Below are 50,329 nucleotides of genomic sequence, written 5' to 3'. Positions count from 1 at the left end.
GAACACGGAAGTCAAGCTCTTCTGCGGCAATGGTACTGCTCTTTTAAGAGTGGGAGAGTAGCACGATGCAGCCTTAAAAAACGAAGCCCCTGATTCCGAAAGGTCTCAGGGGCTTCTTGTTTTTTTTACGCGTTAGGTCCACACTCAGGGCGGCTCTTTTGATGAGAGTTTTGATGAGGACTTAGCACTATGACTACGCGTCAAAGAAATTCCCAGTCATTTGAGAAACCGTCGGCAGCTGAACTCAGGGCGAAACTCACACCACAGCAGTATGCGGTGACGCAAGAGGCAGCGACGGAGCCACCCTTTCGCAACCTATATTGGAATCATGAGGGCGAGGGTATCTACGTCGACATAGTCTCCGGCGAGCCGCTTTTTAGCTCCTTTGACAAGTTTGACTCGGGGTGTGGGTGGCCTAGCTTCTCGCGGCCATTGGAGCATAAGGCGGTTACGGAGCATGACGATCGGTCGCATGGGATGCAGCGCATCGAGGTCAGGTCGCGTCTTGCGGAGTCTCATCTGGGGCATGTATTCTCCGATGGTCCTTTACCAACTGGGCTCCGATACTGCATTAATTCAGCGGCCATACGCTTTATTCCTAAGGATCAACTGGAGGCCGAGGGCTATGGTGAGTGGCTTAGCCTTTTTGCCAAGTGATCGTGTGATTTGACGCAGTTTAGGCAGAGTCGTGGCATTTCCGGCTGGCATCAAGTTTGCTAGGTATTGAGTGTTCCCATTACATCATAAGGAGCGAATCATGAGAGTTCTTAGTCTGACTGGTATCTCCATGGGGCTGGTGTTGGTAAGCAACGTCGCTCTTGCTAACGAGGGTCGGCAGCCGCGTCCTGAGTTAGTGCGTGCACCAGTCGATAAAATTTTCGTACCGCATGGCTTTGACGATAACGACAACGTTGAACTCATTCTCAAAGGTGAGTTCCCCAGCACCTGCTACAAGGCGGGCCCCGTATCGTTCCGGCTTGATCAGGCCAGCCGTAAGATTACCATCACGGCTCAATCCTACCGTGCGCAGCAGACTATATGCGCTGACGTCATGATTAGGTTTGTGCAGCCCGTCCACCTCGGTGTGCTTGATGAGGGCACCTACACAGTTGAATTGCAGGATACGCCGCAGGTGGCTCCACTGCAGCTCAAGATTGAGCGGGCAAAAAAGCCCACTCAAGATGACTATCTCTATGCGCCCGTGGATACGGCAACGGTGCAACGCGATGACAACGGCGACGATGTCTTGCGTATCGAGGGCGAATACCCATACATGCTCACTGGCTGTATGATCACCCGCGAGGTCAAGGCGCAGTATGATGCTAATGGCGTTTTAGTCGTGCAGCCTATTTCAGAGTTTACTGAAGGCGATGAGTGCACAGCACAAAATCAAAAAACTCACTACACGATCAAAAAAGATCTGGGCAAGCTGCAGACGCAAGGTGAATTCTTAATTCATGTCCGGACGCTGAATGGTCTGTCATTGAACTACATCAGTGATCGCAAACCAGCGGCGGATGAGTCTCACTAAGTAAATCCCAAAATGCAGAGCCCCGAGGCACCACGTTTGCCTCGGGGCTTCTTAGTGACTCGAGCGACTCAGCGCAGACTGATGTCTAGTCAGACATGTGCTGCTGGGAACGGCATGGCAGCGTATAGCTCACCTCGCGGTGGGACCACAACCACGGCACTGCCGCTGTGCAGCATGGCGCGGAAGGACATCCGTCCAACCAGCATCGGTCGGGTGTGGAGCAGGCGGTGGCGCCCAAAAAACACGATATCAGGTGCATGGTCAGCAAGGGCAGTATTGAGCTCTCGTTCGACGGGGCCACTGCGGAGATCGTACTCGATTTTGACGCGTTGATCCTCGGCGGCGCGCGCGTATGGCTGAGCTTGAGCACGGAGTTTCTCTTTGCGCGCTTTAATCTCTTCAGCTACCACCTCATCTTCAGAGGTTGGACCAACGCCTCCATACTGGAGATGGGAGCGTTCCTTGATGATGCTCCAGGCATGCCGCAGTTTCTCTTGTAAGTCGGCAAACACGTGTACATGGCGCAGGTGGCAGCCGGGGACACTAGCGGCGAGTTCATAGGCCTTGCGTGTGGCCTCTCTCGTGCCGTCTTGTAGATCGTCTGCTAGGAGCACTCTCAAATTATGTTTAGAGAAATCGAGCGCTTTACTGTGCGGCACCGCCATCACCGGCAGTGGTGCATCGTGCATGAGTGTGAGCGTCGTCGTAAATCCCGAGGCGCCCATGCGGAATGCCTCAGCATCATAGCCGGTCATGATCAAATTAGCGTGACGTGCCGTGGCCTCAGCTATCAGATTTGGCCCGGCCGCACCGACCCGCACCGCGGCAGTGGCGTCGAGTCCATGCTTGGCACTCAACTCCCGGATGAGTTGAGCGAGGGCCTGTTCGCGCTCCTTCACGCGCTGGAGTTCGATCTCCAAATTGACCGGTGGGTAGGCCAGGTAAGCAGGCGAGTCAAAAGCTACAAGATCGAAGGGAATGGGTTCCACGACACTGACGAGATGGAGTTTTAAGCCAAAGCGCCGCGCTAAGGATACGGCTGAGCCAAGAAGTCCTTGGCCCATTTCACTACCCGAAAGTCCAACTACAGCGCACCCTTTAGGGCTGGCGACGGAGGATGTCATGGCAAGTCTCCCCTATTTTTTATGGCCATGGAGCGAGGTCACACTTTAGTATAGAACGCACGTGAGGTCCTACTATAGTCTGCAGTTGCAAACTGTATGCCGCTAATCGAACTTAACTTGCGTGGTATCACGCAGTTTTCGCTGGGGGACGACTTGGCTCTAGCAACTCTTTTTCGCCAACACATTAGCCAGAGACAAAAAACAACTGAAGCCGCACTGCGCGAGTGTCGCTTCGAGGCGCTGGTCATTGGAGCGGGCGCTCTGGTCTATCATGCTGACGACGACCGTACGTATCCTTTTAGGTCCTATCATCACTTCAGCCATTGGTGTCCCCTTAAAGGACCTAATCATATACTGATCATTAAACCTGGGCAAAAGCCGCAATTATTGGTGCACTTACCCGAGGATTTTTGGCACGAGCATATCGATCACAGCGAAGAATCTTGGGTCAGTGAGTTTGATATCAAGGTCTATGCCGAAGAGGAGCTGATCTGGGAGCAAGTCGATGAGATGCCCTACGCTGCCTATCTCGGACCAGATAAAGTTAAAGCGGCTTCCTTAGGCCTAAAGACCGAGGTACCAAACTTGATGGCTAGGCTCAACTGGGAGCGTAGCTTCAAGAGTGAATACGAAGTCAAATGTCTCGAACGCGCGACGAAACGAGCGGCCGTAGGCCATGTGGCGGCACGCGAGGCATTTTTTGCTGGTGGCTCGGAACTCGACATCCACCATGCTTACATCAGGGCCATCAGGTGTACGGATCACTCGCTACCCTATGAGGCCATTGTCTGCCTCGATCAGAAGTCGGCCATTCTTCATTATCAGCGCAAACGTGACAAAACGCGGATGGGTAAGAGCTTTCTGATCGATGCGGGCTTTCAATATAGGGGCTATGCATCGGACATCACCCGCTCCTATGCAGCGGACGAGGCACCAGATGAATTTCGAGCGCTCCTGAGCGGCATGAGTAAACTACAGCAGAGACTCTGTGCCATGATTAAGCCTGGGATTTCTTTTGAGCATCTGCACACGCAAGCTCATTTAGAGATCGCCCAGCTACTCATCGATCATGATATTTTGCGGGGAATTGATAGAGAGCGGGCGGTTGATGAAAAATTGTCGTCCGTATTTTTTCCGCACGGCCTCGGTCATATGCTAGGTCTTTGTGTGCATGATGTCGGGGGGTCGCAGCAAGACCGCGTCGGTACTGTGACACCGGCGACGGGACGCTTCAAGAATCTAAGGACCCGTCGCATCCTCGACGCTGGTAATGTGATCACCATCGAGCCAGGCGTTTATTTTATCAAGATACTACTTGCCCCGCACCGCCAGGGGGCCCTGAGCCAGCACTTTAACTGGCCTCTGGTTGATGTCCTTACGTCTTGCGGGGGTATCCGCATCGAGGACGATGTCTTAGTGACTCGTAGCGGTATCAGAAATATCACGCGCGAGTGTCTGCCCTGAATTTTTTGATGGGCGTCGCCCGTATTGCCACAGCCACACCATGGTCACAAGTAGTACAAGCTGGGCCAGCAGTGTTTCATAGGTGGGAAACACGCCAAACAAGTCCCACCGGAGCGCCAGCCGTGGCGTGGTGATCGTGAGGAGACCTGCTTCCTGCAGAGCGTGCAGCCCCTTACCTGTGAGTATTAAGGCAAGAACCGCCATAATGACTGCGGAGACACCAAACAAACGGCGGATTGGAATACGAGCGCTAAACCGCAGAAGTGCCCAGGATGCAAGAAGGATGACCGCCGTAGTCAGGCCTACGCCGAGGCCCAGAGCAGCTTTGGCCTGCTCACCGCTATCCACCCAAATCGCTCTCAGAAATAGCACAGTCTCGAGCGCTTCTCTAAAAGCAGCGATAAACGAGATCGATGCTAGTCCCAGATGATTTTTTTCTTTGACTGCGCGGCGCACTTTTATTTTAAGAAACTTATTCCAGCGCCCGATTTCGGTACGACTGTGAAGCCAAAACCCCACGCCGAGTAAAACAACCACGGCGATCAGCGAAGTGACGGCCTCCAGCATTTCCCTGCTAGCACCACTGATGTCTAGGAGAGCTCCGGCGCCGAACCAAGCTGCCACACCAATCCCGACCGCTGCCATCCAGCCGGCATGAATCCACAGGGCTGCAGTTTTGGAGTGCATGGCACGTGATACACCAAGCAGCGCAAGGATCATCAGCACCGCCTCGAAACCCTCGCGCAGGAGAATCGATGATGCCGCCATGAAGGCAACGCTTGGGTTCATTTCGTTACCCTGCAGCAATGTTTGAGCGCGATCTAGCTCCGTTTTAGCCTCAGTGATGGCGGTGTCGAGGGCTCCCTCAGAAACGCGTGCCTGGATGGCAGCGCGGACGGCCGCCATTTTTTCCTCTAAGGCTAATGCTGCGGCCGGATCGGATGCCCTCATGCGGGGCTCGATGGGTTCAATACCGTCAAGATAAGCTCTGAGTGCCAAGGCCTTGGCCGTACGGAAGTCCCCTGTTTTGTAGGAGCGGGCGGCACCATCAAGGCTCGACCTAGCCAGATTTAGGGCCTCTGCAGCGTGCGGCGCGGTCCCCTCGTTAGTGGCAGATAGGGTCAACACATAATGGGCGACATTCCATGCGTCCTGGTCACTAAGATGGGGGAGTGCCACCATCGCCGTGCCAGGTATACCCAACTTCACACTGTCGTAGATGTTCATGGCCGCAATGCCGTGCATGCGGTTTTGATCGGCTAGATTGGCCGGAGGAGGATCCATGCGAGGGCCGGTTCCCGCTGTGGCGGGGCCGTCGCCGCGACCACCAGCTCCGTGACAACTGACGCAGTATGTCTCAAAGACGGCCTTACCCTGTGTCACATCTACCGGCGCACTGGGAGCAGTCTGCATGTTGGTGGCCTTGATGACGCGCACTTGCAGACTAGTTGCTAGGCCGGCCACCGTGGTGGCTGCACCCCGGTCGGCAATGGTTTTAGCTAAGAGTTCGAGATCACTGATAATTGATGGATCGCTGGCTAGGTCTGGCAGGGTGCGCGCGACTTCTAGTACGTCGCGGCTGAATTCCTTCTGCTCTGCGAACTCACTCTCCGATAGGACCACACCGTTGGCGCCTACGGCGCCTCCGTAGTCTTTGGCCAGATAGTTTAGGAGATGGACCACCAGGCGCGGACTCCGCTGATCTGGTGCAGCCTCTAATGAGCGAGGCGAAGCTGCCAAAATACATAGAAAAAAGCCGAATACAGCAAAACTGACGAGACGGCGCATGGGCATGTGGTCCTACTCCAAGGGAACCCCCGCCGGGGAGGCGCGGTCAGGGTGAGATTGATAATCGTTATCACAAATTTAACGCGGCGCCAATGGTGCCGCATGTTTATTAGCTGAGTTGGTTTACTGGCCAATTTTTGGTGGGTTTTTTGCCCTAAACCGTTGTTTGTCTGTTTAGCTATGAGAAATTTTGGCACGAGGGTGCAGATGGGCTTTGAGAGTCTAAACTTTTTTGGTATGACGATGCGCTGTATCCAGAATGAAGGACAAGGACGATTATGAAGGCAGAAACAAACGAACATGTGTTAAGGCAAAAGATCGTTGGCCGTTTTCTCCGCGAGAAGCGCGCTAAAGCCGGTCTTACCCAGTGGGACGTAGCCCACCACCTCAAGTACTCGACCGCTCAGTTTGTGAGCAACTGGGAGCGTGGCGTATCGCTGCCACCACTCGAAGTTTTGCCCAAGCTGACCAATCTCTTCGGTATCCCTAACCGGGAAGTGATCGACACCATGCATCACTACCAAGAGCAAGTGTTGAAGCTAACGAAAAAGCAGCTCGTTGACACCTTCCGTCACGGCGCTCGCTAAGTAAATGAAGAGGTGGCACATGCTGCGGCATGTGCCACCCTTTTTATTTTTTGACCGCGCTCAAGGTTAGTCGATGAGTGCCAACAAATCTTCTTTAGTTATGCTGGCACCGGTCATTTTCTGACCGTCGATAGCTGCCGCTGCTAACTGACGCTTGCGCTCCTGTAGCTGCAAGATGCGCTCCTCGACCGTATCCAGAGCAACTAATCTTTGGATCAATACAGGGCGATCTTGGCCTATCCTGTGAGCACGATCCGCCGCCTGATCTTCCGTTGCAGGATTCCACCAGGGATCAGCAATAATCACGTGATCCGCAGCAGTTAGGTTTAGGCCAACGCCACCGGCCTTGAGAGAGATCAGCAGGATTGGTGGCCCATCAGATTTTTGAAAACTCTCAACCACGCCACTGCGGTCGCGCGTACTGCCGTCTAAACGTAGAAAAGCCAGGCCAGCACATTCAAGCGCTGGTTCCATTAGGTCAAGAAAGCCAGTCCACTGCGAAAATACTAGAGTCTTATGGCCATTCTGAGTTGATGTCTGCAAAGTCTCGACAAGCAACGCTAATTTACTCGAGGCCTCGCCACTGACACCTGGCAGAAGATCAGGATGGCACGCAGCCTGGCGAAGCCGCAACAGCGCCTCTAGCGCTGCGATCATGTTGACGCCGTCGCCGTCCCCATTGGGACTCTGAAGTTGCTCGATAATTTCCCTGCGGCTCGCGGCCCGAACGATATCGTAACGATCGCGCTCGGCAGGAGAAAGCTCCGCATAAAGGAGGGTCTCTGTGCGTGGCGGTAGATCGGTAAGCACATCGGCCTTGCGCCGTCGCAATACAAAGGGTGCGATGCGGCTGCGCAGGGCTTCGGTGCGCACCGTGTCACCCTGCTCGATGGGACGTGCATAGCGATCTTGGAAGTAACGCCGATCGCCAAGTAGCCCCGGATTCAAAATGTGCATCAAGCTCCAGAGGTCATCGAGACGGTTCTCTACTGGTGTGCCGCTAAGCCCTAGCTTGAAACCTGCCGCGATTTGGCGCGCCGCCTTGGCCGCTTGACTCGACGCATTCTTCAGCGTCTGGGCTTCGTCCAGCACCAGAGTTTCCCAAGTCACGCCCAAAAATTTAGCTAGATCTAACCTGAGCAGAGCGTAGCTGGTGATCACCAATGCAGCACCGTCGTCAAGACTACGACTGGGGCCATGATAGACGCAAATCTTCAGATCAGGACGAAAACGCTGGGCCTCCTTAGCCCAATTAAAAAGCACGCTAGTCGGAGCCACAATCAAGGTTCTCCGCCCGATCACCGCCAAGGTCTGCACGGTCTTACCAAGACCCATGTCATCAGCAAGCAAGGCCCCTAGACCAAGACCGCGCAGCCAACGTAGCCATTGATAGCCGCGTAGCTGATATGGCCGTAGGGTCGCTCGCAGTGCGGCAGGTGTAGCGGCTGTCAGATCCAGTGCGGCCTCGCCTTTTTGTAGACCATGACAAAAGTCTCTGAACTGGGGCGGGAGTTGCTCAGCGCCGCCGTCAATCGAGGCCGCTAAGTCGGCCAAGTGAGGCCACGAAAGACGCGCAGGCGTGGTTGCGTTCTCACCACGGCAGGCTAGAAAATCAAGTAGCTTATCGCCATGCTGCCGTAGCCAATCTCGTGGTAGCGGGGCGAAACCACCGTCAGTTAAGGGCACCAGACTGTCACCGCGTTGCCAGGCCGCGGCTACTGCGTCTGCGGTGGCATGTTTGACTTCGCCGGGGCTTGAAGTTCCGGCGGCGAACGTGAAGTTTGGAGAGCCTGTCGCAGAAGGCGCATCTCCGGCCCACTCCAAGCGAGGCTCAAGTTTGCTGTACAGACGAAACGCCGCCAGACCGTCACCGCTGATGACGCCAGGAAACCGCGCCAAACGCCCGGCCATCGCCACAGCCGCCTCACCAGATAGCACGACAGGTGCCTCAAGATCCATGCTCCACAGGCGCTGGAGTTGCTCGGTGAGTTCGGCCTCGCGAGCCATGTCGCGCACTGGCACGGTATCACCGAGTGGCGTGAAACGACCTGCACGCAAGCGGGCCAAGGGCTCCCGCCCGTAAGTGATGGCGGCCTCAAGCCTGAGCTGCAACCCTTGCTTCACGGCGGTGATCTCGAGCTCGGGGCGCAGATATTCACGACTTGAAGGCAAATTGCGACTGCGCGTGAGTAACGGCATTTTCGCAGCCAGATCAGGTAGTGTCGTCGCCACAAGATCAGCTAATTCCCGTAGACCAAAAAAACGCCCGTCGCGTACGAGTTCACGCGCGGACGGGCTCAGTTGCGGTAGTATGACCGGTCGCAGCGTACCGTCGTAAAGAGCGATGCCATTATCAAAAAGCTCGGTGATCCCTGGATCTTGAATAATCCGTACCCGGACCCCCGGACCCTCGTCCCTGACCTCGGCGGCAAGTCCTACGGGCTTGGCGTCAATAGTTACAGGTTCCCCGTCTAGCGTGACCTTAAGGGCCGGGGTCATGGCTCGCAGCACAGGCGGTATGACCGCGGCTGGTAGTAGACCCTGCCTGTGATGACCTAGTGCTAGATCCACCGCCATATCGTCCGCAGTCGCCGTGAGACTAGGCCCGGCGACGCGTCCAGAGGTCAGTGCTGCTAACGATACCTGTAGAGGGGTGGCTAAAGCATCGCTTACCACGACGCGCTCAAAGCTGAGGCCGCCTGGGACACGGCGGAAGCGATACTCCAACTGGCCACTGTGCTTTGCCGATTTGGGCAGCGGCTGGCCCGACTCCCACGCGCGCTTCCAAGCGATTACCGCCGCTGTGACATGGGCGCAGGGATCCTCATCACTACCACAAGTGCAGTGCCAATCCTCATCGGCGGGCACTAAGGTCACGGTCGGACTGATTCCTCCAGAACTAGCCACACGCAACTTGATCTCGTCATCAAGCTGCTCGCCAGTCACTGCGTCCTGACGCGCAAGCTCGACACCTTTGGACCACGTGGTCGGGCTGGCACATGCACGAATTTGTTTAAAGATACCGTCCATAACGGTGCTTCTAGCATAAGGCAGGAAAGTCTGGCTAGGGCTACGATGGACCGACGGTTGGTATCAAATTCCAACAACTGCCATCGGAAGTCGGCAGTCTCCTTTACGGTAAGACCGTCACGACCGTCTCGTAAACCGGACTTTGATAACCATCGCTATTTTCGAACTGCACATAAACGGCGTGCAGTCCGGCCGCCGTGGGCAGCGATAGATTTGTCACTGTGGCGGCAAATGGCTGCATGCTGATGGCACCGAGTTGGGGCTGATCGTCGACCACATAGCGCATTTTGGTGACGTTATCGGGCGCCCTGAGATTTAATCTTGCGTCCAAGGCTTCAGCGGCGGTGAGATTGGCGGCACCTTCATTAATCGTCACCGCCACTGCATTCAGTGGGAAAGGATCTAGGACGACTGTGCGCAAATAGGCAGTAGGGCTTAGGGTGGCAATGACCGGGACATTATTTTGATCCACAGTCATAAAGCGGACGTACACATTATGAGCACCGGTTCCACGCAGAACATAAGGCACTAGGGGAATAGCGCCGGTCACGGGATCTGGCACTGGCACCGGAATAATATTGGCGGTTGCGAGTGGCTCTGGCAGACGATCCTCATAAACGATCATAGCGCCACCCAGATATCCCGGTGGAGGGACGACGCGCAACATCACTAGGGATGAGGTGCTCACCAGGGCCGAAGCGCCCGTCAGTGGTTCAGGATTGATGGCAAAGTAACCCGATCCGACTGGTTCGGGATCGATGTCGATGGTCTGTTGGTAGACTGGCGACACATCGTGATCTGCATTCTTGTATTGAACATAAATGGTAGTCACACCACGAGATGTGCGCGGTGTATAAATAAACAGCGGTCGTGGTTCTAACCATGGCACAACGCTGGCCGCGGCCATCGCGTTGCCGGGTGATCCCCAAAGATCCAAGTTAGCGATATTAAGCTGAGCCATCTGCGCACTGTCGATGATGCGAAATTGGGTCGCGGTTGGTGGTATTTTGAGGCGCACCGTTAAATGCGGCGATAACGCAAGTGGTGCGCCGTCGTTAATCAAGAAGCCGCCTAGAGTTGGGTCCGGAAAGGGCTGCACAATGAGTGGATATTTGTAAACAGGACTCACCGCCTGATCGACGGTGCGGAATTGCAAGTACAGCGATTTACTCCCTGTTGAAGTAAAAGTGTAAAAGCTGGTCGGCTGTGCCGCTAGCCAAATGTTGTTGGTGATGGGTGTGTCGGCTTCGAAGATAAGCATTTCATGTGCATTAGCGGGGACGTTGATACTGAGTTGCACGAGTCTTGTGGGGGAAACCGCAGCGCCACCGTTTACCGTGAACACTTGGCCACTAACGACCGGGGGAAACATATTGAGCGTGGCGACTGCCGTATAGGTAGGGCTGACCATGCCGCTTGCATCTAAGTACTGCAAATATAGTGTCTTCGTACCGAAAGCCTGGAGGAAATTGGTAGAGGGATCTCGCCTCAGGGGAAACGGAAATACAAAACTAGGTTGCGGCATCTGCCAAGGCGCGGTTTGCAGCAAATCTACTGACGGAGCCATGCGCATCCTGACGGCTGCGGGCGGCACGTCGACACTTACCGGTGCAACGTTTGAGGTCAGTAGCCCCGATCCATCGCCCAGCACGAGGCCAGTCGTGGCGCCAAAATTGTCCAGCGTCAAGGCTAGTGTGTACACGTCACTAAACTGTTTGCGCCCGGCATCGGCGAATTGATAGTAGAGGTTCGATGCGCCCGTTTTTTGAAAATCGAAATCAAAGCTATCAGATAATTTTTGCCAACTAGCCGTGCTGCTGCCATCGGAAGCTAGCTCTTTCTCATCTGCACTAAAACGGATGTATCTTGCGTCCTCATCTGCAACGACACCGAATGTGCGGGTGTAGGGTTTTCCCTGCTTGACGAGATCGTTGACCGAGATGTCGGTGTCAGGAACGACAAGCCCCCGCGGGCCACCGAGGGGGAAAATCACGAGCGGCTTTTTTAGCTGCCGTTCCTCGCCGGGCTTGACCGTCAAAGCTTGCGTTGCCGCGTGGCTTAAATTTGGTCCCGCGATCACGGCGATGTTACCAGCGGCGACATTTTTGATGACGAATCGTCCGTCATCTCCCGTCGTCGTGACGCTGTGACCAGCGATGACACGCACCCGTGCGGCTGGCTGGCTCTGTTGCTGGGCTTTCGTCATCTGTAGCACCTGACCATGAATGGTTGCTGCCTTTGCGAGCGTCATGGTGGCTAATTCGATGTCCCCGCGCGTTGCTAGGTTGATGGGAGCGCTAGCTGCTTGGAGCGCCTCAGTATCGTCAGAGACAGCGTAAAGGCGGATTGTCTGGGAGCGCAGTTCGCCTTGCAGCTGCGTGAGTGCTGCGGCGTCCAAAGTTACGGTGTATCTGCCGTCTTGCCCCGCCCGGGCGATCGCTGTCGTAGCTGAACCCAAGTAAATCTGGACGCCAGTCTTTGGTGGCTGGTCTGCATCCAAGACGGCACCACGGATGGTTAACGAGGAGGGCGCTGCGTTCACAAAGGAATTCTGTGGCTTGCGCAAACATCCGCTCACCATAACCAATGCAGCAATCAGAGCCCCCACCACTTGGAGTCTGGTCGGTAGCATGCGTAGGTGAAAAGAAAGGCGCGGCATGAATCACTATTCCGCGGCAGGCCCACCGTGGGCAGCCGCTTTGCTCCTAACTGTGCAAGGCCAGTGCCAGGACTTGCGGGAATCATTTAAAGCACAACAAATTCGGCAGATTAGCGACGTTCCCAAGGGGGGGCGATGGCCTTTTCGGTGCCTACAGGCACCACACCTGCTAGAATTTTCGACAGGCACAAGTCCAAAAAATCAAAAGAAGTTTTTCCGATTTTGGCAGATGGAGGCCAGACGCTATGGTGGCAATGCGGACAGTACCGCTCTCGGTGCTCTCGGTGGGATTGGTATGGCTGCTGGCGGGATGTGACTTTTTCTCGGTGGGGAAGACCTGTGCCAGCGGCATTGGGATAAGGTCGCAGGCCTACACCGGCACGTCGCTCGAGGCCAAACAGTTGGCGCTAAGCTTCAGTGGGGGGCCTGGGGACGGCACATTGGCCATCGACGCTGCATTGACGGCGGCTTCGGTGCAGGCGGCCTTTTTTGTGAGTGGTAAACATATCGTCGGTCGCGAGACGACGCTGGCTGCACTCAAAGCGCACGGCCACATCGTGGCTAATCAGGGGTATACGGATAGCCCCCTGGAATCGTCCCTCGACGCACAGCGCGAGGTACGCAAGACCGATGCGCTGATTCAGCCTTATGTTACCGGTAATATATATCTGCTGCGAGCTATCGGTAGTATCAATCTCTCGGATCAAATTGCGCTCGATCTAAACAAGTCCGGTTTAAGTCGGTACGTTGGTCCTATAGGGTGGGATATAGGTGATCAAACGCCCAATCAGGTAGACGACGCATCCTGTTGGCAAGCAGGCACGAGCGTTAGTGACTGCGCCGCTGCCTACCTTGCGGCCATTGAGAAAGCGGATAAGGGTATCGTCCGCCTCCATGCGGACGATGCGCGCAGTGCGGAACTGCTGCAAAAACTGCTACCCGAGCTCAAACAGGCGAACTATCAGTTTGTGCGCCTGGATGCCGTCTCGACAATCCAGACAGCACTTAAATCATCAGGTGCCACGATAGGCGCTGTAGGTGGAGATCAAGGGTGCAGCGACTACTAACAATCTTGTGCCTGTGGCTCTCTGTGACTAAGGCCTACGCTGATCATCAACAAACCAGCCTCGAGCTCAGTTACGAGGGTATGAATCAGAGCTCTAGCGGCGCTCAGGGAATCAACGATGCCTATTGGCATTTTTGGAATCTCAAATCTAACTCGAATTCCCAAGTGCAACGTGGCAACTGGACCTGGGGGCTAGACCTTTCAGGTCAAGCGGGGATAGCACCGCTGGCAGAGGGGCGCTACGCCACGGCCAGTGCCAAGCCCAGTGTCAAAATCGAGGGGCAACGGTTTACTCACCATATGGAACTAACCGGAACATCATCCTATGATTCCACCGGTCTCGAGCGTCGTCCTTTGGTCGAGCAGTGGGACAATCAAACTTTGGGCAGCGACGATAGAAAACGCTACCTTTACGGTGCCGTGAGTAGCGATCATTATCTTGCCATTACGAACCGCAGCAGCATTATCGCCTACTTTATTGCTAGCAGTTTAGATCGCGGTACCAGTATTTTTGAGGCGTACTTTGGTGATGTAGACTTGGAATATGAACTAGATGCCAGAACGAAGATGCGCATAGGCGGCGTGCAGCAGAGGTTTATCAGTGATTTGGTTGATGTGGCTACTGGTGGACCGAAAGCTACCCTCATATATGCACTAAGCCCCACTGCCAGCCTAGAGGCAAAAGGCGGTGTGCTCATATTCGAGAGCGATAGCGGACCCTCAGAGACCGGCACAGCTGGTCTGACCTTGGCAAACTACGGTGCTACAAGTTCATGGCGGATAGGCTGGCAACGTGGCGTGACTAGACCACTCGGCAGTTTAGTTGTCACTGTAAGTGATGTCCTGACAGCTAAAACCAAATACCTCCTCACCCCGACACAGGGTATTGAGGCCAATGTGGAATATCGTGATGAAAGCTGGGTGCAGGGATTTGCAGGCCGGACACCGGCGGCTAGCGCCTCTGGTGGCATTCGCTATGCGTTTGAACCCGCGATTGATCCCCAATTTGGTATTGCTCCAGCTGGATATAAATTCGCTGTGTCTTTCAACGGGGAATATATCCAACTTAAAGACGGTGTTGATGCGCAGAGACAAGCTGTGCGTCTCAGTGTTGAGCGTGTTTTCTGATGGTGAGCAAAAGGGACTTAGCAATGATCTTACGCGTTTTTTTACAGCGAACTCTCCTAATCAGCGGCCTTGTGTGCGGCGTTACTGAGGCGGCGCTTGCGGCGCCTTTAAACTGTGGCCGCCAGAGTTTGGACAGCTACGTTGCGGCGGCCCAGGTGCTGAGTGTCGCCGCCACTAATGAGGGTGCTAGTCTACTCCAGTGTCCAGCCTTGCAGGAGCAAGTGGTGCAGTGGCAGGCATTTTTACTAAGTATGACGGGAAACCAAACAGCTGCACGGGCATTAGATGTCAAGCTCACTGGCGCGAGTCAGGCGGATCCATTCATCGCTAAGGCTAAAGCTGGTGATTATTATAACTTGCTCCGTCAAGTAGACGCGCATGATGTCCGCTACGCAAATAACGCCGATGCCTTACTTGTGCTAGCACGGTCGCTGACGCGCAAAGGGCAGTTTGGTCGGGGGCGAGACATTTATCAAACTTACTTAAAGCTCAGACCTGACGACGACGACGTCACGGCGGAACTCCTCTATTCTTGGATTTGGCAAGGTGACCTCGTCGCGGCCGATGTTCAGTTTACCGCGGCAAGTCGTTGGCGCAATCGGCCAAGTTTTGCATCCCAAGTTCAACGAGGCCACGATTTAATCCATAAATTAAGGGGTCAACCATCAACCCAGTCGGATCCCATAGCGGTCGCGTCTAAATCTGATGGGACGTTGGTAGCGGGGGCAGGAGCCCATGCCATCAGCGACGTCTATCTGCGGCACACAGCATTTGCCGCATATAATGGATTAATCGACGTCCGCGTCGCTGGTCATCAAATTGAAGATTTGGCCCTAACGCAGGATCTGGAACTCGCCAGCGAAGCGTCCGTTGGATTCACTCTCAATAAGTCTACCTCTTACAAACTCGCAGCGCATATAGGGTACTTTAGTTTAGGGGACTCAAATATTTTCGGCGATCTGAGTGGCACCATAGCACTCAAATGGCAGAGCCAGCTGACTTTAGGTGGGTATCGACGGCCACTCGCACTGCTGTTGCCACTGACGAGCGATGCGTCGGGATATATGCGCGATGCCATCTATATCGGAGGCAAGCTGACCCGGTACGCTGAATTTCACATCGAATTGCGCAAGGAAGAATATTATGCGCCCCATGAATGGGACCAATTGCTTTTTAAATGGCCGTTCGTGGAATCCTCTACTGATGAAATCACGCTAAGACTACCGGTTCAGTATTTTAATCAGCCGCAGCCCAATCCTGAATATGACACTTATGAAGTTACGACACTCGTTGGCGCCGGCATGGGTTGGCGCCGGCAGTTAGCCAATGGCTGGGATGTGACACTAAATGGCGACTATTATCTCGTGTTCATGACGCCCCGCATGGGTGGTGCTGACGCAGACCAAACGGGCTTGTTATTAGCTGAGGGCGCCGTCAAAATTCCGTTCAACGAATTTTGGGCATTAAATGCGACGGGACGTTTGGCGCTTGCCCTCGATCCCGAGTACGTCCGACGTCGCGGCGAGGTGAGTCACGTTACTTTGGGATTGAGCTACAGCCATTAGGTGCTGTCCTCAGTATTTAGACTGAGGATCAATAAGCACCGTCGGCATTGATCACAACGCGAATGGTCTTCCAAATTAGAGTGAGGTCTAAACCTAAACTCCACTGTTCGATGTAGGCAATGTCGAGTTTCATCCATTCGTCAAAACTCAAATGACTCCGTCCCGATATTTGCCAAGTGCAGGTTAGGCCGGGTTTCACAGCGAGCCGCCGCAGGTGCCACGATTCGTAGTTGAGGACTTCCTCAGGCAAGGGCGGACGGGGACCGACCAGGCTCATGTCTCCGGTGATCACATTAAACAATTGCGGTAGCTCGTCGAGACTGTGGCGGCGCATAAACCTCCCGACGCTCGTGATGCGAGGGTCCGACTTCATTTTGAAGATGGGCCCATCTTTTTCGTTAAAAAGCTGCAGCGATGATTTGATGGCGTCGGCATCGGTGATCATGCTGCGGAACTTGTAGAGTTTGAAAATTTTGCCGCCCTGACCGACGCGCCGTTGTACGAAAAAAATTGGACCGGCCGCATTGGCTTTAATCGCTACGATCAGCGCTAGCATGACGGGGAGAGCAGCAAGGAGAATTGCTCCGCCCAAGATTAAGTCAACTAACCGTTTAGCCATGGCGTCGCTGCCCGGACGATGAGCGGTGCCGATATAGGGTTGCAGCGTGATGATTTTGTCGACCTGGCTGGGTAGGGCCTGGTTTGGGGGTATTGGATTGACATCACCATCGATCATCGGGGTATTCCTTATTCCTCAGCGCAGCGCCCAAAGGCGCCCTACCTAGGGAGCAAGCCCCATGCCACCGAGGTGGTCTGCGGTGATGTGATTAACCAACTGATGTTGATGGGGAATTTCCCGTGCTGGGAAGACTGGCTTTGGCCTCGGAGAGTGGCTAATCTATTGACGATTGTTGTAATGCTAACTGGGGAGGCATCGTGCATTTAGGACTGGCGCCATTGATAGCCTGGTGTGTAGGAGTGAGCCTCCTGGCGGTCGCGGGTCGACCAGCACAAGCCGCGGAAAATCAAACAAAACCTATTTACTATGTGCCGCAAGTTCCGCAGGACATGAACGATCTAGATTTCTACCTGATGACGGGTGGTCCAGGGTTTGAGGTGAACGACCGGTTCGGACATACAGCCATCAGGGTCGTGAACCGCGCCGAGGGCACCGATGTAGCGTTCAACTGGGGTAAGTTTTCCTTCGATGATCCTGGTTTTTTATGGAAGTTCTTTCGCGGTCAGCTTGATTACAGCATGGGTGTCAGAACTTTCGAGCGCGACGTCGCCTTGTACGGCGAGATGGACCGTCGCGTCGTCATGGATCATCTCAATCTGACCCCGCAGCAAAAACATAAACTCATGACAAAAATTGCTTGGAACGCGGTTCCGGAGCATCGGCAATTTTCTTACCAATATTGGTATAAAAACTGTGCGACGATACCGCGAGATTATCTCAACGATATTCTTGGCAATCAGCTTTACCAACGTTTGGCAACACAGCCAACCCAGCGCGTCTTTCGTGACTACGTAAGGCGCAATCTAGCTTACGCGCCGTTTATTGTTCCACTGCTTGATGTGCTGATGAACAGTAATATCGATCGCCCGATTTCTGCCTGGGAGGATATGTTTTTGCCGCATAATTTGCGTCGATGGCTACTCACTATGCCGGCCTTTGATGACCAGGGGCAACCCATCCCGCAGCAGAAGCTGCTGAGTGATGAACGGGTATTACTCGATCATCCCGAGGTGTTTAAGGCGCGCTTTAATGATTTCTTGGCTCTCACCTTACCGGTGACGCTGGGCCTGGTGTTTGCCGTGGCTGTGCTTGTACTAAGACCGCGGCGCGAGATCTTGGCCTACCGGGCGATCGGAGTGGCTACGTGTTGGTGGGCGCTCATCAGCGGTCTTTTGGGTACAACTTTACTGCTTAACTGGTTTTTCTCGGGGCACCCGGACGGTTGGCATAACGCTAATCTGATGCTGTTCTGGCCAACGGACTGGCTTTTTCTGGCGACTGGATGGCACATGTTACGCACGGGAAATCCACGGGTATCAAGCGGGCTGGTGCGACGCTACGGGCGGCCCTATGCCTGGGCGCATATGCTGAGTCTTCTTGTGCTCACTGGGTTAGGAGCATCGCAGATCATCGTCCAAAACGTGTGGCAGGTCGTGGCATGGTTTGGTGGAGCCACCATGGCTGTGATGTCTGTGCTACTGATCACGAGCTTGCCCGTCCCTAACGCGGTCACGGCGGCCCCGGCGGCGGAGCGCACGATGGTGAAGGCAAGGAAAACAGTAGCCTAGCGTAAAGCCTGCAAGGATGATGATTAGCCCACGAATTCAGTGGCTTGCCCGCTCAGGCGGGAGGCCGCTGCCGACCGCAACCGTAAAGCTGTGCGGGTTTTCGACCGACCGAATAAGGAAGCGGAAACTTATTTAGCTTGACGGGTGGGTATGCATGCGTGATTTTAACGACCGAGTGCACCAGGCGCTGGCAATTTATCTCAACCAAGGGCGTGCCGCACTCGCATCGTTACTCGATGTGGAGAGTGAAGATTTTTTCGCTCTTATGAGCCAGCGCGAGGCAGCCTATCAAAACTTCTGTGCCCTAGACGGAGCCGCTCAAGTGGTTCCTCTGGATGAAGAGTCGAAATATCAGGCCCGGCGATTATGGCAAGAAGTGGATATCATCAACCGGACGTTATTTGGCCTGATGACAGATGTTCAGGCCCACGTGAGCGGCGGCTTACGCAAAGTTCCTCAGCGCGCCCGCAAAGAGCGCCAGAGGTCACCTTCGCTCCGCGTCATTAGGGCCGTTCAGGAAGGATAGTTTAGCTCTATGCGAGCGGCAATTTTCATTGACGGCGGCTACCTGCTCAAGCAAGTGCAGGATGCACGCCTCACCCCCGATTATCGAAACCTGGCAGCGTATCTCCTAAAACCGCTTAGACGTAACGTACAGTTAGATCTGATGCGCTGTTACTTTTATTACTGCCCGCCCTGGATGTCGGAGCGACCGACGGAGGCAGAATTGCGCCGTATGGCTGCTCACGAGCGCTTTATGGCGGAACTGCAAGAGCAATGTGATCGCTGGCAAGTAAGGCTCGGCAAGCTCGAGCGTCGCCGCGACGGTGACAAAGAGGTGTTTGCGCAGAAGCGAGTCGACGTGCAACTGAGCGTCGATATGGTACAGCACGCTGCCGCTGGGCACATCCAACATGCCGTACTAGTTGCCGGTGACAGTGATTTTATCCCAGCAGTGATTGCTACCAAGCAGTCGGGAGCCACGCTAACATTATGGTGTGACAAAGATAGGTCGGTACACCGGGATTTGATCCTCCATGCGGACGAGGTCCATTACATCGACTGGCGTCATTTCCCTGGGCGGAGAATACAACCACCCCCAGTAGCACCAGAACCGCAGCCTTCTGTTCAACCACAGCAAGCAGAGGTAGGGGCGGTAGTTCCTGCGGAGTTGCCGGTGGTATCAGAGGACGCGGGTCCCAGCGATGCCCAAGAAGCGCTTCAGGTCGAGGGCGGCACGCGGGCGTCAGGCAGCGGTGGCCGGTCCCGGCGGCGACGCGGACGGCGTCGTGGGGGGTCAAAACCTCAGGATAATCAGCAAAGTCCAGAAGTTCCAGGCGGCGGGGAGTCCCATCGTGAGCCAACGGGTCCTGCAGCGGTGGTCGAGGTCACTACGCAGCCGGAGCCGGCAGCCGTTGTGGCGGTGCCGGCGCCGTCTCCGTCAGATCCAACTCTCGATGTGGCTGCCGCGGTGGCGCCTAGCCCTGATGCAGCAGAGGCACCGGCTGCGCCACGGCGGCGCGGCGGTCGCGGCGGGCGGCGACGCAAGAGTCCCGCTGGAAGTACCGGCGGAAATAACTCGGGCAATCCCGATGGAAATTCCTCTGGAACTCCACCCGTGGCAGAATAGGCCTTAGCTGTTCATCGGGTAGGTGGTCATTATGCGCACGACAAAACGACGTTTGATTTGGGCCATTGTTTTACTGGCAACCTTAGTGGGCGCGGCAAAATTGCGGCAGGAAATTTTGCGAGTGCCACGTGTACGCGTGGGTTCGCTGCACGCTGACCTTCCGGCAAAGCAGACGATGCGCTTTTTTGCCCTTGGTGACACTGGCACTGGGGGACCCGAGCAGCTCCAGGTGGCCGCTGCTATGAACGCACGCTGTCGTGAAATCGGTGGTATTGACGGCATTTTTCTACTTGGTGACAACGCTTACCCGATCGGCGTGTCATCTGTGCACGATCAGCAGTGGCAGGAAAAAGTCCTAGGTCCCTATGCAGCTGACTGTTTAGGTCAGGCCAAGGTTTATCCCGTACTCGGCAATCATGATTACAAGGATAATCCATCCGCGCAGATTGAGTACACGCTCGTCGAACCACGTTGGTATCTGCCCAACCGCTTTTACAGCGTTAATTTTGGTAACCTTGTGAAGCTGGTTGCGCTCGATTCAAACGTGTCGGAGTTGTGCTTTAACCCTGCCTTTTGTGGCATTGATTTTATGCATGACAACCTGTCTCAGGACGACACCAAATGGACTGTAGTCATGGCCCATCATCCGATTGCTAGTTCGAGCGACCGCGGTTTTTATTATCAGGGAGGGTTGCGCGGTATTTGGCTGAGGCCTTACCTATGTGACCGTGCGGATTTTTACCTGTCCGGTCATTCCCATCATTTGGAGCACCTGCACCCAGAGGGATGCCGTATGGATATCTTCGTTGCCGGTGGTGGCGGGGCTAATCTCAATCAACCGCTGAACCCGGCCCATGAAGCAAGTAAGTTCGCGCGCAGTACGCATGGATTCCTTGATCTGGAGTTTAGTCCTGAAATGGTGAACGCCCGCTTTGTCGCGGGCGATGGCGCCGAACTCTATTCTGTGACTAAGCCTATCTCCTCTAAAGCCTCGTCTAATTAAATATTTGTTTATAGGCTTTTCCCGGCGCAAGGATTTTCGCCGGCCGATCCACCCAGATTAGCGAAAGCACCGCCGGTGTTGGCGGCTACCCAGGCGAGAGCACGGGCTTCTTCAACGTCTTGCGTGCTCTCGTTTTCACCGACCCAAAGGATGTGGATTTTGATTTGTGAGCCGCGCGCGATTTCAATGACTTTCTGGGCCCGCGGTGGCGTCAGAGTCGCTCCGTTGCGCGCCACAACCACCATATCGACACCCCGCTGAGCGCTCGGGATGTAGCGCAGTTCGCCGGTTGAGAGGGCTAGAGTGATGTTATTGCCGATGCCCATCGCTTCGCCAATCATGCCGGATAGAGCCAAGTAGCCCTCGTCCTTTTCCGCCGCAGGAAGCCTTGCGATGTTGCGAATCTCAGCAACCTTCATGAAATCGGTGGCACGACCAGCGCGAAACTCCTGCATCACCTCGGCGGTAGCGCCCGTGGAAAGGAGGGCTGTATGCATCTTGTCGAGACCGTTGGAGGCCGCGAAATTAGTGAACGACTGGGTGAGTCTCGTGCAGAACTGCGTTTTATCAACCACGCGCAGCGGCAGAGACTGGCGTTGCTCTTGAGGTTTCTGCTCAACTGCCGGTGCGGCTTGAGGGTTGGCGGCTACCCCGGAGCTGAACGAAAGTCCGGTGAGAGCAAGCACCGCGATGGCCATCGAATGTTTGTTGATGTTGATCATGGTCCCTATCCCCTGATTTGAGAGTTGCGCGAGTCTTTGTAGGGATTGTTGCAAAGCCCAGGCCAGGTTTTTAAAATAGCGGTTTCAGATGGTTAGCCGTGTGCGATGCGTCTAACGATTAGACATTTAGCGGCATCTGTTTAGAGGATGGGCATGCCGGACTTAACCATGCGGATGGTTTAACTTTTGTAAAGAAACGGTCAATGACCGCAGTTGATGATTAACGTTTCATTAGTTGTTTAACTTTGGAGGCCGATCCTGTATAAACAATTTCATGTGACTTAAGTGTAAGGACCCCCGCAATGATCATATTCCAAACAGTCGGATGCGGATGTGCCGGCGGCCTGAAGATCAGCGCCGGCGTTTTGGATGGTGGCGACTCGTCGGCCACGACGTTCCGCACCAACGAATATATTCACCGGCTCAATCGAGCGCTCCAGGCTGAGATGCGCGCCTATGCAACCTATACTGGGTCGCTGGCTCATCCCCACGACAACCACGATTGGGATCAACACGCCGATCATCATCAGCAGGCATCGCGCGACTTGGTGCGCCTCATCATCGGCAACCGCGGCATACCGGAAGATCGCACCGCGCTCAGTTTAGGTCTGACAGAAAAGTTGGTGAAGCTGTGCACGATGGTGCCAACTAAATTGACCGACAAGGTAAGCGCATCGACACTGCGGCGCATGGAATTGGGGCTGGTGCTGCGTTACCGCAAGCTGATCAAGATGGCACCCGCCAGAGATCGGCCTGATCTCCAGCGGCTCCTCAAGTCCACAATGCAAATCGCTGCACGCTAATCGCATCTGATTACATCTGATCACATGCGCTCGGGCGGTGTAATGCCTAGTAGCGCCAATCCGTGTTTCAAAGCGTCGCCAAATGCAGCCGTCAGCGCGAGTCTGGCTGCTGCTAGCTCGCGTGTATCGGCCTTCAAGATGGGTGCATCGACGTAGAAGCGGTTGAACGACTTGCACATATAAAAGAGATGCGTCGCCAACATACTTGGCTTGCAATGCTCACATGCGGCGGTGACCACTTGATTAAAGTCGAACAGATAACGCAGGAGCTCATGTTCTGATGCCATTTGCAGCTGACTCGTGGCTAAAGTCAAATCAGGGGCCAAGCCTTGCTCTTTGGCTTTACGTAGGATCGAGCGCGTGCGCGTGTAGCTGTACATCAGATATGGACCGGAGTTGCCCTCGAAGCTAAGCCAGTCCTCAAGATTAAACACAATTTCTTTCACTGGATCAGTCGCAATCATGCCGTATTTGATCGCGCCATCGCAAAGACGGTGTGCGGTCTCCTCGATCTCTGCATCGGGCCATTCACCTTGGTACTTGGCCAGGATCTTGCCTAGATGTTCAAGCATCATCTGGCGCAAGCTGACAAACGATACAGCGGTGCCGTCGCGCGACGACATTTTTCCCTCGGGCAGCACGACCATGCCGTAGCTTAAGTGGAAGCACTGTTTAGCTTGGGGGAACCCCATAAGCTCAAGCACTCTGAAAACTTGGCGGAAATGATGGTTCTGCTCATCGGCGACGACATAGACATTGCGATCAATCGCGTAGTCTTCGAACTTACGCTTAGCAAGGGCAAGGTCTTTCGTTGCGTATAGCGTGTTGCCGTCAGATTTGCGCAGGATACAAAAGCCGAGTTTGAATGGTTTTAGATCTACCCCGACGGCGCCTTGATCCAGAGCGAATACGCCTTTTTCTAAATATTGATCGACAATGGTCTGCGCTGCCTCAGATACTTCGGACTCGTAAAAGAGCACGTCAAATTTAACATTAAGCCACTCGTAGATAGCAGCAAAGTCGTCGAGCGACCACTGACGTGTCGCCAGCCACTCTTGGTAGACCTGACCTTGACGCTGCTCAATCTGCCGGTGGACGGTGGAGATTGCGGCGAGTAGCTGTGTCTTGGTGTCGGGATCCGCCGCTTCAAGTTCGCGTTTGGCAGCGACATAAATTTGGCCCAGCCATTCGCCGCGTTTGGTGCTTGGTGGGGTGGGCTTATGACGCGTTAAGTAGGACAGCACGGTAGCAATATGGGTACCGTCGTCGCCGAAGTAGTTAGCGCTCACGACTTCGTAGCCGCAGTAGCGGAAGAGATGCACGAGGCTATTGCCTAGGCAAACGTTACGGCCGTGACCTACATGGAATTCCTTGTGGGTATTGGGCTGGGAAAACTCAATCATCACGCGCTGGGTGCGGTTGGCCTCGATCTGCGTGAGCGCCTGAAACATACTGCCATCGGCGATACCGGGAAGCACTGCGGCCGCTAGTTTTTGCTGGTTCACAAAGATATTCAAAAAGGCACCGACGGCGGCAGTACGCGCCAGCCAGCCCTCAGCTTTAAGCGCAGCCGCCAACGCGGCAGCGACTTCCTGCGGTTTCTTGCGCGTGTCTTTGGCAAAGCGGAAACACGGCAGCGCATAGTCGCCCAGCTCGCGCTCGGGCGGTTGCTCCAAGAGGCGGCCGATGGCGACAGGTGTGAAATCGAGCTGACCCCCATCTGGCAGCAGATGCAACAGCGCGCTGTGCAGTCTCTGGCCGAGTTCAGCGCGGCAGGCGTCGAGTGGGTACTGGGTCCATGTGGTTGCCATGTTGGTGCTCCGTCCGAGGTCGCTTAGTCCCATCAGGATAACTCCCTGACAGGTGATTCCCATCATATTTTCTGCACTTAGGCTCGAGATCCGACCTGACTTTGACATGTCGTTGGAACGCTCTCGCAATCCGTAGCAGAGTGCCACCAACTGAGGGAGGAAAGACGATGACTGAGGCTAGTGTCAGACAGGATTCACGACCGATCGCCGCCACGTTAGTGAATACAGCAGTTTGCGATGCTGCTGCCACCAACCTGATGCGTGTCGAGAGCGGTTTTACCCGGGGATTTGCCGGGATGCAACTGCTTGGCAACACCTCGGACGTCTGCCGCAGCGGGAAAGAGAGGGCGCGCGTGGCACTGGAGGGACTTGGCCTCTGGATCCCGCCGCAGCGGGTGGTGATCAATCTGACTCCGGCCGATCTTAAAACAGATGGTAGTCACTTTGATTTGCCCATTGCCGTCAGCCTAGCCTTATTAATTGGAGAAGCACCGCCCGCCATCAAGCCCGACGAGTGGCTGTTTGCCGCTGAGCTTGGTCTCGCCGGTGAGCTGCGCCCAGTTAAGGGCGCCGTCTCCTTTGCCGTGGCGGCGATGGCCAAAGGCCTGCGCGGTATTGTGGTGGCGTCGGATAACGCTCAGGAAATCAGCGTCATGACACGCCTGGCACCGTCGGCTAGCCTGCAGGTCCTGGGCTTTCGCGATCTGCGAGCGGTTCTGTCTTGGATGTTTGGGCGCGGATCTACGACCACATTTACCACTAATTACCCATCACTGGACGCAGGGCAGCTACCCAATTTTGACGACATGATATTGAGTCCGGCGATGGAGCTTGCAGCGATCACTGCCTGTGCCGGAATGCATAGTCTCCTGCTCCGTGGTGTCCCAGGCACGGGCAAATCGATGCTGGCATCCCGACTAGCGAGTATTTTGCCCGATCTAGAGCCGTCTGAGCGGATCGAGACCCTACGCGTCCACAGCATGGTGAGCGAGCGTCTGCAGCCCGCGTTATTAGCTGGTCGACCGCCCTATCGGGCGCCGCACCACCAAGCGAGCGCGGCGGCACTCATCGGGAGTGCCGATCAGCCCGGAGAGCTAGCTCTGGCCCACGGGGGCGTCCTCTTTCTCGATGAACTACCGGAATTTAGGCGCGATTTACTCGAGGCTCTGCGTGAGCCGCTCGAGCTTGGTGCGGTTTGTGTCGCTCGGTCCAAGCACCGCGTTGTCTGGCAGACGGCGGTTGTGCTCGCGGCGGCCTGCAATAATTGTCCGTGCGGCTGGTACGGCAGCAGCCGTCGTGAGTGCCACTGCAGTCAGACCAAAATTGCCGCCTACCGTCAGCGCCTTTCGGGCCCGCTGCTTGACCGTATTGATCTCCATATCAATGTGCCCGAGACGCAGGCTAATTCTGCTGATCTGTTGCTGGGACTTAGTCATCGGTTGCCGGGCTCGGTGACGGCTCGTATGAGGACGGCAGTCAGCCGTGCGCGCCAGCGCGCCTATGAGCGTAACCGGGCGTTCGGTTGTTGCGTAAACAGAGACCTACCTGCGACCACGTTGCTAGAGGCCTCTGGCCTCGCGGCAACGGATTTTGCTGGTGTGGTGAACGATGTCATCCCGAGCTCAGCAAGCAATCGGTCGGTCATGCGCTGTTTACGCGTCGCTAGAACCTTAGCCGACATCCATGATCGCGAGACGTTGTCGGAGTCCGATCTGGTGCAAGCGTGGCGCTGGCAGGCTGAGGCAGCCGCCCATGAGCGCGGTGAGATGGTGCATAGTCTCCAGTGAGTAACCATGCTAGCTTGAAGACTGAGCGCGACCAAAGAGTGAGGGACGGGCATGGAACTGCTGCGGGTTGCTGGCGCAACAGTAAATCAAACACCACTTGATTTTAACGGTAACCGAGATCGCATCATCACCCTGATTGAGTCGGCCAAGGCCGGTGGGGTCGAGCTCCTGTGCCTGCCAGAACTTTGCCTGACGGGCTACGGGTGCGAAGATACTTTTTTTAGTCTGGCCACGGCGGCTGCGGCCGAGGCGGCTCTGATCGAAATCCTGCCACACACGCGCGGTATCACCGTGCTCCTAGGTTTGCCGCACGTATATTACGGGGCGCTTTATAACTGCGCCGTCATGGTACAAGACGGTGCCATACTCGGGCTTAATGCTAAGCGCGTCCTGCCACGCGAGGGCGTCCATTACGAGCCGCGTTGGTTTAGACCGTGGCCCTTTGGCAAAGTGGTCGATACGGTGCTGGCGGGCAAGCGCGTGCCGCTGGGCGATATTCGGTACCGCTTTGGTAGCCTCGGCGTCGCTGTCGAGATTTGTGAAGAAGCCTGGGACAGTGTGCCGGCATCGGCAGCTCATGCCGACGCGGTGCAACTCGTACTTAATCCGAGCGCCTCCCATTTTGCTCTGAGCAAGTACGCAAAACGAGAGCATCTCGTAGCCAACAGTAGTCGGTCGCTACGTGTTAGTTACGTCTACACAAACCTGCTCGGACTAGAGGCTGGTCGCATTATTTATGACGGCGGCGTCCTCATAGCTGAGGCTGGTGAGATTGTTACACGCGGGGCACGTTTTGGTTTCCACGATGGGGAGCTGACCTGTCGTGACATTAATCCTGAGCTGGCCAGTCTGAATAAATTGACGGGGAAGCCCGTGCGTGAGCCTGAGGCCAAAGGTCCAGGCACAGCTAGCGGCGATGACGCAATCAGGGCAGAGGTTGTCGCCAGAGACCCGCGTGACGTCCGGCGCAGCAGTGGTCAACCGGCCGTGACTAAGTCGACGCAGCAAGTATCGCGCTGTGCGACTAGCTCCTACCGGCCGTTGACGCGTCACGAGGAATTTCTTTTTGCCGAGATGCTCGGACTTTTTGATTACATGCGCAAGACGCGGAGTAAAGGCTACGTGGTGTCGCTCAGTGGGGGCTGTGACTCTGCTTGCTGTGCCGTGCTCGTGGCCCAGATGCTCGCGGCCTCGGTCGCTGCCCTTGGTCTTGAGGCAACCTGTGCGCGTCTCCACCTACCCAAGCCTCACCAAGGCACGGGTGTTAAAGAGCTAATCGCATCTGCCTTGGTCTGCATTTACCAGAGTACAGCGCACAGTGGTCCAGTGACTCACAGCGCCGCGCAAGCACTTGCCGAGGAACTCGGAGCAACATGGTATGACGCCTCCGTTCAACCGATGGTGGAAGCTTACGTCAAGGCAGCTGAGGGTTTACTGCAACGCCCTTTGACCTGGGCTGCAGATGATCTCAGTCTGCAAAATATCCAGGCGCGTGCTCGTGCCCCTCTGGCGTGGTTGATAGCGAATGTGCGGCAGTCCATTTTGCTTACCACTAGTAACCGCAGTGAAGCGGCTGTGGGTTATGCGACTATGGACGGTGACACAGCTGGTGGCCTCGCACCGCTCGCGGGGATTGATAAGCTTTTCCTCCGCGAATGGCTGCGCTGGGCCGAGCACAGCTGCGTGGACGGCCTAGGACACATTGCGGCTTTGGCAGCCGTCAACGCGCAGGCACCCACGGCAGAGCTCAGGCCGCCCAGCGCCACGCAACGTGACGAGGATGACCTCATGCCCTACGCTATCCTTGAGCGTATTGAGCGCTATTTGGTGCGTGATCATCTGGGGGCTGACGACATCTTGGCGACGCTCCGCTTTGATTTCCCGCAAATCGAGCCCAAGGTGCTGACGGGTTACCTCAATAAGTTTTTCGCCCTGTGGTCCCGAAATCAGTGGAAACGGGAGCGCTACGCACCCGCTTTCCACATAGATGACGAAAGTTTGGATCCCAAAACCTGGTGTAGGTTCCCAATTTTGAGCACACCCTTTCAGGTTGGGGATGGCGGCGGGATGCGGAAGTCATCCGTTAAATGATTAAAATTATTATATAAAAATAACAAGCCTCAAGCCGGGCTAAAGTTTCCCACCTAATTTGCCGACGCCAATTATGTGACGCACCTTAGCGTCTAAGCGCGATAGGAGGGGGCAGATATGTTTACCGGAGCAAAATCAAGAAAAGCAGAGCAAGGCTTCAGCTTGGTTGAATTAATGATCGTCGTCGCGATCATAGGCGTGCTTGCGGCTTTGGCGGTACCGAAGTTCCAGAGTTTCCAGGCTAAGGCTAAGCAGTCGGAGGCTAAGTCGAACTTATCGCATATTTATACGCTCGAGCTTAGCTACTATGGCGACCAAGATAAGTACAACAAGAATTTGCAGGAAATTGGATTCTGGGGAAGTGATAAGAAACTACCTGGACACCCACGGTACAACTACGACGCGGATACGCAAAACGCCGATGCTAATTTCATTGCCACCGCTACGGCCACAAAGAACTCCATTATCGCCGCAGACTGCCAATTCAAGGACCTCTGGGAGATTAACGATAAGAAAGAGCTGAAAGTGAAAGATGACTGTGTCAGCGGTAAAAAGGGCATCGACAGACCTGGATGATCCCTCATCCTAGCGCATTGACCAAACTACCCGCCGCCAAGGCGGGTTTTTTATTCATGCCGTCCCAGCGGCATCTGCTTGATCCCGCCCAAAGACTCAGTCTTCCCTGGGGGTTAGCGTTTTCTGACGAACGCGCCCCGCAGGCGCCGGCACTTAAGGCTTGGGGAGGCAAACCCGAGTGTGCTAAGAGCGAGGCCGCCAGACCCTAATGAAGAGATTGCGGAGCCAGCCGTGCCTCAGCATGTTAAGATTTACGATCAAGCTGTACCGGCTGACCTTTGTGAGCGTATCATACAGCGCTTTGACCAGGATAAGCGCGTGTCACCAGACCCACAGCCAGACTACAGCACGAGATCGTACCTGAACATTTCGCAGGAGGCGGATTGGCTTCCCATATCGCGCGATGTATGTCGGGTCGTGAACTCACTGATGGCGCGCTACTTTGAGAGGCCGGAGCACCTAGCACACGGGACCTATCATGAGTGGAGTGACGACGGCTACGTGGCCTGTCGTTATGATGTGGGTGATACCTGCATCCTCCACATCGACGGACAAACTGCAGTCGAACCTCATAATGCGCTTAGAATTGCTACGGTAGTGATGTACCTAAATGATGTCCCAGTTGGTGGTGAGACTTATTTTCCGGAGCAGGATCTGAAAGTCAGCCCGAGGCAGGGGCGCGCAGTGGTGTTTCCCGTCGGCTATACTCACCCCCATGAAGTTCTGGCGGCGTCTAGTCCACGTTATATAGTTCAGACCTGGATCACTGATCCCAACTTTGTCGTCCATTCAAGTTAATAGAGGAACTCATGTCCGAGCATTTACGCAATATCTGTATCATTGCCCACGTTGACCACGGCAAGACGACATTGGTAGACCACCTGCTGAAACAGGCGGGCACGTTCCAAGCGCACGAAAATACTGCCGATCGCATGATGGACTCGGACTCGCAAGAGCGGGAGCGGGGGATCACCATCTCGGCTAAAAATGCCTGTTTTTGGCTCGGTGATGTGAAAGTAAACGTAGTCGATACCCCGGGTCACGCCGACTTCGGTGGTGAGGTTGAGCGGATCATGGACATGGTCGACGGTGCTATTTTGCTCGTCGACGCCGTCGAGGGACCGCTGCCGCAGACGCGCTTTGTATTGCAAAAGGCGATCGAGAAGAACCTCAAGGTTATCCTTTGCATCAATAAGGTAGACCGTCCTGAGGCTGTTGGTAGCACGCTTGTTGCTGAGTGTGTGGATAAGGCTTTCGACCTATTTGTGGAGCTCGGTGCCTCGGAAGAGCAGTGCGAATTCCCAATTATTTATGCTTGCGCGCGTCAGGGTTGGTGTACCGGTGATCAGAATGCCATCCCGCAGTACCTCGAGGGTGGCGGCGATCGCAGCCTGAAGGCGCTCTACGACGAAATTATCAAAATTCCGGCGCCTGCAACCGATCCAACGGCAGAGGTGCAGCTCCTCGTCTCCAACATTGCCTACTCCGAGTATCTTGGCACTCTGGCACTCGGGCGTGTGGCTATGGGCACCGTACGTAAAGCACAGGAGCTGCTGCGTCACGGCGTTAACGAGAAGGGCGAGCCTGTTATCAAGAAGTTTCAGGTCACGCGGCTCCTGTCCTACGACGGGATGAAGCAGATCGAGATTGATAAACTCGAGGCGGGTGACATTGGTCTCATCGCTGGATCCGAGTACTTGGAGATTGGTGACACGCTAAGCGGTCTCAACGGTAAGGCGCTTAAGCGCATTAAGGTTGAAGAACCAACCATGCGCATGATCTTCTCCATCAACACCACGCCTAACTCGGGCAAAGAAGGCAAGGCTATCCAATCGCGTGAGTTGCGTCAGCGTCTGCTGAACGAGACGCGCAACAACGTGGCACTCCGTCTTGAAGATACAGAGGTGCCAGACCAGTTCTACGTACTTGGACGTGGTGAGTTGCAATTTGGCGTCCTGATCGAGAAGATGCGCCGCGAGGGCTTCGAATTCATGGTCGGCCGTCCCAACGTGTTGATGCGTACGGAAAACGGCGTCAAGCTCGAGCCTTTCGAGAAGTTGACTCTGGATCTACCTGAGGCCTACTCAGGTGATGTGACCAAAATGTATCAGCAGCGCAAAGGCGTGCTCCTCGCCTACGAGGCGGCAACTGTGACTGGTAACGAAGAGCAACGCGTCAGGCTCACCTTTGAAATCCCGACACGTGGCATTTTAGGTACCAACTCCATGTACAAAACGGCTACCCGTGGCGGCGGCTTGATTAGCTCCGAACCTCTGGGCTACCGACCACACGTAGGGCTGATTGCGCACCGTCTGTGCGGTAGTTTGATTGCCGATCGTACTGGTAAAACCACCGAGTATGCATTGTCGTCGGTGCAGGAGCGTGGTGTTCTCTTTATCGGTGAGGGTGTGGAAGTTTATGAAGGTATGATCATCGGTGAATGCGCTAAGGACAACGACCTTAACGTCAATCCGATTAAACCGAAAAAGCTGACTAACATCAGGACCACGAGCTCCGATGGTTTGACAAACCTTTACGGCATCAAAAAGATGAGCCTAGAGCGTTGTATCGAGTGGATCGACGACGATGAGTGGATTGAAGTAACGCCTAAGTCCGTGCGTCTACGCAAAAAGATCCTCGCAGGCAACATGCGTGGCCTACGCAAAACTGAGTGACCTGATACTAAGTTGATCGTTGTTGAAGCCCGGCGCGAGCAGGGCTTTTTTTGTCTCTGTTTTTGTACTGCTACGGGCGCCGCCCTGTCAGGTGGCGGTGTCAGTGTCAATTTTCTGGACGCTCCAGGACATCGCGATCTTGTTCAAAAGTCGATAGGTTTTAGGTGCTTGCCGTGTACCCCGGGGCCTGGACCGGCCCTTGAATAGTGGCAGGTGCGGGAAGCCGCGCTTGTAAACAAACGGAGAGACGCCTGTGATCAGTATCCCCACTGTATTTGAACGTAAGCTGCATGCTGCTGTCCCTGTTAAGTCTGCTTGGTTAGAGGCTTGGGGCTTCGTGCTGCTCGGTATCGGCTGCTTCCTGGCGCTCGCTTGTTATAGCTTCAACCCCTATGACTATACGACCTTGGGTGTCAATCCAAGGGGTGTCACCAACCTAGCCGGTCCTCTCGGTGCAGCAGCTGCCGCGCATATCCTTGGGCGCTTTGGTGTCATCGGTATGATCTGGCCCGTAGCCTTGGCGGTATGGGGATCACTCACCGTCACTGGATTTGTCCTCTGGCCCCATGCACGGCGCGTGGTCGGCCTTTTGATCCTCGCTGCCGATGCGGCAGGTTTTGCCGAGATTCTGCTACCGCGTACGAATTTTTCTGTACCGAGTTTTGGTTTTGGCGGACTTATCGGACGCAATTTCCATCGCATGTTTATGCCGCAACTTGGCTTTGGCGGCACGCTGACCGCTCTTGCAGTGGTCGGCTTTGTCGGTTTAGTGCTCTCGGGCAATCTGAAGATGTCGCAGACAGCGCCGCTGATGGGCGAGCTCGTGTATTATGTAAAACGCTTTTTCTACCGCCAGTTTAAAAAGATACGTCACAATCTCGGTGGTAAAATGCCCAGCGCTGCAAAAGCAGCTATGCCCGTAACATCAAACTCAGGTGCGGCTCAGTCATCGGCACCCGGTAAGGCCAAGGCCGCCGCGGCAGCTGCACCCGCAGCCCAGCCGGAAGGTGGGTACTTTGACCTCGAACTCCACTACGACGGACCAGCACACGGTAAGCCAGACGCTAGCCTTTTCTCTGGCACCAAGAAGGCGCCTGATCGCAGTAGTACCTTCCGTCAACTGTCGGCACATCTCGTCGAGCAACTGGCTCAATTTAAAATTTTCGGTGAGATCACCGGTGTCACCCAGGGCCCTGTCGTGACTACTTTCGAATTTAAACCAGCACCTGGCACTAAACTCAGTAAGATTTCGGCCCTAGGTGAAGACCTGGCGCGGATGCTAAAAGCACAGAGCCTGCGCGTCCTCGCACCAATACCGGGCAAAGACACCGTCGGTTTTGAAGTGCCCAATGCCGAGAGGGCCGTGATCGGATTTTCTGATTTACTGGCCAGCGCAGACTTTAAGTCCACTAAACGCCGTCTACCGATTGCCATGGGTGTCGATATTTTCGGTGAACCTGTAGTGGAAGACCTAGCGGAAATGCCTCACTTACTTGTGGCTGGTTCGACGGGTGCTGGTAAATCCGTATTCATGAACACGCTCATAGGTAGCCTGATTGCACGCCATTCAGCCTCAACCCTGCGCCTGATTATGATCGATCCCAAAATGGTGGAGATGGCGGCCTATAATGACCTGCCACACATGGCCTGCAAGGTCATTACCGATCCCGCTGGCGAAGCCAAAGCTGCCCTGAGTCGTCTTGTACAAGAGATGGATGATCGCTACCGCCAAATGCAAGCGGTTGGCGCGCGTAATATCGACTCGTTCAATGACATTATTCGTAACCGCAAGAAGAGTGAGTTTCTTACCTTCGAGGGTAAATGGGCTATTATGCCATATATCGTGCTGATCATCGACGAGATGGCCGACATGATGATGCTACTTGGTAAAGAGATCGAAACGCCCATCACGCGACTCGCACAAAAGGCGCGCGCCTCAGGCATCCATATGGTGATTGCAACGCAAAGGCCGTCGGCTGATGTGGTGACTGGACTGATCAAAGCCAACTTTCCAACGCGTGTTGCCTTCCGCGTCATGAGCGGTATTGACTCGCGGACCATACTTGACCAAAACGGAGCTGAGACTCTACTTGGTAAAGGTGATATGATTTATCTCGCAGCTGGCAAAGCCAAGCGTCTGCATGGTGCCTTCTTGCCTGAGTCTGAAGTTCAATCCATGGTAACAGCAGCGAGGACGAAGAAGCGATGAGCGATGCAACCAAGCCTACCCAAAAATCACCATCGTCCAATCGCGTCAAGCTTCATCCCGACAGCGAACAAACTAGAGTCGTATTTGCCAGTCCAGCTGAGGAGCAGTTTTACGAGCAGTGCCGTGCGACCCTAGGGAGCGATTGGCAGGTTTATTATTCGTGCACGCTGTCGACTATGGAGGGCGACGAGGGCCTGAGAGATAACGAGATTGATTTTGTTTGCTACCACCCAAACTACGGTGTGGTCGTGGTGGAAGTGAAAGGCGGACGCATCCGTCATGATGGTGAGACAGGTAAATTTTACTCGGTTAATAGGCACGGCGAGAGCTTTGCGATCAAGGATCCTTTCCAACAATCGTTAGTCTGGAAGGGACGTTTTCTCCGGTTCCTAAGGCAGCACAATGTCAAAGTTCCTGTAAGCCATGCCGTATCTTTCCCTACAGCAAGTGAGGCGGACTTTCCCGCATCGTCGAGCATTGTCCCTGAAATCATTATCGGTCGTGATCGCATTAGGGACCTGGGTCGCAGTCTGGCCGAGATTGCTTGTAAATCACAGCCCGAGCAGTATCGACGATTCGCCGATGTGAGTGAGGACCTCGACCGCTTACTGATTGGCGCAGCTTTTACGACACGCCTTTATCTGAAGGACTATATCGACGGTCATGAAAATAGGGTGCGCGACGTCGAGACTATACACAATACCTTGATTATGCCCATTGCGAGTGTAAACAGGCTGGGTATCGAGGGCGAGGCTGGTACCGGTAAGACCATGCTAGCCATGATGCTGGCTAAGCATTTTCGTGATCAGGGTAAAAAGGTCGCTGTGCTTGGATCCAATGGTTTATTAAATCTATTGCTGCAAAGAGAGCTTGGCGACGGTATCGCAGCTATGACCTATCAGGACGTCGCTGCCAATTATGGACTCAATCTCTTGATTCCACCAAGCGAGTTCACTGGAGCGCGTGAAGACTGGGTGCAGTACGAGGCACCAGATAAACTCAAGAAAGCCGTAGCGGCATCAACAGAGCGCTACGATGTGGTGATCTGCGACGAGGCGCAAGATGTGCAGCCATTCTGGTGGGAAGCGCTAGAAATGCTGCTGACACCAGGGGACGAGGCGCGCTTCTACTTGTTCTTCGATAGTAGCCAAGGCGTCTTTGGCTCGGGTAGCGGCGACGAAGCTTTTGTCGCCGCTGATACCTTACCGATAAAGCCCCCCTATTTCCCCTTGGTGCATAATTACCGAACGACACGTGAAATCGCGGCCTTCTCGCGTAGCTTCCGCCGCACCAGTGGCATGATGCATAGCCACTCAGGTCGCCTGGGCTACGTGCCCGAGCTTGTAGTTTATAAAGATGCCGAGGATGCAAGGCGGTTACTCGGCAAGTTGGTGCGGAATCTGACGCGCGAGGAGGGTCTCAAAAATTCTGACCTCACGATACTATCGGCGCGTAACCCAGCGGCTAAAGAGTCAGTGCTTTACCAGACTGACGAAATCGTCAAAATTCCACTCTACAAGCTGACTCATACGCAGAAGAAGAGCTGGCGCGAAGCTAAAGCGCCGAAAGAATCGCTAGCGATAAGCACCATTGCTGGATTCAAGGGACTGGAAACGTCGGTCGGCATTCTGCTCAATGTGAGCGAGTATAACCTACCTGTCGATCATCCGATTATGGCCAGCTTGATCTACGTAGCCTGCACGCGCGCCAAGCATATGCTTTACGTCTTTGTCCGTGAGGACGATCCTAAACGTCAGGCCTTTGAAAAAGCGCTTGCGGCTATTAAGACCACTGGCACCATGGTGATCGGTGGTGGATCGCACGGTGACTTTGAATTTATCGGCCGCGTGACACACTACAATCCAGATCGTGTGGGTTGGTTGGCGGTCGAAGATCCAGCTTTTGAACTAGGTAGTGTCATGTTCTTTCCGTCTGACGTTGCAAAAGCTAATCTGCGCGATCTGCAGATCGGTGCCAAGATTAAGTTCCGTCCTCGTGCCGAGGGTGGAGTTACCATAGCCTGTGAATTAGCTCGTCCCAGTGGTTTCTAGTCCCATCTCTTGGGTCACCGCCCGGTGACCCGTGCTCCTTCGGTTCGTCCCGCCTGAGGCTCCCCATGTTTGCCATCGCTCCTGCTGTTACTCCTGTTCCCGCATTAACTCTAGGTCGATCCTGTTTAATGGTGCTCGGTCTGATGATCATGCAATTACAGACTGGCTGCTCCAGTGGTGACGAACGTCGGCCCAGCGACAATGGCGGCGATCCGCTCACTACCGGTGTCCTTTCCGATAGTGCCTACGCAGCGCAGTATTTTGTTGCGGATTCGGATTGTCAGGCGAGTAACGAGGGTCCGATTTTAGCCGGCAAAGGTATTGGCGTTTCTTACTATAATTTCTATCAGCGCACGACTTGCCAGTCCCAGTCAGGCTCTGACGCGTGTGACGATGGGGAGGTCGTCAACAGTCCCGAGCATCTGCGGATCTGTCCTGCGACTAAGAGCTTCCCACGCAATTCCGTCGAAGGCGTCGGACGTACGGCACTAGCTAACGTCGGTACAGCGAGCAAATTTTACGATTCGATTCCGACCGCAAGCACCACCCTGCCGCATAGTGCGCTACTGGTGCTGCCGCGGATTGAAACCGTCTACAAAGACTCAAGTAAGGTGTCGGTTACGGTCGATAACCTTGCTTATGCGCCAAACTTCCGCGGTATGCCGACCTTTGTCATTTATCCCAAAGGCTCAAGGTCGGTACGGGAAGGGCGTTGGGTCAATGTCAACTTTTGGGAAGTGCCGTGGGCTATCGCTCATGAATTCGGGCATCACGTCTTTAACAACCATTCGGGTGTATCGGGTAGCACGCAGGGTATATTCAAGGACCTGCCGCTCTACGGTAGCACGCTCGGGATCGTAGCGGGAGAGGAGCGGCAAATTACCAATGACGATCTTCTCGTCGCTGTGAACGAAGGATTTGCCGATATTTTTGCCTACTACACTCTTGGTGGCGATCCCGGCGTGACGAGTTCGCTGGATTGTTTTCAGAAATCTCGCGATACGGGGTCTGCAACCTTTGCTGACGGGACAGAAAAAATTCTGTCACAGGAGGTCTTGTCGGCCTTTACCGCGAGTCGCACGTTGAGTTCACCATCGACCTGTCAGTCGCCTTCGTTTCAAGAAGTGCATGCGATTGGTGCCATCATTGCCTACGGTGTCGACCAGGTGTTTCAGGCCGCGCTCCCGGCCACACAGTCACTCAACGCTGAGCGAGAGAAGGGGCGTTTGCTGCTAGTTTGGGCCCAAAAGTTAGGGCGTGTCTTCCGGACGCTGGGAGCCGATAGTAGCGGCGGTAAAAACAACCTGGCCAAGCTGATCCTAGAAGCCATGAAAGCAGCTGCCCCCAATGGCACCATGGCGGCGGCTGGATGCCAAGCCGTTCGTAAATACTTCCCCGTCTATGCCACGACTTGGTTCCGCGGTGATCTTACCTGCCAGCAATGAACAGCGACCAAGTTGATGCACCGCGTTGGTTCATTTTTGAGCGATCAGGGTCGTCTTGTCATCTGCGAGTCCGATCTCACGCAGGCGCTGCTGCAGGTAGACACCTGCAGTGATTGGTGGGTAGCGCATCAATCCCCCGGTTTTTGCCACGCAGCTTGCTAACGGGGCCAAACTTGCCTCCGATTTTGGATGTACGAAGAATGGCATGGAAAAACGCCGATCCCGTGAGTTGTCAGGATTGACGACGCGGTGTGTCGTACTCCTGAAGTAACCGTTCGTGATGTTTTGCAGCATATCACCGGAGTCGACGATGATTTGTCCCGGGTGAGCCTCAATCGCGCGCCAAGAACCATCGCGCTCGAGTAATTCGAGACCCCCGGCGGTTGCCTCACAAAGCAGAGTAATCAGATTGATGTCCTCATGGGCCGCAGCGCGGATGCTTTGCGGATGAGCGTTCTCAGCGACCGGCGGGTAGTGGATCACGCGTAAAATGGAATTACCGTCGCGCGCGATGCCTGCGAACCGATCAGGTTCTTCGCCTACATAAAGCGCACAGGCCTGGAGCAACTCTAGCGAGCATGCCTCGAGCTGACGGTAGAGTTCAGAATAAACTTGCTTGAACGTAGCGAGCTCAGCCGGCCAAATATTACGCGGGTAAGCATGGAATAATGGATGCTCCGCAGTTAGCTCCTGGCCTACGTGCCAAAACTCCTTGAGATCCGGCGCCACGGCGTCCTTGGCGTGCTCACGTCCGAAGCTCGTATAGCCGCGTTGGCCCTTGAGCTGCGCATTCTCGTACCGTTGCTTGGCCGCATCTGGCAGCAAGAAAAGTTCTGTCGCCAGGCTATAGGCCGACTTAATCAGCGTGTCGCTGATGCCGTGGCCCTCGAGGGCAAAAAAGCCGATATCGACTAGGGCGCTGCCCACGGTCTGCACAAACTGGGTCCGGCGGTCACCACCGGCGTGAAAATCGTTCAGGTTGACGACAGGTATGCTCTGCTTGGCCATGATTTCCCCCTTGTTGCATTGGCGCCCTTATACCGAAGCTTTCGGGCATTCGGCCATGGGGAAATAAGGGCTGAGTCACTTTACGGAGTACTTGCCACGCCCTTTGGCCACGGGGATCAGTCGAGCAGCACTCATGGCCTTGCGATCATATTGTCTGTCAAAATAAATAGATAGCGCCTCTGCGGCAAGATTGGGGCCCTTGATGCGCCAGCGATCTTCGAGCACGACAACGGCAGCCACCACCACCTCAGGGTCGTTCGTCGGAGCGAGGCCGGCAAACCAGGTGGTCAGGCCTTTGGGGGAGCTACCTGTCAGAGTGCCGGTCTTACCACCGACGATGTCGTGGAGTTTCCGGTACTTACCGCGCTTAAACGCGAAGCCAGCGGTGCCGCCGCGAACCGAAGAGTCGAGGATTTCGTGGAGCCTCTCGGCCGTTGCTGCGCTGTAAATGCGCGGCCTTTGGGACACTGGCGGTAGAGCTGGAGAGTCGCGAAAAAGACGCAGTGGCGTGGTCGCGCCGCTGTTGGCCACGGTCAGCATCATGTAGGCTGCGTGGGCAGCGCTGAGTCCGACTTTACCGAAGCCCGCAGCAAAGCTGCCGACAGTGTGAGTGCTCGAATACTGAGGCACCGGCGGCACGAAGGGGCTGCGATCGACATGAAAGTCGGCAGGGACACCCGTGTCCCAGCCAAAGCGTCTGGCAAACTCGGTGATGATACCGAGCCCCAGGTTGTTGACGCCGATCTTGGCGTAAAAACCATTACAGGACTTACCGAAAGCGGTTCTGAGCGTCATGCTGTCGTGGCGGCCTGGGGTGTGGTCGCGCATCCAGTCACCGGTCTCCCGCACGTGAGAACAACCTCCCGTGAGGCCGATGGGAAGGTGACTGTCCATTTCGGTCACTTCAAAAGCCGCCGTAGTGACTACCGTCTTGAACACAGAGGCGGCAGGGAACGAGGGATGCAGTGCGCTATGGGTGTGGCCGCCCCAGTTGTCAGGCTTCCGTCCTTGTACCAAAGCCAAGATGTTACCAGTATGCACGTCGGCCATCACCAGTGCGGCAATCGGCGACTGCGCATCGATCAAATAGCTGGTCAGATAACTCTGGATGTGAGGAACTAGAGTCGAAGCCCGAGGCTGACCATCGGCGCCGGGGAGGTAGATGATACCGTCGGCACTGGGTTCAGGGACTTCCTGGGGTAGAACCGGGGCACCACCCAGGGCTTTAGCTTCTTCGGCGTGAGCAGCGCTGAAGCCGGTAGTAACTACAGAATGTGCCAGCAAAGCGGCAGCGATTCCGCGTCGTATGTTGTACGATGTGGTCCAGGTCATGATGGTATCATACCAAAAATCTAAGAGACTTTAAATTCGTTTCAAATTTGGAGAGAGCTCCTGTTAATTCCTCGATACTTGATTAAAGAGTTGGTGCCGCAGTTTCTGTCGGCGCTGATCATCATATGCGCCATTATCGTGGTTTCGCAGTTGGTGCGACTGTCTGAGGTCTTAGTGACTTTTGGCATTTCGGTAGAAAACGTCTTTCTGCCATTTCTTTTCATCATCTTGCCCTTTGTGTCGTTGACCATACCGATGGCCTACTTGTTCGCAGTGGTGTTGACCTACGGCCGGCTGTCGGCCGACGGCGAGTACGCGGCGCTCCTTGCTGCGGGCTACCCCTTGCGCCGTTCGGCAGTGATCGTGTTGGCCTTGGGGGCAGTACTCTACGGGGTGGCAGCTGCCTCTTCGATCAACCTCGAGGCTTGGGGCCGTCGCGAGCTAGTCCAGTTCCTCTACCGTAAGTCCCAGACGGAGCTGGATAACATGATCAAGTATAAGCTTCAGTCTGGCGTCTTTCTCGATGATTTCCTCGGGTACGTGCTCTACGCCGAGCAGGTGTCGCAAGACCATTCGCACTTTGAGAACGTACTACTCGCCCCCGGTGGTGAGATGCGTCAATCATCCTTCACACTGCTTGCCCCGTCTGGCCATATCAGCGGCTCGGTCCAGACGGGCGATCTGAGACTGACTTTAAATGACGGTATGGCTTATGCGATGGGGCAAAGGCAGGATCACACCGTCTCGGTGGTTAAATTCAACCGGGCGGATATCGATCTCCTTCGGATTTTTCGCGAGCAGATTGTTGGAGCCGATGCTGCTGACGATGATTACCGCAGTCTCACGCCGCGCGAGCTCCGCCGTTTTATTGCCGCTATGGCAGCGATGCCTAGTCGCAGCACCGAGCAAGACGCTATGCTAAGGCGCGCTCATTTTCTGTGGCATCAACGAATCGCAGCCCCTTTTTCGGTGATTACGTTCGCACTATGCGGCATGGTGCTTGGCGTGTCCGATCCGCGACGTGGTAAGAGCATGGCTTACATTGGTGCGATTCTCGTCATCATGGTCGGGTACGTACTAATGATGGCCTTTAAAAATTGGGCTGAAATGGGCGCGATACCGGTTTTGGTAGCGGCCTGGGTTCCCAATTTAATCTTGGGCGTGATGGGCTTTTTTCTTCTCTACCAGAAAAATCGCCTGCCGCCATCGGAAGGGACCCTCGATCTACAAAATCTACCGTTTATTAAAAAATATAAAAAACAGGTAAATTAAGCGGCGAAAGGGCTTGAGTCTAGTAATGGCTCACTTCTATACTGCAGCCCAATCTATGCTTTACGCTGATCTATGAGAAATCAAAGCCATGCGGCTTGAGCGAGGGGTAAGGACGATGAGAAGGGTGGTTGTAACAGGTCTTGGTCTGGTGACTCCTTGCGGCAATAATGTCCCGGCTGCCTGGGATGCTGCGTTGCATGCCAGAACCGGTGTCGGACCCATCACTGTATTTGATTCGAGCGACCTCAGTGTGCATGCAGCCGCCGAGGTTAAAGACTTTACGACGGGTGATGTTTTTGAGGGTAAGGAGCTGCGACGCACCAGTCGTTTCGTTCAGTTTGCTGGCGTGGCTGCTCACGAAGCCATGCTGGACGCAGGTCTTAAGGATTTTGGCGGCGATCGCGATCGCTACGGTGTGAGCTTGGGTGTAGGCATCGGTGGGATTGCTGAGATCGAAGCCAATGCAAATATCCTGAGAGATCACGGCCCCCGGCGTATCTCGCCGTTCTTCATGCCGTATGCCATTGCCAACATGGCCGCTGGCGTTGTGTCACGACTCAATGATCTCAAAGGCCCAAACATTTGCACGACGACGGCTTGCACGAGCGGCACTCACGGAGTTGGTGAGGCCTTTCTCTATATCCGCAGCGGCATGGCCGATATGATGTTTGCTGGCGGTGTCGAGAGTGGGATTACAAAATTATCGATTGGTGCCTTTGCATCTATGAAGGCGCTGAGCACCCATAATGACCCTCCCGAAGAGGCATCGCGTCCCTTTGACCTTAACCGGAATGGATTTGTGATGGGCGAGGGTGCCGGGGTCCTTGTGCTTGAGGAACTGGAGCATGCGCTTCGTCGCGGTGCGCGTATTTACGCTGAGCTAGTCGGATACGGCATGTCAGGTGATGCGCATCACATCACAGCGCCGGCACCGGAAGGTGAGGGTGCCCAGCGCTGTATGCGCATGGCCCTAGATATGGGTCAGGTCCCCTATGATCAGGTTGACTATATCAATGCTCATGGCACCTCAACGGAGCTCAACGACCGTTACGAAAGCGCTGCCATCGGTAAGGTTTTTGGTTCGCGTGCCCTCGACATCTCAGTCTCATCTACCAAGGGCGTCACGGGTCATTGCTTGGGCGCTGCGGGAGGTATTGAGGCTGTGTTTACGGCACTAGCACTGCACCATGGGCTCGTACCACCAACGGCTAATTTACGGACGCGCGATCCGGACTGTCCTCTAGACTATACCCCTCTCAAACTACGGGAGCGTAAACTGCGCTACGCGTTGTCTAACTCGTTCGGGTTCGGCGGCACCAATGGGACTGTCGTTTTCAAGAGTATGCCTCACAGCTGATCCATGAAATACTAGCCAAAGTAACAGCGGGGGAGGAAGAGCTGTGACTTTGGTTGCCTTAAGTTCGGAACAAATGCTGATGCCCGCATTAGGTGGGGCTGTCATCGGCGTGGCGGTGTCACTGCTGCTGCTTTTGTTGGGTCGGGTTTTTGGTGTCAGTGGGATCCTTGGAGGTGCGTTGTTTCCAGTAAAAGGGGACACGGATTGGCGTCTCGCTGCACTCGTCGGGTTCCCCGTCGCTGGTTTATTTATGGTGGAATTCATGCCTGCCACCATGGCAGCCGTGACCCCAAGCGAAATTTGGGTTTACGCCCTGGCGGGGGTGCTCGTTGGATTTGGTACGCAAATGGGCAGCGGCTGTACCAGTGGGCATGGAGTTTGCGGCATCAGCCGCTTGTCGCCGCGGTCGATAGTGGCGACTTTATGCTTCATGGCGACCGGCATGGCCACGGTCGCAGCGGTGCGTGCGCTAGGAGGGCCACTACCATGAAGGTGCTTTTTGCCGCGTTCTTGTCCGCGTTTGTGTTCGGGATCGGGTTGGCCCTGGCAGGCATGACCTTGCCAGCAAAAGTGGTCGGGTTTTTGGATATCACAGGTACGTGGGACCCAAGCTTGGCGCTAGTCATGGTCGGTGCGATTGCCGTGCACGCGGTAACCTACCGCCTCATCATGAAAAGGCCGAGCCCCATCCTTAGTGCCAAATTTCTTGTGCCAACGCGTCGCGATCTGGACGCCCAACTGGTGGTAGGTTCGCTGCTATTCGGAGTGGGGTGGGGGCTTGGTGGTTTGTGTCCCGGTCCTGCCCTTGTCGCCCTAGCCACTGGAAATCTCAAAGTCGTGGTGTTCGTTGCCTCTATGTGTGGTGGCATCGTCCTGCACAGACTTTACATTAAGTGGACATCGGCCAAAGTTTAGCCCTCGAGCTTATCGCGGTCATCGCATGCGACAGGAGTCTCGTATGGAGATCCAGCACTTTTTCGATCAGGCCACCTCTACTTTGACCTACGTCGTGTATGACGGTAGTTCGCGTGATGCTGTGATCATCGATCCAGTCCTGGATTTTGACCCAGCAAGCGTGCGCACCAGTGGTCAGTCTGTTGCGTTGCTGATCAACTTTGTTCGGGAAAAACAGCTCCGCGTGCGGCTGATCCTAGAAACCCATGCCCACGCTGATCACCTGTCCAGCGCCTTGGTTCTTGTCCAAAATTACTGGCCCGAGGCCAAAATTGGTATTGGGGAAAAGATCACTTTGGTTCAGGACACGTTCAAAAAAATATTTAATCTTCCAGCTGATTTTAAAACTGACGGCAGCCAGTTTCACTCCCTGCTCAGGGATCATCAGCTTGTGACCGCCGGGACTCTGCGCTTCGAGGTGTTATTTACTCCAGGTCATACACCAGCCTGTGCGAGTTATCTTTTTGGAGATGCGCTCTTTGTCGGTGACTCGCTTTTTATGCCCGACTACGGCACGGGACGGTGCGATTTCCCCATGGGTGATGCAGCCGTGTTATTTCAGTCGGTGACCAAGCGAATCTACGGACAGCCCGACAGCACGAGAATATTCGTGGGTCATGACTATCAACCAGGTGGCAGAGCGCTCAAGTTTGAGACCACTGTTGCCGCGTCTAAGGCGCAAAATATCCATATCAAAAGCGATACATCGCAGGCTGACTTCATCAAGTTCAGGACCACACGCGATGCCACGCTGAGTGCTCCGCGTTTGCTTTACCCGAGTGTGCAGGTGAATATTGCTGCCGGCCAGTTTTTGCCACCTGAGGACAATGGGAAAACATATATCAAATTGCCGGTAACCTTTGGTCACTCCTAACTAAGAGGCCGCATTCGTGTTGATGATTGGTTACCTCAGTATGTTGGCGGTAGGATTAACCATCGGCCTGATCGGTGCCGGTGGCGCCATTCTCACCGTCCCGATTATGGTCTACTTGTTCGATATACCCGCATTGCTGGCGACAAGTTATTCCCTGTTCATAGTCGGCACGTCGAGTGTATTCGGCCTCACTCGTTATCATCGTGAGCGGCTGATCGATTACAAGACGGCCACAGTTTTTGCCGTGCCATCGATCGTCGGAACATACGTTACGCGCAGAGGGCTCCTGCCGCTCATACCCGATAAAATATCGATCGGTAATTTAGCCGTTATTGATAAAGATCAAATAATCCTGACTGTCTTTGCCCTTGTCATGTTAGCGGCATCGGTGTCCATGATCAAAAGCCACGCGCCACATCCACGTCAGAGTGGGAGCGTAAGTGACCGGCTTCTCTTGGCCAGTTTGGGTTTTTTAGTCGGCTCGGTGGCGGGCTTTATCGGTGCAGGTGGTGGCTTCCTCATTATCCCAGCGTTAGTTGTGGTAGTCGGTATGCCTATGGCCGTCGCTGTTGGTACCTCATTGCTCATAGTCGCAGCCAATTCCCTCATCGGCTTTATAGGCGATGTGCTCGCCGCCGTGACCCTGGAATGGTTTTTCTTAATGAAGGTCACAGGAGTGGCGCTCATTGGCATTATTTTTGGGGTTAATGTCTCCAAGCGTGTGGAACCTAGCCGCCTTAAAAAAGGCTTTGGCTGGTTCATTCTCGCCAATGGCTGTTACATACTGATCCGCCAGATTCTCGCCACAGGTGCAGCTAGCGGTGGCTAGGGCGATGTCTAAATTTAACGACATGTTAAGAATCTAAAAATCTTGAGGCAGCAGAGTTCCCTTGCAGTAGCGATAACTGTACACCTTAGGACGATTTTTCAACTTCCTGCCGAGGCCTCCGTCCTATGCAAAAAAAATGCGCTAATCTTGGATGTATTCTTGCTCTAACCATCATGAGCGCTAATGCCTTTGGCCAAGCAGCCGCCGGCCAAGGGCCAGTTGCACACCAGACTGCCCATAAGGCCTGGTACGAGACGATCAGCCTCCGTGGTTACGCCCAGTTGCGTTACAATCAGCTTGGTGTCACCAATAAAAATCTGACGTCTGATCAGGGCGACAAGTCTATCGGTGGCAACAATAGTCTGTTCCTGCGTCGCGCGCGCCTTATTGTGACGGCTAATCCTTCAGATCGCACCATGGTCTACGTGCAACCTGACTTTGCGGTAACTCCGGTTAGCGGCGGTGCTGGACATTTCCTACAAATTCGCGATTTATATGCAGACTATGCGCTAACTGCAGACAAGTCCTCACGTTTACGCTTTGGTCAGTCCAAAGTGCCGTTTGGTTTTGAAAACTTGCAGTCTAGCCAGAATCGTTTACCGCTCGATCGCGATGATGCGATCAACTCCGCCGCTAAGGATGAACGTGATCTGGGCGTCTACTACATGTGGGCACCTCCAGAAATTCGCCAGCGCTTTAAAATGTTAGTGGATAGTGGGCTTAAGGGCTCGGGAGATTACGGTGTATTTGCCATTGGCGCGTACAACGGGCAAACGGCTAACCAACCCGAGGCGAATCATTCACTTCACAGCGTGGCACGTTTGACCTATCCGTTTCAGATTTTTGGCGAACAAATCCTTGAGACCAGCATTCAAGCCTACACGGGTCGCTACGTCGTGACTAAAAAAGACGGTACGGGCGGTCCATCGGAGTCACTTGACCAAAGAGTCGCGGCATCACTCATTTACTACCCGCAACCCTTTGGCTTTCAGGCGGAGTACACCAAGGGTAAGGGGCCGCAGTACAACGCTGCTCTGAATACTGTCGAGGTCAAGGACTTAGAGGGTGGCTACGTCCTGGTGAGCTACAAAGAGGGTGAGTTTATCCCTTTTATCAGGGCTCAGACTTACCGCGGTGGTCGCAAGCATGACGTCAACGCCGTACGTTATGAAGTGGATGAAGCCGAAGTCGGCGTCGAGTGGCAGGTAGAGAAATCCCTTGAGTTCACTGCCGCATACGTGGACTCGCGTCGTACCAATACCAAAACGGCGCCAAAGCGCGAGCATGGCCGCCTAGCCCGCCTACAGGTGCAGTGGAACTACTGATCATACCGGAGTCGGTAGTGGCTAATGCTTGAGATCTCCTATATAAATAGCAGGTCTTAGAGAGACCTGCTCATATAGGAGAAGAAGTCGTGAGTAACTTCGTCCGCATCATGTTTGGACTCATCTTAGTGGTTAGCACCAGCATCGCCGGGAATGCTCTGGCGTCCACGGCGAAAGTACTGACCCCGCGCGGTATAGGCGTGAGTGATGAACTGGTCAAGACCTACGCTGAGTTAATCAGATTATACCTACGCCAAGCTAAACATACGATTGCCAAAGATGGGCAACAACCCGAGCTCACATTTGCACCCAGCATCACCAAAGTGGGTGAGGGCTACATCCTCGGTTTAGAGAAGAAATCTGCCGATGGCGACTCTTACGAAGATAGCTTCAAAGTGGCTAATGAGAACGAACTCGACACCGGCGTCAAGCGCCTCGTGAGCTCAGTGCTCAGTGAAAGGGCAGCGGAAAAGTCGGCCACTGTCGATGACGTGACCTCGAACGAGGTGCGTGCAGGCATTGCGCGACAAGTGACGGTTAAGCGGGTTCAGGTGGCGCTGGGACCGACCAAGGCACATGGTTTTGGCACTGACGAGACACTCTACAATTTTGAACTGGGCTATGTGTGGGAACGCGACCAACTTGCGCCTCGGGCCTACTCAGAGTTCAACATCGGACCTGGGATCAAAGAGGCTTTTGCCGTGAGCGCGGGGCTTGGCCTCGACTACTATTTAACTAACGGCAAGCACGCGCCTTTTATCGGTGCTGATGTGGGCTTGGGCGGATTCCACCGCGCATCAAACAGCGAGACCAAAGATGGGCGCCCGATGTTCCGGTCTGGGTTCACGCTGAGTGCTACCGTCGGCTACGCTATCATGCGTACGGCAGACACGTCGATGTATGTTGCTGCCAGCTATCGCCCAGTGCTGCAAGGTTTTGGCGACAAAAGTGCTGGTCTATACGGAGTGCAAGTGGGCCTGCTTTACTAACCAGTCGTAGCGTCCTAGCTGGCTCATTTTATGCATGCCACCTCGTCAGAGACGTCGTCACTGCGTGACTGCGCGCAGCTGAATAGGGGTGGCTTTCTTTATGATGAAAATATTCTCTCTAGATCAGTCTCAGGATCTTAGTTACGCCTTGGCTGAGCGTTTAGGTATCGAGCTTTCGCCGCTGGAAATCAGAAAATTTAGCGACGGCGAATATAAAGTAAGGCCGCTCGTTAGTGTCAGTGGTGATGACGTTAGCGTCGTCGCAACCTTTATCCGCGAAGGTGATCTCGGTGTGCACGATAAGTTGTGTTTGGCGCTTTTTCTGGGAGGCGCCCTCAGAGACTCCCATGCGCGGAGCGTGCATTTGGTTGCACCCTATCTATGCTACGCACGTAAAGATCAGCGCACGAAGTCTCGCGATCCCCTGACGCTGAAGTACGTTGCGTCCTTGATCGAGACGGCGGGATACACGTCTATCTCGGCTTTAGATGTACATAATGCATCAGCCTTTGAATCAGCCTTTCGTGTGCCGGTAGAGCATCTGAGTGCTAGAGAACTACTAGCGGCGCGCCTCGCTACGCTAGTAGGCAAGGAGCCCCTGACACTGATCACTCCCGATTTTGGCGGCGCTAAGCGTGTCTTCAGTCTGCAAGGGCAGATCAATAAATTACGTGGATCTGATGACACTAAATTTGGTCTCGTCATCAAAGAGCGCAGCGCGGGCGAGGTCAGGGGCGGTCCTTTACTCGGCGATGTCGATGGGCGCGTGGCAATTATTTTTGATGATTTAATTAGCTCGGGAGCTACTGCGCAGAAAGCTGCTCGTACCTGCCTCGACTTGGGAGCACGTAAAGTAATACTTGCCGCTACCCATATTGTCCTAGGCACCGAGACGGTGAGTCGTTTGAGTGACGCCGCGATTGACTTTATTATTGGCACCAACACTACGTTAGCGCTCAAAGAATTGCCAGACCATCTAACCGGTAAATGCGAGCTTTTAGATGTATCGCGCGTGTTTGCGAAAACTACTGAGTGTAGTCACCGGAGCACGTTGCAGATTGATTCACCGATTCTTGCCTAACTCCTCACTCGCTAGGCTGAGGTAGGCATGGGTCTTGCGGCGCCACTTTTCCTCCTCCGTTGTGGAACAGTCGTAGAGATGCCAGACGCAAAGGCGCGCTCTTAGCAGTGCGCGGTAGCAGGTGTAAAAGCTATGAACGAGCGGTGGAACGACATCACCACCTAGGGCGTGACAGGTCGCGACTACTGCCGCCGCTAGGTCGTCTGCGCCTAGCACCCGGAGTTCCATGGCTAGATAAGCAAGTTCGTCGGCAGTATCCAGGGTACGCAGGGAGGCCGAGAACTCGAGGCAGTCAAAGATGGTACAGGTGTCGGTCAGGCAGATATGTTCTGGTCGTAGGTCGCCGTGCCCGTCGACAATATGGCCACCATGGACACGAACGCTAAACAGGTTTTCGTCTGTTAGCAGCATGGTCTCAAGTTCGTGGGTGAGCACTGTTATGAGTTGTTCTGGTAACGCTAGTTCAGGCCGCAGGAGTAACGATCTCTCCTCGTGTAAACGGCGGTGCCAGGAGGCTAGGTAATCCGTTGGCGAAACGGAGATACGTTTTGCTCCTGCGTAAAACGAGTCCAGGGTAGTCGTCAGGCATGCGAGATCGTCGTTGGCTACTGCATGGGAGTCGATGAGGCAATCGAGCATGCGATCAGCTGGAAGACGGTGCATGCGTACCAGCCAGTCAATGGTTTCACCTTGCCCGTCAAGGGCAATCACACGGTCTGAACGGTGTGTAACTTGACTGAGCCCGAGGTAGAGCTGCGGTGCTAGCCGTCGGTTAAGCAGGATCTCAAGTTGGGCGTTGTGAAGTCTCGCAGCAACCGACGATAGATCGACAAAGGGTCGCCGCACAGACTTTTTCAGTTTGTAGACTTCGTGTTCAGTGAAAAAGAGATAGGAAAGATGGGTCTCACGCACCTCGGTACATGCATGGCGTGCGCTGAGAATGCCCGGTTGGCTGAGGGCTTGAGGCAGCTCAAGAAAAGTAGATGCTTCGGCTTGCCTCGGTTTTCTTGTGTCTATCCTCATGGCTATCACCGCGCTTAGTCGGAGCCGATCGCCTAGTTTAGTTCTACCGCTTTGTGGATCAAGGGCCAAGCAGTCTGTGAATCACGATGACAGCGAACTTCCGTGGCAGTAAACCTTACGTGACGACTCTTGGTGATTGAGTTTCCTGTGGATTGGCGGTAATCCACATAATTGCGATAGCGGCTCCGAGCGGAGCCGTAACCGGCGGAGGTGTCAGCATGAAATTGTGGGCGGCTGTAGTGCGTGTCATTTTGGCGTTGTGGGTCTTTGCACCCGCGATGATGACCGGACAGGCTCTGGCCTCCGATGGCGACGCAGCAGTGGACGCTGATTGCGCGCTCTACTCCCAAGAGAATATGACAGGGGCAAGCTGGACTGCACGAGTCGCCGGCAAGGATCCCTACGCTCCAAAACTCACAGACTGGTGGCAGGGCCGTGTGACGAGCATCTACGTGCGGCAGGGCTATGTGCTTGAGCTTTACGCAGCGCCCTATTTTACCGGCCGATTCATGGCCCTCCAGCCGGGGCTCATGCAAGGCGTTACGGTGGCTGGAGGTCTGAGTATCAACCTCCAAGATCTTGGGTTTTCTAAAGAAGTCGCGTCCTACCGTTGCCGCGTAGCGACGACGCGGATCGAGACACCCGTGGGCGATGCCCCTTGGGTGGAGGGAGCCTCGTACTACTGGTACTCGGGAGGGAATCATTACGACGAGAAGTGGCTGAAAATGCAGACCATCAACGGTCATGCAATCGTTACGGCGCACTCTGACGATACCTATTCCATCAATGTTCAGGATTACGAAATTGACCTGACAGAGGGCTTGGTCAAAATCCGCTTTAAGGCCTACGGCGGGGTCACCGGCGTTACGGAATTTGCCTTCAAAATGGCAGCCGCACGCAGTGACTTTCACGGCATGCTCGATGAACTTGTGGCTACTATGAAGGTGATCGCGCAGGGTTTTTACCGGCCACATGCCGACAAAGCAGCGCCACCAGCCCCTGAGCTAATCGAATTAGCAGCATTTTTTGCCACGCTGTAATGTGGTTGGTTCGGAAAACGTGCCGTAATCACTTGGGATTATTGCTTGACTGCGCGATCCCGCGAGGCTTCCTTAACGCTGTATTTATTCAGGAATTTAAGCTGTTGCCAACCGGCAATGGCTGCTATAACGAAAAGCGTCGCCAACAATCTCTCCGGGACTCCCGGTTCACCTACCAACACACAGTATTGGG

Annotated in this window: 41 protein-coding genes; 31 read left to right on the top strand and 10 right to left on the bottom strand. The window is 54.7% G+C overall.

Features of this window, described 5'->3' with window-relative positions; translation table 11 throughout:
• Positions 1 to 189: 189 nt before the first annotated feature.
• Both msrB and FJ146_11770 read left to right on the top strand, forming a co-directional pair.
• The gene (gene msrB, locus FJ146_11775; GenBank protein MBM4252642.1) at positions 190 to 657 is read left to right on the top strand and encodes a peptide-methionine (R)-S-oxide reductase MsrB; all 468 of its coding nucleotides are present in this window, start codon (positions 190 to 192) and stop codon (positions 655 to 657) included.
• 100 nt (positions 658 to 757) lie between these two features.
• Positions 758 to 1,531, top strand: coding sequence for a hypothetical protein (locus tag FJ146_11770; protein ID MBM4252641.1), 774 nt, complete (start codon positions 758 to 760; stop codon positions 1,529 to 1,531).
• 89 nt (positions 1,532 to 1,620) lie between these two features.
• On the opposite strand, the gene FJ146_11765 is transcribed toward FJ146_11770, so the two are convergent.
• Positions 1,621 to 2,655 (bottom strand): hypothetical protein, encoded by a 1,035-nt coding sequence (locus FJ146_11765; GenBank protein ID MBM4252640.1) that lies wholly within the window; start codon positions 2,653 to 2,655, stop codon positions 1,621 to 1,623.
• A 96-nt stretch (positions 2,656 to 2,751) separates the two neighbouring features.
• Here FJ146_11765 and pepQ point away from each other — a divergent pair, with 96 nt between their 5' ends.
• Positions 2,752 to 4,119, top strand: coding sequence for a Xaa-Pro dipeptidase (pepQ, locus tag FJ146_11760; protein ID MBM4252639.1), 1,368 nt, complete (start codon positions 2,752 to 2,754; stop codon positions 4,117 to 4,119).
• Here pepQ and FJ146_11755 read toward each other — a convergent pair.
• Positions 4,069 to 5,913 (bottom strand): c-type cytochrome, encoded by a 1,845-nt coding sequence (locus FJ146_11755; GenBank protein MBM4252638.1) that lies wholly within the window; start codon positions 5,911 to 5,913, stop codon positions 4,069 to 4,071. The two genes, pepQ and FJ146_11755, sit on opposite strands and share 51 nt — an antisense overlap.
• Before the next feature lie 272 nt (positions 5,914 to 6,185).
• Between FJ146_11755 and FJ146_11750 the strand changes: the two genes are divergently transcribed.
• A complete protein-coding gene (locus tag FJ146_11750) occupies positions 6,186 to 6,494 on the top strand; it encodes a helix-turn-helix transcriptional regulator (protein ID MBM4252637.1) in 309 nt (102 codons plus the stop codon).
• Between the two features lie 66 nt (positions 6,495 to 6,560).
• Here FJ146_11750 and FJ146_11745 read toward each other — a convergent pair whose 3' ends face one another.
• Positions 6,561 to 9,524, bottom strand: coding sequence for a DEAD/DEAH box helicase (locus tag FJ146_11745; protein MBM4252636.1), 2,964 nt, complete (start codon positions 9,522 to 9,524; stop codon positions 6,561 to 6,563).
• A 103-nt stretch (positions 9,525 to 9,627) separates the two neighbouring features.
• A complete protein-coding gene (locus FJ146_11740) occupies positions 9,628 to 12,183 on the bottom strand; it encodes a hypothetical protein (GenBank protein MBM4252635.1) in 2,556 nt (851 codons plus the stop codon).
• Between the two features lie 245 nt (positions 12,184 to 12,428).
• Between FJ146_11740 and FJ146_11735 the strand changes: the two genes are divergently transcribed.
• The 3 genes from FJ146_11735 to FJ146_11725 are packed head-to-tail and all read left to right on the top strand — an operon-like array spanning position 12,429 to position 15,942.
• Positions 12,429 to 13,250 carry a polysaccharide deacetylase family protein gene (locus FJ146_11735; GenBank protein ID MBM4252634.1) on the top strand — a complete coding sequence of 274 codons (822 nt, stop codon included), beginning with the start codon at positions 12,429 to 12,431 and terminating at the stop codon, positions 13,248 to 13,250.
• Positions 13,235 to 14,377 (top strand): hypothetical protein, encoded by a 1,143-nt coding sequence (locus FJ146_11730; protein MBM4252633.1) that lies wholly within the window; start codon positions 13,235 to 13,237, stop codon positions 14,375 to 14,377. The genes FJ146_11735 and FJ146_11730 overlap by 16 nt, the downstream gene beginning before the upstream one ends.
• Positions 14,378 to 14,400: 23 nt before the next feature.
• The gene (locus FJ146_11725; protein ID MBM4252632.1) at positions 14,401 to 15,942 is read left to right on the top strand and encodes a hypothetical protein; all 1,542 of its coding nucleotides are present in this window, start codon (positions 14,401 to 14,403) and stop codon (positions 15,940 to 15,942) included.
• 28 nt (positions 15,943 to 15,970) lie between these two features.
• Here the strand turns inward: FJ146_11725 and FJ146_11720 are convergent, their stop codons facing one another.
• Positions 15,971 to 16,678: a sugar transferase gene (locus FJ146_11720; GenBank protein MBM4252631.1), complete on the bottom strand. Its 708-nt coding sequence runs from the start codon at positions 16,676 to 16,678 to the stop codon at positions 15,971 to 15,973.
• Between the two features lie 200 nt (positions 16,679 to 16,878).
• Here FJ146_11720 and FJ146_11715 point away from each other — a divergent pair, with 200 nt between their 5' ends.
• From FJ146_11715 to FJ146_11700, 4 genes are all read left to right on the top strand, one after another.
• Positions 16,879 to 18,249, top strand: coding sequence for a DUF4105 domain-containing protein (locus FJ146_11715; protein MBM4252630.1), 1,371 nt, complete (start codon positions 16,879 to 16,881; stop codon positions 18,247 to 18,249).
• A 154-nt stretch (positions 18,250 to 18,403) separates the two neighbouring features.
• Positions 18,404 to 18,775, top strand: a complete 372-nt coding sequence (locus FJ146_11710) for a hypothetical protein (protein MBM4252629.1) — start codon at positions 18,404 to 18,406, stop codon at positions 18,773 to 18,775.
• Positions 18,776 to 18,784: 9 nt separating this feature from the next.
• Positions 18,785 to 19,879, top strand: a complete 1,095-nt coding sequence (locus tag FJ146_11705; GenBank protein MBM4252628.1) for an NYN domain-containing protein — start codon at positions 18,785 to 18,787, stop codon at positions 19,877 to 19,879.
• Positions 19,880 to 19,910: 31 nt separating this feature from the next.
• Positions 19,911 to 20,882 carry a hypothetical protein gene (locus tag FJ146_11700; protein ID MBM4252627.1) on the top strand — a complete coding sequence of 324 codons (972 nt, stop codon included), beginning with the start codon at positions 19,911 to 19,913 and terminating at the stop codon, positions 20,880 to 20,882.
• Between the two features lie 8 nt (positions 20,883 to 20,890).
• Here FJ146_11700 and FJ146_11695 read toward each other — a convergent pair whose 3' ends face one another.
• A complete protein-coding gene (locus tag FJ146_11695) occupies positions 20,891 to 21,604 on the bottom strand; it encodes a hypothetical protein (GenBank protein MBM4252626.1) in 714 nt (237 codons plus the stop codon).
• A gap of 302 nt (positions 21,605 to 21,906) precedes the next feature.
• Between FJ146_11695 and FJ146_11690 the strand changes: the two genes are divergently transcribed.
• Positions 21,907 to 22,407, top strand: coding sequence for a hypothetical protein (locus tag FJ146_11690; GenBank protein ID MBM4252625.1), 501 nt, complete (start codon positions 21,907 to 21,909; stop codon positions 22,405 to 22,407).
• Between the two features lie 20 nt (positions 22,408 to 22,427).
• Here FJ146_11690 and argS read toward each other — a convergent pair whose 3' ends face one another.
• Positions 22,428 to 24,326, bottom strand: coding sequence for an arginine--tRNA ligase (gene argS / locus FJ146_11685; protein ID MBM4252624.1), 1,899 nt, complete (start codon positions 24,324 to 24,326; stop codon positions 22,428 to 22,430).
• A 59-nt stretch (positions 24,327 to 24,385) separates the two neighbouring features.
• On the opposite strand from argS, the gene FJ146_11680 reads away from it, so the two are divergent.
• From FJ146_11680 to FJ146_11640, 9 genes are all read left to right on the top strand, one after another.
• Entirely contained in the window at positions 24,386 to 26,005 is a 1,620-nt protein-coding gene (locus tag FJ146_11680) for an ATP-binding protein (protein ID MBM4252623.1), read from the top strand.
• A 51-nt stretch (positions 26,006 to 26,056) separates the two neighbouring features.
• Positions 26,057 to 28,096 (top strand): NAD+ synthetase, encoded by a 2,040-nt coding sequence (locus FJ146_11675; GenBank protein MBM4252622.1) that lies wholly within the window; start codon positions 26,057 to 26,059, stop codon positions 28,094 to 28,096.
• A 117-nt stretch (positions 28,097 to 28,213) separates the two neighbouring features.
• Positions 28,214 to 28,672 (top strand): type II secretion system protein, encoded by a 459-nt coding sequence (locus tag FJ146_11670; GenBank protein MBM4252621.1) that lies wholly within the window; start codon positions 28,214 to 28,216, stop codon positions 28,670 to 28,672.
• A complete protein-coding gene (locus tag FJ146_11665) occupies positions 28,669 to 28,881 on the top strand; it encodes a hypothetical protein (protein MBM4252620.1) in 213 nt (70 codons plus the stop codon). Before FJ146_11670 ends, FJ146_11665 begins: the two co-directional genes overlap by 4 nt.
• 22 nt (positions 28,882 to 28,903) lie before the next feature.
• Positions 28,904 to 29,470, top strand: coding sequence for a hypothetical protein (locus tag FJ146_11660; protein ID MBM4252619.1), 567 nt, complete (start codon positions 28,904 to 28,906; stop codon positions 29,468 to 29,470).
• 11 nt (positions 29,471 to 29,481) lie between these two features.
• On the top strand, positions 29,482 to 31,347 hold the full coding sequence (locus tag FJ146_11655; protein ID MBM4252618.1) for a GTP-binding protein: 1,866 nt from the start codon (positions 29,482 to 29,484) through the stop codon (positions 31,345 to 31,347).
• 253 nt (positions 31,348 to 31,600) lie between these two features.
• Positions 31,601 to 33,556: a DNA translocase FtsK gene (locus FJ146_11650; protein MBM4252617.1), complete on the top strand. Its 1,956-nt coding sequence runs from the start codon at positions 31,601 to 31,603 to the stop codon at positions 33,554 to 33,556.
• Positions 33,553 to 35,607 carry a DUF2075 domain-containing protein gene (locus FJ146_11645; protein MBM4252616.1) on the top strand — a complete coding sequence of 685 codons (2,055 nt, stop codon included), beginning with the start codon at positions 33,553 to 33,555 and terminating at the stop codon, positions 35,605 to 35,607. Before FJ146_11650 ends, FJ146_11645 begins: the two co-directional genes overlap by 4 nt.
• Before the next feature lie 65 nt (positions 35,608 to 35,672).
• Positions 35,673 to 37,052 (top strand): hypothetical protein, encoded by a 1,380-nt coding sequence (locus FJ146_11640; GenBank protein MBM4252615.1) that lies wholly within the window; start codon positions 35,673 to 35,675, stop codon positions 37,050 to 37,052.
• 30 nt (positions 37,053 to 37,082) lie between these two features.
• On the opposite strand, the gene FJ146_11635 is transcribed toward FJ146_11640, so the two are convergent.
• Both FJ146_11635 and FJ146_11630 read right to left on the bottom strand, forming a co-directional pair.
• On the bottom strand, positions 37,083 to 38,060 hold the full coding sequence (locus FJ146_11635; GenBank protein ID MBM4252614.1) for an isopenicillin N synthase family oxygenase: 978 nt from the start codon (positions 38,058 to 38,060) through the stop codon (positions 37,083 to 37,085).
• A 75-nt stretch (positions 38,061 to 38,135) separates the two neighbouring features.
• Positions 38,136 to 39,392 carry a hypothetical protein gene (locus tag FJ146_11630; GenBank protein MBM4252613.1) on the bottom strand — a complete coding sequence of 419 codons (1,257 nt, stop codon included), beginning with the start codon at positions 39,390 to 39,392 and terminating at the stop codon, positions 38,136 to 38,138.
• Positions 39,393 to 39,437: 45 nt separating this feature from the next.
• Between FJ146_11630 and FJ146_11625 the strand changes: the two genes are divergently transcribed.
• From FJ146_11625 to FJ146_11585, 9 genes are all read left to right on the top strand, one after another.
• Positions 39,438 to 40,664, top strand: a complete 1,227-nt coding sequence (locus FJ146_11625; GenBank protein MBM4252612.1) for a YjgP/YjgQ family permease — start codon at positions 39,438 to 39,440, stop codon at positions 40,662 to 40,664.
• A 115-nt stretch (positions 40,665 to 40,779) separates the two neighbouring features.
• Complete coding sequence (gene fabF, locus FJ146_11620; GenBank protein ID MBM4252611.1) at positions 40,780 to 42,021, top strand: beta-ketoacyl-ACP synthase II; 1,242 nt, start codon at positions 40,780 to 40,782, stop codon at positions 42,019 to 42,021.
• Between the two features lie 73 nt (positions 42,022 to 42,094).
• Positions 42,095 to 42,511: a YeeE/YedE family protein gene (locus FJ146_11615; GenBank protein MBM4252610.1), complete on the top strand. Its 417-nt coding sequence runs from the start codon at positions 42,095 to 42,097 to the stop codon at positions 42,509 to 42,511.
• On the top strand, positions 42,508 to 42,936 hold the full coding sequence (locus tag FJ146_11610) for a YeeE/YedE family protein (protein ID MBM4252609.1): 429 nt from the start codon (positions 42,508 to 42,510) through the stop codon (positions 42,934 to 42,936). The genes FJ146_11615 and FJ146_11610 overlap by 4 nt, the downstream gene beginning before the upstream one ends.
• Before the next feature lie 43 nt (positions 42,937 to 42,979).
• Positions 42,980 to 43,849, top strand: a complete 870-nt coding sequence (locus tag FJ146_11605; GenBank protein ID MBM4252608.1) for an MBL fold metallo-hydrolase — start codon at positions 42,980 to 42,982, stop codon at positions 43,847 to 43,849.
• 16 nt (positions 43,850 to 43,865) lie between these two features.
• The gene (locus FJ146_11600) at positions 43,866 to 44,678 is read left to right on the top strand and encodes a sulfite exporter TauE/SafE family protein (GenBank protein ID MBM4252607.1); all 813 of its coding nucleotides are present in this window, start codon (positions 43,866 to 43,868) and stop codon (positions 44,676 to 44,678) included.
• Positions 44,679 to 44,851: 173 nt separating this feature from the next.
• On the top strand, positions 44,852 to 46,003 hold the full coding sequence (locus FJ146_11595; protein ID MBM4252606.1) for a porin: 1,152 nt from the start codon (positions 44,852 to 44,854) through the stop codon (positions 46,001 to 46,003).
• An 89-nt stretch (positions 46,004 to 46,092) separates the two neighbouring features.
• On the top strand, positions 46,093 to 46,992 hold the full coding sequence (locus FJ146_11590; protein ID MBM4252605.1) for a hypothetical protein: 900 nt from the start codon (positions 46,093 to 46,095) through the stop codon (positions 46,990 to 46,992).
• Positions 46,993 to 47,092: 100 nt separating this feature from the next.
• On the top strand, positions 47,093 to 48,073 hold the full coding sequence (locus FJ146_11585) for a ribose-phosphate pyrophosphokinase (GenBank protein MBM4252604.1): 981 nt from the start codon (positions 47,093 to 47,095) through the stop codon (positions 48,071 to 48,073).
• Here the strand turns inward: FJ146_11585 and FJ146_11580 are convergent.
• Positions 48,056 to 49,096 (bottom strand): hypothetical protein, encoded by a 1,041-nt coding sequence (locus FJ146_11580; protein MBM4252603.1) that lies wholly within the window; start codon positions 49,094 to 49,096, stop codon positions 48,056 to 48,058. The genes FJ146_11585 and FJ146_11580 overlap by 18 nt on opposite strands.
• A 218-nt stretch (positions 49,097 to 49,314) precedes the next feature.
• Between FJ146_11580 and FJ146_11575 the strand changes: the two genes are divergently transcribed.
• Entirely contained in the window at positions 49,315 to 50,136 is an 822-nt protein-coding gene (locus FJ146_11575) for a hypothetical protein (protein MBM4252602.1), read from the top strand.
• Positions 50,137 to 50,329: the final 193 nt, after the last annotated feature.

The sequence above is a fragment of the Deltaproteobacteria bacterium genome, from assembly GCA_016874735.1.
Lineage (GTDB): Bacteria > Bdellovibrionota_B > Oligoflexia > Oligoflexales > CAIYRB01 > CAIYRB01.
The sequence above is the reverse complement of the archived record's forward strand: the minus strand, read 5'-3'. Positions and strand labels throughout refer to the sequence as shown.

Coding starts and splice junctions, on each gene's coding strand:
- msrB (MBM4252642.1), top strand. CDS start 190: ATGACTACGCGTCAAAGAAATTCCCAGTCATTTGAGAAACCGTCGGCA.
- FJ146_11770 (MBM4252641.1), top strand. CDS start 758: ATGAGAGTTCTTAGTCTGACTGGTATCTCCATGGGGCTGGTGTTGGTA.
- FJ146_11765 (MBM4252640.1), bottom strand. CDS start 2,655: ATGACATCCTCCGTCGCCAGCCCTAAAGGGTGCGCTGTAGTTGGACTT.
- pepQ (MBM4252639.1), top strand. CDS start 2,752: ATGCCGCTAATCGAACTTAACTTGCGTGGTATCACGCAGTTTTCGCTG.
- FJ146_11755 (MBM4252638.1), bottom strand. CDS start 5,913: ATGCCCATGCGCCGTCTCGTCAGTTTTGCTGTATTCGGCTTTTTTCTA.
- FJ146_11750 (MBM4252637.1), top strand. CDS start 6,186: ATGAAGGCAGAAACAAACGAACATGTGTTAAGGCAAAAGATCGTTGGC.
- FJ146_11745 (MBM4252636.1), bottom strand. CDS start 9,524: ATGGACGGTATCTTTAAACAAATTCGTGCATGTGCCAGCCCGACCACG.
- FJ146_11740 (MBM4252635.1), bottom strand. CDS start 12,183: ATGCCGCGCCTTTCTTTTCACCTACGCATGCTACCGACCAGACTCCAA.
- FJ146_11735 (MBM4252634.1), top strand. CDS start 12,429: ATGGTGGCAATGCGGACAGTACCGCTCTCGGTGCTCTCGGTGGGATTG.
- FJ146_11725 (MBM4252632.1), top strand. CDS start 14,401: ATGATCTTACGCGTTTTTTTACAGCGAACTCTCCTAATCAGCGGCCTT.
- FJ146_11720 (MBM4252631.1), bottom strand. CDS start 16,678: ATGATCGATGGTGATGTCAATCCAATACCCCCAAACCAGGCCCTACCC.
- FJ146_11710 (MBM4252629.1), top strand. CDS start 18,404: ATGCGTGATTTTAACGACCGAGTGCACCAGGCGCTGGCAATTTATCTC.
- FJ146_11705 (MBM4252628.1), top strand. CDS start 18,785: ATGCGAGCGGCAATTTTCATTGACGGCGGCTACCTGCTCAAGCAAGTG.
- FJ146_11700 (MBM4252627.1), top strand. CDS start 19,911: ATGCGCACGACAAAACGACGTTTGATTTGGGCCATTGTTTTACTGGCA.
- FJ146_11695 (MBM4252626.1), bottom strand. CDS start 21,604: ATGATCAACATCAACAAACATTCGATGGCCATCGCGGTGCTTGCTCTC.
- FJ146_11690 (MBM4252625.1), top strand. CDS start 21,907: ATGATCATATTCCAAACAGTCGGATGCGGATGTGCCGGCGGCCTGAAG.
- argS (MBM4252624.1), bottom strand. CDS start 24,326: ATGTCAAAGTCAGGTCGGATCTCGAGCCTAAGTGCAGAAAATATGATG.
- FJ146_11680 (MBM4252623.1), top strand. CDS start 24,386: ATGACTGAGGCTAGTGTCAGACAGGATTCACGACCGATCGCCGCCACG.
- FJ146_11675 (MBM4252622.1), top strand. CDS start 26,057: ATGGAACTGCTGCGGGTTGCTGGCGCAACAGTAAATCAAACACCACTT.
- FJ146_11670 (MBM4252621.1), top strand. CDS start 28,214: ATGTTTACCGGAGCAAAATCAAGAAAAGCAGAGCAAGGCTTCAGCTTG.
- FJ146_11665 (MBM4252620.1), top strand. CDS start 28,669: ATGATCCCTCATCCTAGCGCATTGACCAAACTACCCGCCGCCAAGGCG.
- FJ146_11655 (MBM4252618.1), top strand. CDS start 29,482: ATGTCCGAGCATTTACGCAATATCTGTATCATTGCCCACGTTGACCAC.
- FJ146_11645 (MBM4252616.1), top strand. CDS start 33,553: ATGAGCGATGCAACCAAGCCTACCCAAAAATCACCATCGTCCAATCGC.
- FJ146_11640 (MBM4252615.1), top strand. CDS start 35,673: ATGTTTGCCATCGCTCCTGCTGTTACTCCTGTTCCCGCATTAACTCTA.
- FJ146_11635 (MBM4252614.1), bottom strand. CDS start 38,060: ATGGCCAAGCAGAGCATACCTGTCGTCAACCTGAACGATTTTCACGCC.
- FJ146_11630 (MBM4252613.1), bottom strand. CDS start 39,392: ATGACCTGGACCACATCGTACAACATACGACGCGGAATCGCTGCCGCT.
- fabF (MBM4252611.1), top strand. CDS start 40,780: ATGAGAAGGGTGGTTGTAACAGGTCTTGGTCTGGTGACTCCTTGCGGC.
- FJ146_11615 (MBM4252610.1), top strand. CDS start 42,095: ATGCTGATGCCCGCATTAGGTGGGGCTGTCATCGGCGTGGCGGTGTCA.
- FJ146_11610 (MBM4252609.1), top strand. CDS start 42,508: ATGAAGGTGCTTTTTGCCGCGTTCTTGTCCGCGTTTGTGTTCGGGATC.
- FJ146_11605 (MBM4252608.1), top strand. CDS start 42,980: ATGGAGATCCAGCACTTTTTCGATCAGGCCACCTCTACTTTGACCTAC.
- FJ146_11595 (MBM4252606.1), top strand. CDS start 44,852: ATGAGCGCTAATGCCTTTGGCCAAGCAGCCGCCGGCCAAGGGCCAGTT.
- FJ146_11585 (MBM4252604.1), top strand. CDS start 47,093: ATGATGAAAATATTCTCTCTAGATCAGTCTCAGGATCTTAGTTACGCC.
- FJ146_11580 (MBM4252603.1), bottom strand. CDS start 49,096: ATGAGGATAGACACAAGAAAACCGAGGCAAGCCGAAGCATCTACTTTT.
- FJ146_11575 (MBM4252602.1), top strand. CDS start 49,315: ATGAAATTGTGGGCGGCTGTAGTGCGTGTCATTTTGGCGTTGTGGGTC.